Annotated in this window: 56 protein-coding genes; 31 read left to right on the forward strand and 25 right to left on the reverse strand. The window is 45.2% G+C overall.

Annotation, left to right across the window (positions count from 1 at the left end):
* Positions 1-724: 724 nt before the first annotated feature.
* The 4 genes from J2Y43_RS32865 to J2Y43_RS32880 all read right to left on the reverse strand — a co-directional run bounded on the left by J2Y43_RS32865 (position 725) and on the right by J2Y43_RS32880 (position 2986).
* On the reverse strand, positions 725-925 hold the full coding sequence (locus J2Y43_RS32865) for a hypothetical protein (protein ID WP_309993637.1): 201 nt from the start codon (positions 923-925) through the stop codon (positions 725-727).
* Between the two features lie 217 nt (positions 926-1142).
* Positions 1143-1370: a DUF2442 domain-containing protein gene (locus tag J2Y43_RS32870; RefSeq protein WP_309993633.1), complete on the reverse strand. Its 228-nt coding sequence runs from the start codon at positions 1368-1370 to the stop codon at positions 1143-1145.
* 27 nt (positions 1371-1397) lie between these two features.
* Positions 1398-1703: a hypothetical protein gene (locus tag J2Y43_RS32875; RefSeq protein WP_309993631.1), complete on the reverse strand. Its 306-nt coding sequence runs from the start codon at positions 1701-1703 to the stop codon at positions 1398-1400.
* Between the two features lie 389 nt (positions 1704-2092).
* Positions 2093-2986 (reverse strand): Rpn family recombination-promoting nuclease/putative transposase, encoded by an 894-nt coding sequence (locus J2Y43_RS32880; protein WP_309993629.1) that lies wholly within the window; start codon positions 2984-2986, stop codon positions 2093-2095.
* A gap of 1105 nt (positions 2987-4091) precedes the next feature.
* Between J2Y43_RS32880 and J2Y43_RS32885 the strand changes: the two genes are divergently transcribed.
* The 4 genes from J2Y43_RS32885 to J2Y43_RS32900 all read left to right on the forward strand — a co-directional run bounded on the left by J2Y43_RS32885 (position 4092) and on the right by J2Y43_RS32900 (position 7985).
* Positions 4092-4754: an AAA family ATPase gene (locus J2Y43_RS32885; protein ID WP_309993640.1), complete on the forward strand. Its 663-nt coding sequence runs from the start codon at positions 4092-4094 to the stop codon at positions 4752-4754.
* Complete coding sequence (locus J2Y43_RS32890; protein WP_291036867.1) at positions 4726-5007, forward strand: hypothetical protein; 282 nt, start codon at positions 4726-4728, stop codon at positions 5005-5007. The genes J2Y43_RS32885 and J2Y43_RS32890 overlap by 29 nt, the downstream gene beginning before the upstream one ends.
* Before the next feature lie 174 nt (positions 5008-5181).
* Positions 5182-6288 (forward strand): hypothetical protein, encoded by a 1107-nt coding sequence (locus tag J2Y43_RS32895; RefSeq protein ID WP_309993625.1) that lies wholly within the window; start codon positions 5182-5184, stop codon positions 6286-6288.
* Between the two features lie 752 nt (positions 6289-7040).
* Entirely contained in the window at positions 7041-7985 is a 945-nt protein-coding gene (locus tag J2Y43_RS32900) for a toprim domain-containing protein (protein ID WP_309993623.1), read from the forward strand.
* A gap of 367 nt (positions 7986-8352) precedes the next feature.
* Here J2Y43_RS32900 and J2Y43_RS32905 read toward each other — a convergent pair whose 3' ends face one another.
* The 4 genes from J2Y43_RS32905 to J2Y43_RS32920 all read right to left on the reverse strand — a co-directional run bounded on the left by J2Y43_RS32905 (position 8353) and on the right by J2Y43_RS32920 (position 10366).
* A complete protein-coding gene (locus tag J2Y43_RS32905) occupies positions 8353-8646 on the reverse strand; it encodes a hypothetical protein (RefSeq protein ID WP_309993620.1) in 294 nt (97 codons plus the stop codon).
* Between the two features lie 117 nt (positions 8647-8763).
* A complete protein-coding gene (locus J2Y43_RS32910; RefSeq protein ID WP_309993618.1) occupies positions 8764-9246 on the reverse strand; it encodes a hypothetical protein in 483 nt (160 codons plus the stop codon).
* Positions 9246-9953: a hypothetical protein gene (locus J2Y43_RS32915; protein WP_309993615.1), complete on the reverse strand. Its 708-nt coding sequence runs from the start codon at positions 9951-9953 to the stop codon at positions 9246-9248. Before J2Y43_RS32915 ends, J2Y43_RS32910 begins: the two co-directional genes overlap by 1 nt.
* Before the next feature lie 35 nt (positions 9954-9988).
* Positions 9989-10366, reverse strand: a complete 378-nt coding sequence (locus tag J2Y43_RS32920; protein ID WP_309993612.1) for a hypothetical protein — start codon at positions 10364-10366, stop codon at positions 9989-9991.
* A gap of 282 nt (positions 10367-10648) precedes the next feature.
* On the opposite strand from J2Y43_RS32920, the gene J2Y43_RS32925 reads away from it, so the two are divergent.
* The 13 genes from J2Y43_RS32925 to J2Y43_RS32980 all read left to right on the forward strand — a co-directional run bounded on the left by J2Y43_RS32925 (position 10649) and on the right by J2Y43_RS32980 (position 26088).
* On the forward strand, positions 10649-10987 hold the full coding sequence (locus tag J2Y43_RS32925; RefSeq protein WP_309993609.1) for a plasmid mobilization protein: 339 nt from the start codon (positions 10649-10651) through the stop codon (positions 10985-10987).
* Positions 10984-11796 carry a relaxase/mobilization nuclease domain-containing protein gene (locus J2Y43_RS32930; protein WP_309993606.1) on the forward strand — a complete coding sequence of 271 codons (813 nt, stop codon included), beginning with the start codon at positions 10984-10986 and terminating at the stop codon, positions 11794-11796. The genes J2Y43_RS32925 and J2Y43_RS32930 overlap by 4 nt, the downstream gene beginning before the upstream one ends.
* 270 nt (positions 11797-12066) lie before the next feature.
* Complete coding sequence (locus J2Y43_RS32935) at positions 12067-12267, forward strand: hypothetical protein (RefSeq protein WP_309993604.1); 201 nt, start codon at positions 12067-12069, stop codon at positions 12265-12267.
* Between the two features lie 113 nt (positions 12268-12380).
* Positions 12381-12863 (forward strand): hypothetical protein, encoded by a 483-nt coding sequence (locus tag J2Y43_RS32940; protein WP_309993601.1) that lies wholly within the window; start codon positions 12381-12383, stop codon positions 12861-12863.
* Between the two features lie 234 nt (positions 12864-13097).
* Positions 13098-13817 carry an outer membrane beta-barrel protein gene (locus tag J2Y43_RS32945; RefSeq protein ID WP_309993599.1) on the forward strand — a complete coding sequence of 240 codons (720 nt, stop codon included), beginning with the start codon at positions 13098-13100 and terminating at the stop codon, positions 13815-13817.
* 563 nt (positions 13818-14380) lie between these two features.
* Complete coding sequence (locus tag J2Y43_RS33700; protein ID WP_409014532.1) at positions 14381-14701, forward strand: DUF6660 family protein; 321 nt, start codon at positions 14381-14383, stop codon at positions 14699-14701.
* 86 nt (positions 14702-14787) lie between these two features.
* Entirely contained in the window at positions 14788-19179 is a 4392-nt protein-coding gene (locus tag J2Y43_RS32950) for a CusA/CzcA family heavy metal efflux RND transporter (protein WP_309993597.1), read from the forward strand.
* A gap of 38 nt (positions 19180-19217) precedes the next feature.
* Positions 19218-20420, forward strand: a complete 1203-nt coding sequence (locus J2Y43_RS32955) for an efflux RND transporter periplasmic adaptor subunit (protein WP_309993594.1) — start codon at positions 19218-19220, stop codon at positions 20418-20420.
* A gap of 3 nt (positions 20421-20423) precedes the next feature.
* Positions 20424-21044 carry a hypothetical protein gene (locus J2Y43_RS32960; protein WP_309993591.1) on the forward strand — a complete coding sequence of 207 codons (621 nt, stop codon included), beginning with the start codon at positions 20424-20426 and terminating at the stop codon, positions 21042-21044.
* A 13-nt stretch (positions 21045-21057) separates the two neighbouring features.
* A complete protein-coding gene (locus tag J2Y43_RS32965; protein WP_309993588.1) occupies positions 21058-23088 on the forward strand; it encodes a heavy metal translocating P-type ATPase in 2031 nt (676 codons plus the stop codon).
* 135 nt (positions 23089-23223) lie between these two features.
* Entirely contained in the window at positions 23224-24420 is a 1197-nt protein-coding gene (locus J2Y43_RS32970; RefSeq protein WP_309993585.1) for a di-heme oxidoredictase family protein, read from the forward strand.
* A gap of 1 nt (position 24421) precedes the next feature.
* Positions 24422-24865, forward strand: coding sequence for a Rieske (2Fe-2S) protein (locus J2Y43_RS32975; RefSeq protein ID WP_309993583.1), 444 nt, complete (start codon positions 24422-24424; stop codon positions 24863-24865).
* Positions 24862-26088: a hypothetical protein gene (locus J2Y43_RS32980; protein WP_309993580.1), complete on the forward strand. Its 1227-nt coding sequence runs from the start codon at positions 24862-24864 to the stop codon at positions 26086-26088. The genes J2Y43_RS32975 and J2Y43_RS32980 overlap by 4 nt, the downstream gene beginning before the upstream one ends.
* Before the next feature lie 74 nt (positions 26089-26162).
* Here the strand turns inward: J2Y43_RS32980 and J2Y43_RS32985 are convergent, their stop codons facing one another.
* The 16 genes from J2Y43_RS32985 to J2Y43_RS33060 form a co-directional block, all read right to left on the reverse strand.
* The gene (locus J2Y43_RS32985; RefSeq protein WP_309993576.1) at positions 26163-26507 is read right to left on the reverse strand and encodes a four-helix bundle copper-binding protein; all 345 of its coding nucleotides are present in this window, start codon (positions 26505-26507) and stop codon (positions 26163-26165) included.
* A gap of 22 nt (positions 26508-26529) precedes the next feature.
* A complete protein-coding gene (locus J2Y43_RS32990) occupies positions 26530-27153 on the reverse strand; it encodes a DUF305 domain-containing protein (protein WP_309993573.1) in 624 nt (207 codons plus the stop codon).
* A gap of 90 nt (positions 27154-27243) precedes the next feature.
* Complete coding sequence (locus tag J2Y43_RS32995) at positions 27244-27453, reverse strand: cation transporter (RefSeq protein ID WP_309993569.1); 210 nt, start codon at positions 27451-27453, stop codon at positions 27244-27246.
* 45 nt (positions 27454-27498) lie between these two features.
* Entirely contained in the window at positions 27499-29760 is a 2262-nt protein-coding gene (locus J2Y43_RS33000; RefSeq protein WP_309993567.1) for a heavy metal translocating P-type ATPase, read from the reverse strand.
* 325 nt (positions 29761-30085) lie between these two features.
* The gene (locus J2Y43_RS33005) at positions 30086-32152 is read right to left on the reverse strand and encodes a copper-translocating P-type ATPase (protein WP_309993564.1); all 2067 of its coding nucleotides are present in this window, start codon (positions 32150-32152) and stop codon (positions 30086-30088) included.
* Positions 32153-32303: 151 nt separating this feature from the next.
* Positions 32304-34766 (reverse strand): multicopper oxidase domain-containing protein, encoded by a 2463-nt coding sequence (locus tag J2Y43_RS33010; protein WP_309993560.1) that lies wholly within the window; start codon positions 34764-34766, stop codon positions 32304-32306.
* 68 nt (positions 34767-34834) lie between these two features.
* Entirely contained in the window at positions 34835-35398 is a 564-nt protein-coding gene (locus J2Y43_RS33015; protein ID WP_309993558.1) for a DUF3347 domain-containing protein, read from the reverse strand.
* Between the two features lie 28 nt (positions 35399-35426).
* On the reverse strand, positions 35427-36644 hold the full coding sequence (locus J2Y43_RS33020) for an efflux RND transporter periplasmic adaptor subunit (RefSeq protein ID WP_309993556.1): 1218 nt from the start codon (positions 36642-36644) through the stop codon (positions 35427-35429).
* Positions 36645-36647: 3 nt separating this feature from the next.
* Positions 36648-37970, reverse strand: a complete 1323-nt coding sequence (locus J2Y43_RS33025; protein ID WP_309993554.1) for an efflux RND transporter periplasmic adaptor subunit — start codon at positions 37968-37970, stop codon at positions 36648-36650.
* Positions 37948-39159, reverse strand: coding sequence for a TolC family protein (locus J2Y43_RS33030; protein ID WP_309993552.1), 1212 nt, complete (start codon positions 39157-39159; stop codon positions 37948-37950). Before J2Y43_RS33030 ends, J2Y43_RS33025 begins: the two co-directional genes overlap by 23 nt.
* A gap of 25 nt (positions 39160-39184) precedes the next feature.
* A complete protein-coding gene (locus tag J2Y43_RS33035) occupies positions 39185-41119 on the reverse strand; it encodes an efflux RND transporter permease subunit (protein ID WP_309993549.1) in 1935 nt (644 codons plus the stop codon).
* Positions 41116-42411 (reverse strand): efflux RND transporter permease subunit, encoded by a 1296-nt coding sequence (locus J2Y43_RS33040; RefSeq protein WP_309993548.1) that lies wholly within the window; start codon positions 42409-42411, stop codon positions 41116-41118. The genes J2Y43_RS33035 and J2Y43_RS33040 overlap by 4 nt, the downstream gene beginning before the upstream one ends.
* A gap of 41 nt (positions 42412-42452) precedes the next feature.
* Complete coding sequence (locus tag J2Y43_RS33045) at positions 42453-43118, reverse strand: DUF2231 domain-containing protein (RefSeq protein ID WP_309993545.1); 666 nt, start codon at positions 43116-43118, stop codon at positions 42453-42455.
* 32 nt (positions 43119-43150) lie between these two features.
* Positions 43151-43699 carry a 5-fold beta-flower protein gene (locus J2Y43_RS33050; RefSeq protein WP_309993542.1) on the reverse strand — a complete coding sequence of 183 codons (549 nt, stop codon included), beginning with the start codon at positions 43697-43699 and terminating at the stop codon, positions 43151-43153.
* A gap of 36 nt (positions 43700-43735) precedes the next feature.
* Complete coding sequence (locus J2Y43_RS33055) at positions 43736-44803, reverse strand: YncE family protein (protein ID WP_309993539.1); 1068 nt, start codon at positions 44801-44803, stop codon at positions 43736-43738.
* 108 nt (positions 44804-44911) lie between these two features.
* On the reverse strand, positions 44912-45313 hold the full coding sequence (locus J2Y43_RS33060; RefSeq protein ID WP_309993536.1) for an HYC_CC_PP family protein: 402 nt from the start codon (positions 45311-45313) through the stop codon (positions 44912-44914).
* A 151-nt stretch (positions 45314-45464) separates the two neighbouring features.
* On the opposite strand from J2Y43_RS33060, the gene J2Y43_RS33065 reads away from it, so the two are divergent.
* From J2Y43_RS33065 to J2Y43_RS33090, 6 genes are all read left to right on the forward strand, one after another.
* Complete coding sequence (locus tag J2Y43_RS33065) at positions 45465-46523, forward strand: exo-alpha-sialidase (protein ID WP_309993534.1); 1059 nt, start codon at positions 45465-45467, stop codon at positions 46521-46523.
* Positions 46524-46634: 111 nt separating this feature from the next.
* Entirely contained in the window at positions 46635-46979 is a 345-nt protein-coding gene (locus tag J2Y43_RS33070) for a DUF6799 domain-containing protein (protein WP_309993531.1), read from the forward strand.
* Positions 46980-47346: 367 nt separating this feature from the next.
* Entirely contained in the window at positions 47347-47739 is a 393-nt protein-coding gene (locus J2Y43_RS33075; protein WP_309993529.1) for a metalloregulator ArsR/SmtB family transcription factor, read from the forward strand.
* A 10-nt stretch (positions 47740-47749) separates the two neighbouring features.
* Positions 47750-48340, forward strand: a complete 591-nt coding sequence (gene merTP, locus J2Y43_RS33080) for a mercuric transport protein MerTP (RefSeq protein ID WP_309993526.1) — start codon at positions 47750-47752, stop codon at positions 48338-48340.
* Positions 48341-48342: 2 nt separating this feature from the next.
* A complete protein-coding gene (locus J2Y43_RS33085; protein WP_309993523.1) occupies positions 48343-48552 on the forward strand; it encodes a GDCCVxC domain-containing (seleno)protein in 210 nt (69 codons plus the stop codon).
* A gap of 11 nt (positions 48553-48563) precedes the next feature.
* Entirely contained in the window at positions 48564-48851 is a 288-nt protein-coding gene (locus J2Y43_RS33090) for a hypothetical protein (RefSeq protein WP_309993520.1), read from the forward strand.
* 585 nt (positions 48852-49436) lie between these two features.
* Here J2Y43_RS33090 and J2Y43_RS33095 read toward each other — a convergent pair.
* Positions 49437-50138, reverse strand: a complete 702-nt coding sequence (locus J2Y43_RS33095) for a protein-tyrosine-phosphatase (RefSeq protein WP_309993518.1) — start codon at positions 50136-50138, stop codon at positions 49437-49439.
* Positions 50139-50246: 108 nt separating this feature from the next.
* Between J2Y43_RS33095 and J2Y43_RS33100 the strand changes: the two genes are divergently transcribed.
* From J2Y43_RS33100 to J2Y43_RS33135, 8 genes are read left to right on the forward strand one after another with little or no spacing between them, the layout of a single operon-like run.
* Complete coding sequence (locus J2Y43_RS33100; RefSeq protein WP_309993516.1) at positions 50247-50579, forward strand: metalloregulator ArsR/SmtB family transcription factor; 333 nt, start codon at positions 50247-50249, stop codon at positions 50577-50579.
* A 55-nt stretch (positions 50580-50634) separates the two neighbouring features.
* On the forward strand, positions 50635-51192 hold the full coding sequence (locus J2Y43_RS33105; protein WP_309993513.1) for a DUF6428 family protein: 558 nt from the start codon (positions 50635-50637) through the stop codon (positions 51190-51192).
* A 15-nt stretch (positions 51193-51207) separates the two neighbouring features.
* Entirely contained in the window at positions 51208-51657 is a 450-nt protein-coding gene (gene arsN2, locus J2Y43_RS33110) for an arsenic resistance N-acetyltransferase ArsN2 (RefSeq protein WP_309993510.1), read from the forward strand.
* The gene (arsB, locus tag J2Y43_RS33115) at positions 51654-52691 is read left to right on the forward strand and encodes an ACR3 family arsenite efflux transporter (RefSeq protein WP_309993508.1); all 1038 of its coding nucleotides are present in this window, start codon (positions 51654-51656) and stop codon (positions 52689-52691) included. The genes arsN2 and arsB overlap by 4 nt, the downstream gene beginning before the upstream one ends.
* Before the next feature lie 11 nt (positions 52692-52702).
* Positions 52703-53479, forward strand: coding sequence for a metallophosphoesterase family protein (locus J2Y43_RS33120; protein WP_309993505.1), 777 nt, complete (start codon positions 52703-52705; stop codon positions 53477-53479).
* On the forward strand, positions 53476-54225 hold the full coding sequence (locus J2Y43_RS33125; RefSeq protein ID WP_309993502.1) for a metallophosphoesterase family protein: 750 nt from the start codon (positions 53476-53478) through the stop codon (positions 54223-54225). The genes J2Y43_RS33120 and J2Y43_RS33125 overlap by 4 nt, the downstream gene beginning before the upstream one ends.
* An 11-nt stretch (positions 54226-54236) precedes the next feature.
* Positions 54237-54566, forward strand: a complete 330-nt coding sequence (locus J2Y43_RS33130) for a hypothetical protein (RefSeq protein WP_309993499.1) — start codon at positions 54237-54239, stop codon at positions 54564-54566.
* 17 nt (positions 54567-54583) lie between these two features.
* Positions 54584-55717: an MFS transporter gene (locus tag J2Y43_RS33135; RefSeq protein ID WP_309993496.1), complete on the forward strand. Its 1134-nt coding sequence runs from the start codon at positions 54584-54586 to the stop codon at positions 55715-55717.
* The last annotated feature ends 141 nt before the right edge of the window (positions 55718-55858 follow it).

Below are 55858 nucleotides of genomic sequence, written 5' to 3' on the forward strand. Positions count from 1 at the left end.
GGTAAAATTGTCAGCCCATCAGAATCTCTCAGATCAGAACCTAAATTAGAGGGGTCAGTATGCCCGGTACGGGGTCAGCTTCAACGGAATATCCACCTTACCTACATTTGGTGAAGTGTTGTTTGTCAGAGCCGCTATTCTCCAAAGTAAGTATGCTGTCCGAAAGTGCAGCAATTTGATAACGGATATCGGGAATTGTTATGAATCCGTACGATATTCCAACATATCGCGCATAGAAGGTTTTGCCTGTCACCCTATACTCCCACGGCTGTCCTTCAGCTGACCGACAAGTACCTGAAGAGCCGGATGCTATATAAAGGTTGTTTGGGTCGAATGTCCATCGAATTTGGGACGCGCCTGGTGACGATCGTAGTTTCCATGTCCCAATCAATTTATTTGTATCAAATGAAACTTCCGATTTATTACAGCAACAAACGAGCACCATCAAAAGAAAATAGAGTAAAGCCTTCATCTTATATAAGAATTTAAAGATGGAGATGCAATTTTTGAGCTGAAGGTTGGATTCAGATGAAAATAGAACTTATGACTTCAATCTCACGAAACCCTCCTTTCCCGAGACAGATTTAGAAAATCCGCACAAAGACATCCCATAGAGACTAGACGTGGCTTAGAAACAAATTTTCATTTGGATCAAAGCATTATATGCCGTGACTCAGGTGGGAATTGCTATGTAATAATGGCCGGAAACGGCTAACGATTTTTGTTAGCGTATATCGGCATCGCTGATCTGGCGACGAACCTCGGCTACATATTTTACAGTAACTTCTATGGCGGAAGCTATTTGATCGTCATTAAGTATTGATTGCTTGATCAGGTTACGCACCATGGTTTCCGTTTTTTGCAGCTTAGCCTCTTCAATGCCCTGTCTGCGGCCTTTCTCAATAAAAACATCTAACGTGTTCATAACTGTTATTCTAATTTGTGCGGGTTGCGTTGTTATTAGCCCTGCAATCTACTTTTTGCTCCTTCAAAAAGTGAAAGAACCGTTTTGTATGCCAACGGGCCCTTCCATTGTATAGCAGAATGGGCGTTGTGTTACATTGGGGATAGGCGATGTTATAATAACCCACCACGGTTGAACTTACAGCCAGCCTACCCAAATACCTTCTCGCCGTATCACTTCAGAGCTTCGAGTAAGTGTAAAAGCCTTCAAAACTCAAATCTTCATCCAGATCCGGCCAATGAATGCCGAAGGGGGAAAGCTCAAATTTCTGACGCTCTGCCAAAGAAGCATTAAAGAGTTTAGGGAACCATTTTAGCGGCTGACTTCGCTCTTCTCCGGATCTCGTTTGGATAAAAATGTTCTCATCCTGAAACCAAACAGATTTAACGCTAATTTCCCTATCCATGCTCGTTCAATGTCAATCTGATTATCCTTATCTACGCATATTCTTGCTTTGGGCCACCAGGTACGAAACCAATACGACCATGTTGGCCGGAATATAGCAAGCTACAATCACCATGATCGTTTGATCTGGTAAATTTTCAACAGCATATCCGAAAGCTACGAAGCACATTCCTACCAGGCTTAAATAACTCCCACCAAGTTTGGCCGCTTTCTCTTTGTCAATGATTTCACCGCCTTTAGGAACATTGCTAAACCAACCGACTAGTCCGAAACGCCAGATAGCTATACCCAGCAAAATCACCAAAATACCTACCGATGCCAATACCCAGTTCATACCCGTTAATTAAACGACCAACAAATAAACAAACCCCGATCCAGATAAATCCGATCCCTAGACGAAAGCGGCCTCTCTGGGTCCCTGCCAATACCGGATGGAAAAATATAGTGCAGCTTCGACGGCAAAAGCTAGCACTCCAGATAGTACAAGGTATCGGGATGGTACTCTTTCGACCTTTTTATAGTGACATAAACTTTGCGGGATATAGAGTAGCACTGTTGATGGGTGAGGAAAGGGTTATTCAAGATAACATTGACAGGTTTGTTCATGCGGGATTACTCGAAGAGTTCCTTCGCAACTACGGCCATGGTAATGATAACTAGTATAAGCTTCTATGTTTTCGGAAACATTTACGTCGTGCAGCCGTGTATTAGAACCGAGAATACCTATGCTTCCGTGCCTTGACGGCGAATATCGGCTACGTACTTAACTGTAACCTCCAATGCAGAAGCTATCTGCTCGTCGGTTAGCAAAGATTGCTTGATGAGATTTCGTACAGCGTTTTCGGTCTTTTGCTTCCGACCTTTCTCAACAAAAACATCTAAGGTACTCATAACTGTTGCTCTAATTTGAGTTGGTAGCGATGTGGTCAGTTCAATGATTTGCTGCTCGCTTAGTTCACTGTTCACGAATGTATAAACAATCAGGCTGGTTTGCAAGTTCTTATCGATTTCACCGGCCAGCTTTAGTATTGTAGGAATTACGTCGGTAAGGCTGTCTTTCAGCACACTATGTTTCATTGCGAGCAATGATGCGGCCAGAAACTTGTTGTGTAGCTCCTGAATTTGCTCGTCGGGGATCGCGCCAAGATTATTAAACACGTAGTGGTAATCTGGCACAAACCGCGAGAATTCTGGTTCCAGTCCGTCAAAGAGCGACGAAAGCGTTTTGTATTCCCACTGGGCTTTTCCGTGATAGAGAAGTATCGGAATAATTAGTGATGGCTTCTCACGGTCCGCAATCTGCTTTAATAGGCCGGAGAAAATGTAGCTGCCGATCTGGATAGGCGTGTATTTGTCCACGTAGCTTTTGTGCTCGATCAAAAGAGAAATTTTAATCTCCCCTACCCCACCGGCTCGTTTGCATGCATAGACGATATCCGAGATCGACTTTTGTAGCTCCTTCGATACATACGTATCGGGGAGCTGCCGCAGGGTGGAGAAATCTAGCTTTTCGAGGACATTTGGCGGTAGACAAGCATGGAAGTAATCCAGCGCAATTTGCCGGTTACCCATAATTGTTCGAAGAAATGTATCGTGTTTGGAAGGATGCTCAGCCATATGGCAAAGATATACATTTTGCGATGTGGCTGATTTTCTCATGCATATCATGCTGTCGGGTATTGGCACATAATCTATTCACGCCGTTTTCGTATTGGTGGTCTGGAGGTGTTGGAGCCATTTTTACATACTTTCGCGTACAGTGGCAATACGGTAGTTGCAGGGTATGATGATTCACCTCACTCCTGCCCTGCTATTACTAAATTCATCTGCCGATACGCTATTGATCGGCATTCATCATTAAATGTAAGCAAAACCATATAACTAAGAAGTTAGTAGTTGATATATCAAGTTGTTTTGGATGTAATTCAGTGGTGTCGGCAATTTTTATAATCCATGACGTATCTAGGGATAGACTCAAATAGCATTTCTCATTAATATACAAGACAGCACGGTTGGTGAAAGAAATTTTCCTTATTACCGTAATACATTGAAGTTGAGTCATTAGGATAAGGGTTGCACCTCTTTTTGGTGTAAAAAACAGTACTTATTTTAGTGCTAAAAAAAGTGTTTAAAATGGTGTTTTATGTTATACTTTAAATGGTGTTGTTATTAGTGCTAATTATCCACTAGGTATGGAGATGACTTGTTTCGAATCAAATGTATTTCTGACAGATCGTTGCCGCCGTCGGAGCCTTTTTCGGCATTTTGAAGCAGTGCCTTAATGAGTGCTTATTTCAGTGTTTAAATAAGTGCTATAAAATTAGCTGAGTTACATGCTGAAAACGGTGTTGAAAATGATGTCACATATAGTGCTAAATATAGTGCTTAAATTAGTACTTACTTTGCGCTCAGAACGTGGCGTCGCATGCTGCACTTTTCGTTTGATAATTCGCTCATTATCCTGGGCTCAGATAGCTTATCGAGTTTGAATTACTATGAAAAGAAGGATTGATCAGGGAAATCGAAATCTGGTAAACCCGACGTTTAAGAGCTTCGGGTGATGTATAGTTAGATTCTTTTGATCCGACAAGAATATTTTATAACTAATTAGTAAGCAGCTATTTATGAACTTAAATTAGTGCAAATTTTAGCACTAAAAATTGCATTTGTTTTTGTGTAAAAATATGCATTAATTGCAGCACAACATCTAACATTGAAATCTGTGGTTATATCTTTTAATTCAATCAAAGGTGGGGTAGGGAAGAGCACTCTTGCTACCACGATGGCCGGATGGCTGGCTTCACAGGGAAGGGACGTCCTTCTCGTCGACGGCGATGATCAAGAAACATCATCTGACTTCACGGCCTGGCGCGAGCAAACTCTCGGAAACACGGGCTATACATTAGTCAATATGACCGGTGCTAACCTTCGCAAGCAAGTGGAGGCCATGAAATCCAAATACGAGTTCATTATTATTGACACAGGCGGAAGGGATACTACAAGCCAGCGGGCCGCTCTTTCAGTTGCGGATGTATCCATGATCCCGTTCGTTCCTCGTAGCTTTGATCTCTGGACAATTACAAAGGTCGTTGAACTGATCGATGAAATTCAAAGTATTCGGGCTGAGCCATTAATCGCCTACACATTTTTGAGTCGGGCTGATATCAGAAGTGCGGACAATCGGGATGTCGCTGAAGCTCTCTCGCAAATCCCTCAACTTACGTATTTGCCCTATCCAATAAGTAATAGAAAGGCTATCAGTAATGCTGCCGGCCAAGGGTTAACTGCTTTTGAAGGAAGTAACTCAGATTTAAAAGCAATCAAGGAAATAGAGGACTTATTCAACTATGTATTAAATGTCAGCCACGCTACCACCACCGCGTAAGCCTAAAATTTCAGAAGCTGAAATTGACGCAGTTATAAATAAGGGAGGGAGAACAACGAAAGAAGCGACTGTTGTTGCTGACCTTGAAACCCCTAAACATATCAACATCCGGTTAACCGGCCAAATACTTAGCGAGATAGACCAGCGTAGATCGAAACGACCGCGTAAGCCGGGATCGCCAAAGCCAGGAATAAGTATACATGACTGGATCGTTGAAGCGGTACTTGAGAAGCTTGAAAAGGAAAAAAAGTAACGTTGTTTGGAGAAGTATCTTCCTCTAATAAACAGTGCTATTAAGAGTGCTTATTATAGTGCTAAAAATAGCACTATATGTTTTGCGTAAATTCATTTAAATGAGCTAGTTATGTATTATTCGGCATTTTTATCTCTGTAAGATAGAATATGTGTGAATTTAACCGGACAGCAGATGGTAAACGAGAATGAGGGTTCAAAAGGCGAGTTTTTTGTCAGTAGGATAGATAGGAGTGTTGCTGACAATCTGAATGATATTAGAACATCGTTCGGTGATGACGCGGGAGTCGTTAAAGACTTTATCGTGTTTGTTAGTAAAAACATGAAGCGAGATTTGTTCGGATATACAAAGTTCACACTTCAAGATTTCTGCAAAGAAACCGGCCGCAATCGCCAGGACCTTGCCAAGAGGCATCCATATTTTGTTAGTAATCCGAAAGCAGTAGTTCCCGAATATCACGGGCATCAGTTTGTTTCCGTTTTCGACTACTCACTCTTCCTGATGCTTCAGCGGAATATCATATTTGCGAAAACTTACACTGTCAATACTAAGGATGAGGTTATACAGCTCGAGAACTTTCCAATCTTAAAGGACATCAAGCTGAACATGGATCGTGCTTCCAATACCGTTAAAATTTACGAGATAAGAATCTCTGATCAATGGATGGATGGATTCATTAGTAGATACTATACGCTAGAAACAAATGGTTATCGGATGATTGGCAAGGGTAGAGGAGGGGATGGAAGAAAGAGTTTATACCTAATCTTACAACGTACACGACATCAATGCCTTTCACAAAATCAGACAATAGCCAGATTTTCTGTTGATTACCTAGCACATCTGGCTGAGGTTGATGTTGAGGAAAACAGATTTCGGAAACGGGCAGTTAAGAGAATGCTCGATCTGTTTTTGCAGAAAGATGCAATGCCTTTCAGTTATCGCTTTGTAAAAGCAGATCGAGCTAAAGTTAACCAGGAGGAATACTGGGTGGAAATAAATTTTGCTCCCAGTAGTCAAATACCCCCTGTGGCCGAGGATCACGGTGATCACGTATTTTACAATTCTTTGGTGAGGGACTTGAAGAAGAGGTTTAAGCTGATGTACTCTGATGTAGTTATTGAAGACGAAAAGGATCATTTTCAGCGCTGGCTTACCAATCACAAGGTGGACCTTGATGTAAAAGTTGATGTTTTGATAGCAGCATATAACAAGGCATATAGTGCGCAAATGACCAAGATACAGGCCAAGCAATACATAAGACAAGGAGGGTTGATTTCCTGACTTGGTGTCGAGTTTTGGCACATGGATTGAAGGCCTTTGAAACGGATTATAATGTTGGTGTCGAGTTTTGGCACAAATCGTGTTTAATGCATGTACGAGTATGTGCGCAGAAGTGACTGATTTTCAACAATATATTTACATATGAAATCCTAGCCCAGCAAAGAGTTATTGCTGTCAACTCATTTAACAGTGATAGCTGTCGAATATTGGCACATTTGCAACTAATCACTGGCGATAAAAACCTGGCTGTCGAGTTCTGGCACATCTCAGTACTTATTTGCAGCAAAAAGAGATCTCGATTGAAGAGCGGACAACCAGCTCGGCTAGCTAAATAATATAGCTGAATGTCGAGATTTGGCACGCTGCAGTCGAGTAGTGTCACGATCGCGTGGATAAATTGCAATTTGTTGTCGAATATCGGCACAAATCTTGTGGATAACGAGACAATAACTGTCGAGTATTGGCACAAACTGTCGAGTATTGGCACGTATCTGTCGAGTAGTTGTCCGGGTCGTGTGGAAAGGGTTGTCTACGTTGTCGAATATAAACACACTTGTCGAGTATTGGCACAATAAATATTGCCGCTGGACCCGTCCAGGCTACTTTGCTGTCGAGTATTGGCACTAATTATATAATAAAAATAAAAAATAATATATGGCAGATCTTACCTTTTCAACATTTACCCGTTCATTAAAAATTCACTGGTGAAAAGAAAATAATATTATAAATTAATCTATCGATTTAGTATTCTTATGGAACTTGCCGAAGCAAAACGGTTATCTCTTCCGGCCATTCTGGCAGTTTTGGGGCATCACCCACTAAAAACATTTAAGAATGGCCATGAGCTCTGGTACCTATCGCCATTTCGAGACGAAACAAGCGCGTCGTTTCATACAACGTACAGAGGGAACCTTGGAATATGGATATGGAATGATTTTGCGGAGGGGGGCGGGAATGTGATCGATTTTGCAATGCGTTATTTCGCTACTGACGTACGCGGAGCTATCGAACAATTATCTAGTCTGGCAATAAACTCAGATAAATCCGAAAATTCAGCATTCAACTCGCCAAAGAAGGGGTTAAATAAGGTCGTTGTTTCTGACAGACAACCAACGCTCGTTTTAACTCAAACTAAACGGCTTTCTATGGTGCTAGGGCAAACGACAGCCCTTTCAAATTACCTCACTGTTACTAGACGGCTGGATCCTCTGATTGCCAGCAATTACTTAGTCGAAGTTCATTTCATTAACAGCCAATCCGGCAAACAATATTTTGCTGCTGGCATGAAAAACGAGCATCAAGGTTATGAGATTCGCAATCCTTGGTTTAAAAGCACGGTAGGCCGAAAAGGGATCAGTGTCGTTAAGGGTAAATTTGGGAGAAACGTCGCCGTTTTTGAGGGTTTTATGGACTTTTTATCCGCGTTGACGTTTTATCAGAGAATTGATGTGCACAAATTTGAGCAACTCATTGACGACGATGTTATAATCATGAATTCACTTGCATTTCAGCAACGGACTAACGAAGTCCTTCTCAATTCCCATTATTCAAAAATTGAACTTTTTCTGGATAATGACTTGCCAGGCAAAAAAGCTACTTCTCAATTTTTAGCCGACTTCGGCGGGATTACAGAAGACTGTTCGCATGTCTATAATTCCGTCGTGGATTTCAATGAATTTCTTATTAATCGTTTGTGAATCAATACGGTAACGAATCATCCGAAGTAAAGATGAAAAGCACTGATGATAGTATCGTTTAAATGGATGTCACTCTGCTAAGAAAGACGCTTTCATCAACGATCTGTGATGTTGATTGTGATCGAACGTCTATCGAATGTTCCCAATCGAAGCGAATACCGATTTTCAGCCTATTGGACATCCTGTGTACAACAGCCAACGCGTTCCATTCACTTTCGGTCAACTCGCGGTTAAACAGGTCCACAATTTCGCCTGTTGTACCGATCTGATTATCTTCCTGGGAATCCGATTTTTTCATCTTGCTTTTTGTTTACGTTGGACGAATGGAGTTAGGAGCTACCAGAAGACTTGCCACGTGTAATATTGTTCAAAAATAGGTTGCACGAACTGTTTTTAACTCTTTTGCATAGTGCTCGGATGCTTCGTCTCGTTCGGCGATTTGATGTAGTTTGTAATTCCGCCTTAAAGCCCGAATCTGCCGACTCTTTTTCAGGCACTCAGCCGCGAAATCTGAATTTCTTAATGGTAGTGGTTTATTTTGCTCAGCGAACCACAGCTGAAAATACAGCCCGGCCAACGACTGGATAATCTCTTCATAAACTTCGACGCTCACAAACAGGTCAAACCCGAATGGGTCTTGTAACGAATTAAGTTGCTGCATTTGAATATTATGGTTTCTGCTTAAAGCGGTTCAGCTATAAACCAGCACTCTGCAAAGCTATCCAATCAATTTGCATGCGCTGAGGTACGTTTGCATTCCAGCGCATGCAAATTCACATTATTCTTCCTTGCCAATAAGCTTGATACCCTTTTTATCCGAGGTAATCACATAATTCTCTTTCGGAATGAAATAATTCCCCTTTTGATCAATGATAAAATATCTGTTAATGCGTTCCCAATGCTTTTCCGCCAGCTCGACCTTTTTTTGATCCACTATTGCGTCTCTGATAACGAATATTGCTACACAGCATACAAGGAACGATAAAACAACCAGCAGAACGGCTACAATATGCCGGGCAATGCCGGTTGAAATATTACCCCACAAGGCAGTCCAGGCGGACGCGTTACGGTCATAATGGTTATTATAAACTACCGGTTTAACGCTTTCATTAATTTTGCCAGCTGCTTGGTCTATCTTGTTGATAGATTGCTCAACAGTGAGCATGAGCGGGACGAGTTCCGGCTCGATATCAGATTCTGAAAGGCCGAAGCGGAGTGCCAGTCGGTGGCGCTCCTGACTCAATTTTTGCCGCGCTTCCATCAGCTGATAATGTCTTTGATTTCCTCCTGCTTCTTACGATACATGATCTTTGACATCAACCCCAAGCTGGCCGGGTCCGGCTGCGGCTGGGAGATCAAATCGATGATATCTTTTACTGCCCCTCCTGAGCCCAGGTCGCCAAATTGTTTTAGCTCTATACCCAGCTCCTTTAATTTGCCGACCGCTTTTTCAGCTGTTTCTATCCCGCCAAAGGTTCCCATATTGACCAGCATTGTGAGCGGGAACTGTCCGGCAAGCGCTGTCATCAATGCGTTGTAATAATTGACACAGGAAGCGAGTGCATCACGGCCGGCCACTATAACAAAAACGCGGAGCGTGATCCCGAGTGCAGCAAGCTCCTGCTGCAAGATATCTGCCGGCACATCGTGCTGTAAAAGATGCAGAAATTCGGCTGATTCAGGAGCGCCAAAATCGATATAATATTTATCGGATTTTCCGCCAGCTAGACCTTCAAAAAGCTCGACGATCTTTTCGCGTTCCAGCTTCTTGTACTCGTTGAGTATCTTAAAACTCCGGACGCGCTGATCACCTACGACGGTCCCAAGACGGGCAACCGAAGTCTGAGTAGACTCGTCCAGGTCGATAAAATTTGTTTTTTCTTCTTTCTGGTTCTGTGCAACAAACCAGATGAAAAGAGATTTTCCAACCCCTCCCTTTGACTGTAAAACCAGGTTAACCTGCTTCATGCTAATTGTTGATAGTTATTGATAAAATACAATTGTTAGAAATCAGTGAAATCAAGTCCTTTGTCATTTTCCCTTTTTGGTTGTTTAGTAGCATTTTCAACGATTGAACCCCAATCCTGTTCGGGTGGGGCAGAGGGATGACTTTGTTTAGGGAGGGGGGGGGGAGGCGCGCCTGCATCGTGAGATGTGGCAGGTAGCGGCGATGCCTGTAGTGTCACGAGCCTGTTTTTTCTTCTTCTATTAAGGTTATAGATCGCGTCTTCATTGATGTCGATGCCGAGCTCATCTTTGACCTGTTGTATGATGATCTTTGCGGGGATTTGAAAGAGGTAATCGCCATAGAACCTGGCTAGCAGATCGAAGCGGCCTTTGAGCTTCATTTCGAATGCCTGAATGACGTATTTTTTATTCATAGGACAACAAAACTACATCTGATAGACAACAAAAAAACAAAAATAGGACAGAAAAGTCAGAATTCATAAAAATCAAGATAAAAAAGTAAGAAATAGGTTACATACGAAGTATATTTGTTTAAGCGTTGTATTTGTGTGATAAAGCAAGCCATGTGTTTGTATATACAAATTCTTCTCTTCGCTCGAATCTGCACATACAAACACACCGGTCGTGCCTCCCTTGACTTGCCGGGGCGCTGCCCCAAACCCCCATGCCACGGGCATGTTTTTGAATTTTATGCTATGGAAGAACAAAAGAAGAACCCACATTATGAAGCCCGCAAGGCCGGAGCAGCCGGCCGAGAAAACAAAGGTAAAATGATTCCTGTCCGGGTAACCGAACAGGAGCATACGCAGATCAAGGCGAACGCGGTCCTGGCAGGCTTGAGCGTGTCGGAATACCTGCGTCGGCTAGGGGCTGGCCACCAGGTAAAGGCACGTTTCGAAAAGGAAGAAAAGCGGAACCTTCAAGGTATCGGTACTAATCTGAACCAATTGGCTGCGTATGCCAACAAAGGATTCTTCAATGAAAGGCCACTGCTTGATATATTGGAGCAACTTAAAAAAGTACTACAATCATGATCGCGAAAACATCGATAGGATCTGACTTTTCGGGGGCGATCCATTATGGTGCAGGGTACACCGTGGAAGGAAAGGAGGTCATGAACAAAGCCGATCTTTTGATCGCGCATAACGTGGTCTCCCGTGACCCGAAAGGTATTGCGGCCGAGATGCAGCAGGAGGCTTCATACAGCCGCTGCAAGACGCCGGTGTGGCATAGCTCGATCAGCTGGAAGCCAGAAGAGAAACCTACGCGTGAGCAAATGATCGAGACGGCGAACCGGTACTGCCAAAAGATGGGAGCTGACCCCAGAGACCACCAGGTGGTTGTATACGAGCACCACGACAAGCCGCACCAGCATATCCATGTCTATATCAACCGCGTGCCGACGGATGGTGGCAAGGCGCTTGAAACTTCGCACAATTACGCGCGCAATGTGCGGATCTGCAAAGAGATTACCGAGGAGTTGGGCTTTGCCAAACTGGAAAAACTAGAAGAGGGCAAATTGCGGCATGTGGCAGTTAACCAGCAGGACGCGCAGAAGATGATCAATCTGGCTATCAAGGCTGCATTAAAGGAGAAATCCGGCACTCCCGACGAAATAGAGCGGCGGTTAAAAGAAAAAGGGATCGAGTGCAAATACAAAGTAGAAGAGGGGAAACTAAAATATTCCAGTTACAGCTATCAGGGCGTTCCGATCAAAGGACAGGATGTTGGGTTCACCGCTAAGCAATTGCAGGCGAGACTGGAAAAGAACCAACAGCTTATCGAACAACAGTTGAAGCAACCACAACATGAGCAGAAGCGCAGACCTCGGTTGGGCCATTAATGTAAGCTGATTATTAGCCTATTTGTGTAGCCGGAGATAAGCTTTTATTTATTGACGAAAAGGGGCATCAAACGAATTTTAGAAAGACGAGGGACTTATCTTTTGGGTCGAAGGGAATATGAAAAGTACAAAACTTTTTTTCACCGGGAACTGATGAAAAATAGAACAAAACCGAGTAAATCAGGATTCGCATAATGAATTTTATGTTAAGACGAAAACAGGACGCAAGACAAGGGTCAAAATATTTATACAACTTAAAAAAGTACAAGGATGACAGGATTGAAATGGGCTGACTTGTTTTTTATCGCCGGTGGGGTAACTGGCCTGGTATTGATGCTGACCTTTTACCGGGTCTGGTCCAGCAGGCAGCCGTTCACCAAGACTAGGGTCACCCTGTTGAGCGTACTTTTTGGTTTTACCGCATTGTTTTTAGTAATGGCTGGTTATCTTCAAAGCACACATGGCCGGTAAAGGTTGGAACCAACTCGGAACTGTCCACACGGAACTTTTGGGCCTAGGATCTTTTGAAGGGGCAATGACTAATCAATTTTCGTATACAATTTTTTTCACATATCATATATTTGATGAAAACACCTCAGATCAAATTTTATTCTCCCGAGGATAATACGGAGCCGGTTTCAAAGGCGGCGGTGAAGACCAAGGCTAAGCCATCCGGTTATATTTCTGAAACAGGGACGCTTGTTTTCCCTAAAGCTACCCTTGAAGAAATCGGGGTTGAGCCAGATACTGCTCTTTTCAAAGTCGGCACAGCTGAAGGTAAACGAAAAATAAAGTCGTTGTACCTGATCCCGACCGACGATCAAGAGGGGGCATTTGCATTTTCAAAGGTAGGTCGCGGTTCAGGAATATCACTTGCCGTTATTTTAAAACGGGGTGGTATAGACTACCAAGCGGTAAAACACATTTTTACAGTTACCATATTCAACTATTCTGAAGGGGTAATTGGTTACGAGTTGGCGATAGGGGAGGAAGCTCCTAAAGAACCGTATACCGGCAAGCCGCGCGGTAGAAAACCAAAGGCAGCTGATGCAGCGTCAGCGGTTTAGCCAAGCACCAAAATGGAAGTGTGGAAAGGGGTTGGTACCAAATGTACTTGCCCCTTCTTCATTTTCATAGACTGATAAGATACTGTTCGCTTTTTCGAAATGTTCGATTTTGCGGTCGGTTTAAGGATTTGGAGTTCCTTAGCCATTTACAACGATTCATGAATATTGTTTGTCTTGGAATTAGGTGGTCCAACCGGGTTAACGCTTCAAAATGTCTTACGAAACAAACCAGCCATGAAACAACTGCTAATAGTGTTCGTGATCTTGATGGGGGTTGAGCATTGTTATGCGCAAAAATCTCAGTGGACCTTTGGTCAGAAAGCGGGCATTGGGTCAAGCGGTCGCAATAAGGTGTCTTATCCTGATTCAGAGGTCAACGATACTTACAAGACAGGAACTAGTTATGGTTTTGGTATTCGGGGAGGTTATTGTTTTCTGAAATACTTCACCGCTACCGTCGATGTAGAATGGCAGCAGGTCCGGGATGAGCGTGTTCGGACTGCAACATTTAATTCCCCTGGAACCGGGCAGGTCGTCAACACAGTACGGTTTGAAAATGTATTTCAGCGGGTGCAAGTACCGGTAGCAATACAGTTTTCCCCGTTTACAAAAACAATAAAGCCTTACGTTAAAGTCGGGATTATGCCCAATCGACTGCTTAATGGCTCGTTCGATAACGAATTTAGAAGTTCAGAATCTGCAACTGTTGATTTTGATAAAGCAGATGCTGATTTTGATATGGAACCCAATACAAGTCTGGATCGGCAGCTCAATTTCTTCGCTGGAATCGGCGTCGGAATCGGCAAGCATCTCTCCGTGGAGTGTGTGCATCATTTCGCTGGACGGTTGAAGTACGCGAGCGCGTATTCGTTGAATACTTTCGTTCTCTACCCTGATTATTACTCCTATGCGCTACGAGGAACGCAATTTTCACTCGTTTACCATATTTGGTAAAGTGTAATTTCGGATATTTTGGGCAGTTCGCTTTTACGGTGGTTTTAAAGTAATCATCTGTTTGGAAGAAAATAATCTCTAATTGCTTAAAGTACAACATTTTGTATAATGATCGTTTCAACAACAGGCACGTTAAACTGTACTTCGGTTTGCAGTGCTTGTGGGAGGTAAACCAAAGCCGCCCAAGTGCTTCATCTTTTTTATTATTAATACGAAAAGAGCCGATAGGCTCGAACTGCAGGCCATACGCTATCTCAATGGGCGATAAAATAGTGCCTTAGCTTCAAAATGATCGCAGCTACCATTAAAGATCCAATTATGCCATAAAGAATTATCATCAAAACTGACGGCCTTGGTTGTTTTGAAACCTTCATGAATGAGCGGTATGGAGACTTCGCCGGTTTGCTACGATTAGACGAATTTGGGATAACCTTTTTGCTTTTCATTTGGCACTGAAGTACGAATCCAATGGGTGGTCACAAGTAGACCTACAAAGATGGCTGAGATCTTATTTTGTTTTTGCCTACCTGTTGCACTTTTAATTGAGCTAATTTTGCAGTATTATGAGATTAGCTCTTTGCATATTAGCTTTTTACACGGTAGTACTTTCCTGCATTCCATGCCAGGACGAAGTATTGCGTGTCTCATATGAGCAAACTACCACTACCCTCAATACAAATTCCGATCATCAGGATCAGGGCATTGTTGACCTTTGCTCCCCATTTTGTATTTGTGCATGCTGTGCTGGCATAACGCTCCAAGACCCCGTTATGTCTTTGCCGGAAGTAGCATCTACCCCTTTTTTTAGTGACCCGGATTTTACCTACGCTGCTCGCAACGACGGCGGCGAGATGACATCTATCTGGCAACCTCCCAGGATTTAGTGTAACCCATTTATTTATGGTTTGCTTTATAGCTGTGGCTTCTAAGTCATGGTTATAGGCTCATTCTACACTAATTCTAAGTCCAGATGTTAGATAAGGTCATTCATTTTTCAATTCATAATAAGCTTGTTATCGGCATATTTACCCTGGCACTTGTCGCCTGGGGCATTTATTCGCTGACTCAGCTGCCCATTGATGCCGTGCCGGATATTACCAATAACCAGGTACAAATCATTACAAGCAGCCCTTCCCTGGCCGCGCAGGAAGTAGAACGTTTAGTTACGTTTCCTGTTGAGACGGCCATGGCCACCATCCCGAGCACGGAGGAAATCCGCTCAATTTCAAGGTTTGGACTGTCAGTCGTAACCATCGTTTTCAAAGATAATATTGATGTTTATTGGGCGCGGCAGCAGGTCTCAGAGCGCCTGCAAAGTGCTATGGAGCAGATACCGCCAGGCGCCGGATCGCCCGAGCTTGCGCCGGTAACAACCGGTCTTGGCGAAATATACCAGTATGTCCTGCACACCAAAAAAGGGTACGAGAAGAAGTACCCACCTATGGAGCTGCGGAGCATCCAGGACTGGATTGTCAGAAGGCAGCTTTTGGGCACCGAAGGGATTGCAGACGTAAGCAGCTTTGGCGGTTTTTTGAAGCAGTACGAGATAGCAATCGACCCTTTCAAATTAAGAAGTGCCCAGATCTCGATGGCTGAGATATTCTCGGCACTTGAACGCAACAATCAAAATACCGGCGGGGCTTACATTGACAAAAAGCCCAATGCCTATTTTATCAGAAGCGAGGGACTGATCACAAACCTGAAAGACATTGAAAGTATCCAGGTCAAAGAAACTTCAAACGGTCTTCCCATACTGATCCGCGATATCGCAACGGTGCAGTACGGCACCGCCGTGCGGTATGGCGCAATGACCCGCAACGATGAAGGCGAAGTGGTAGGCGGGCTGGTATTGATGCTTAAAGGAGCAAACGCTGCCAAGGTGATCGGCAATGTAAAGGAAAGGATAGAGCAGATCAGCAAATCGCTTCCGGAAGGCGTGGTCATCGAGCCTTTCCTGGACCGCACCAAACTGGTCAACAATGCCATTGGCACCGTTTCAAAAAACCTGATCGAAGGCGCTCTTATTGTCATTTTCGTGCTGATCCTGCTGCTAGGTAACCTTCGTGCCGGGCTTGTAGTTGCTTCGGTAATCCCGCTGGCAATGCTTTTTGCGGTAAGTATGATGAACCTTTTTGGTGTGTCAGGTAACCTGATGAGCCTGGGCGCAATTGATTTTGGCTTGATTGTCGATGGTGCCGTTATCATTGTTGAAGCTACCCTGCACCACATCATGGGAAAGAAATATACCCACCGGCTTTCCCAGCAGGAAATGGATAACGAGGTATATGAATCAGCCTCCAAGATCCGGAATTCAGCTGCATTTGGTGAAATCATTATCCTGATCGTTTACCTGCCGATCCTTGCCCTGGTAGGCATTGAAGGAAAGATGTTCCGCCCCATGGCGCAAACCGTCAGTTTTGCCATACTGGGCGCTTTCATCCTTTCGCTGACTTACGTGCCGATGGTGTCAGCTTTGTTTTTAAGCAAGCAAAATGAGCATAAACCCAATATTTCAGACCGCATTATTGCCTTTTTTCACCGGCTCTACCTGCCTGCATTAGCCTTTGCACTTCGTAGAAGGGTAATTGTGGTCGCGAGTGCTCTGGGACTTTTCGGAATCAGCCTTTGGATGTTTTTGAATATGGGTGGCGAGTTTATCCCGCAGCTCGACGAAGGTGATTTTGCTGTTGAAATGCGCGTGCTGACAGGTAGTTCGCTTTCCGAGTCTGTGGACGCCGTGCAGAAAGCGGCTGGTGTATTGCGAAAGAATTTTCCGGATGAAGTCGTGGAAGTGGTAGGCAAGATCGGTGCTTCCGAGATACCCACAGACCCTATGCCCGTAGAAGCCGCTGATGTAATGGTCATATTAAAAGAAAGATCCATGTGGACAAAAGCCAAAGGGCGGGAGGAGCTCGCAGAGAAAATGCAGGCCACCCTTACCCAGACCATCCCTGGTGTAACATTTGGCTTTCAACAGCCAATCCAGATGCGTTTCAATGAGCTGATCTCAGGGGTAAAGCAAGATGTTGCCATTAAGATTTTTGGCGAAGACCTGGATGTCCTGGCCCAGCAGGCAGCGAAGATAGGCAAACTGGTCGCCTCTGTTGAAGGGGCCGAAGATCTGTATGTGGAAGAAGTCAGCGGCCTGCCACAGATCGTCGTTAATTTCGACCGTGCCCGCATGTCGCAGTTTGGCATTAGCATTGAAGATGCGAACCGTACCATCAATACGGGCTTTGCAGGAAGCAGTGCAGGCCTGGTTTATGAAGGTGAAAAAAGATATGACCTGGTAGTCAGGCTAAAAAGCGAGAACCGGCAAGCCCTTGAAGATGTGCAGGGATTGTTTGTCACCACACCGCACGGGGAGCAAGTCCCGCTGAGCCAGATCGCTACCGTAGAGATGAAAACTGGTGCTAACCAGATCCAAAGGGAGGACGCCAAGCGGCGCATAACAGTAGCTTTCAATGTCCGTGGCAGGGATGTAGAAAGCATTGTCAAGGAGCTTCAAACTAAAATAGATAACCAGATAAAATTGCCTACGGGTTATTATACCACCTATGGAGGCCAGTTTCAAAACTTGCAGGAAGCCAACACCCGTTTGGGTGTTGCAGTGCCCATCGCGCTGCTGCTGATCTTTGTACTGCTTTATTTTACATTCAACTCGCTTCGTCAGAGCCTTTTGATCCTTTCAGCGATCCCGCTGTCAGCAATTGGTGGAATCATTGCCCTTTCACTTCGGGGAATGCCTTTCAGTATTTCAGCCGGCATCGGCTTTATCGCCCTTTTTGGCGTGGCCGTATTAAATGGCATTGTGCTGATTGCAGAGTTTAACTCACTGCGCAAGGAGGGGATGACCGATTTAAAGCAGGTCATTTTTCAAGGTACTGAAACCCGTTTGCGCCCGGTATTGATGACAGCACTTGTGGCATCACTTGGATTTTTACCGATGGCCTTGTCTAATAGCTCTGGCGCGGAAGTGCAGCGCCCACTGGCGACTGTGGTAATCGGGGGCCTTGTGTCGGCAACATTATTGACGCTGCTGGTACTGCCGGTGCTCTACCTGATTGTCGAGAAGCGTTTTGGCGGTGCTGCAATGAAACAGGCCGGGGCACTTGTGCTTGTTTTTGGTGCAATTACTTTTTCTGCCCCAGCTGTAAAGGCGCAGGACTCCACGCATGCAAGCCGGAAAATATCCCTGGAAACAGCCATCAGTGAAGCGACCGGCAAAAACCTGGAAGTAAAAGCAGGTATTTACCAAATCGATTACCAGCGTTCATTGATTGGTACTTCTGTGGAGATCGCAAAAACGGATCTTTCCTGGATGGGAGGGCAATACAACAGCAACCGGTTCGATAACCAGTTTAATATTTCCCAAAGTTTGCCCCACCCAAAGGTAGGCGCAAAAAGAAAAGCGCTGTTGTCTGCCCAGATTAACGGCGCGCAAGCCCGGCTTGAAGTGACCAAGGCAGAGCTCGTCCGGCAAATCAAAAGCAATTATTATCAGCAGGTACGCTTTAAGCAGCAGCAGCAGCTATTGATTGCCGAAGGGCTGCGGGCAGACCGTTTTGTCAAGGCCGCAGCGCTGCGCTTTAAGACTGGCGAAACAAGCCAGCTTGAATACTCGGTAGCCGAAAGTGAGCAGGGTGAAATCCAGGCACAGATCATTCAAAACCAGGGTAATTTGCTAGTCTTACAGCGGCAGCTGCAGACATTGATCAATGGCGCCGGACCGGTGGAAGCCCAGACCGATACACTGGAAAGACGTGATCTTGGTCAGCTCCTGACAGATACATCGGGCATTGGTTTAAACCCCTATTTGCAGTACCTGAGCCAGCAGGTTGCCATCGAAAAACAGTCTACAGCTCTTGCACGCACCAGCCTGCTACCTGATTTCAGCATAGGATACTTCAACCAATCTTTAATCGGTGGACAGAATATCAATGGTACCGAAGTTTTTTATGGGGCCGGAAAGCGTTTCCAGGGGGTTCAGCTGGGCGTGTCGATCCCGGTTTTTAGTGGTGCTTCCAAGGCACGCATAAAAGCCTCGGAGCTCAATGAAAAGGTGGCCCAGAACCAGGTGGAGCTTGCCCGTGTGCAGCTAATAGGCAGTTTTCAGCAGGCCATGCATACCTACCAGAGTGCGAGCCAGAGCCTGGCTTTATATGAACAAAAAACTTTGGTTTTGGCCGGTGTCATTGCAGGCAATGCCACAAAGGCTTATGAAGCAGGCGAGATTGGTTATGTCGAGTTTTCCCAGGCACTTACCAGGGCTTTAAACATCCGGTCTACTTACCTGGACTTACTGGACAGTTACAACCAATCGGTCATTGAAATTGAATTTCTGTTAGCCAAACAGCAATGACCCACTTTAAATTATCAATCATACTAATGATCCATACGATGAAAAATATATTAATTGTCTTGTTTCTGCTTACAGGGATTTGGTCCTGTGGTAAAAAACAGGAGGAAAGCCAGCAGCCAGCCCATCAGGATGAAGAGCACCATGAGGGGGAAGAAGGTAATGTAGTTGAGCTCACAAAAGCGCAGTACGAAACGGCAGCTATTCAGCTGGGCGCGGCCAGTACCCGCAATTTGAGTGATGTTGTCACGGCTAATGGTGTGATCGATATCCCGCCACAAAACTTGGTAAGCATATCAGCACCACTGGGCGGGTTTGTCAGAAAAACCGAGCTCTTGCAGGGGATGCGCGTCAAGAAAGGCCAACTGCTGGCCACAATCGAAAACCCTGACTTTATCCAGATCCAGCAAGACTTCCTGGAAACGGAAAGTAAGCTCGAATACGCGCAGCAAGAGTACAGCCGTCAGCTGGAATTGAGCAAGGAAAATATCAATGCCCAAAAAGTATTGCAGCAAGCAACATCGGAAGTAAAGACCCAGAAAGCACGGCTGGCGGGGTTAAGAGAAAGGCTTGTTACGGCGGGCATCAACCTGACTACCTTACAGAAAGGAACTATTGTCAATAGCGCCACGATACATTCCCCTATCAGCGGATCGGTGACGACGGTGAATGTGAACCTGGGTAAATATGTCAACCCGACCGATGTCATGTTTGAAATCGTTGACACCGACCACTTGCATGTGGAGCTTTCCATTTTTGAGCAGGATATCCCTAAAATCAAGCTAGGACAGCTGGTGCGCTTTACGGTCAGCAACAACGCAGGCAAAGAATACCTGGCAAAAGTTTACCTGATCAACCAGAAGATCAATGAAGACCGGACCGTGCGTGTGCATTGCCACCTCGAAAAAGACGAAGCCGGCCTGTTGCCACAGAACTTTGTGAAGGCAGTCATCGAGATCGGAGCAAATCCTGTGCTTGCGCTCCCTGATCAGGCCATTGTTGATTTTGAAGGTGCATCCTATGTTTTTATACAGCGCCCGGAAGCTGCTGGCAGTGATAGTAGTTCCGAGCAATCTGAGGGAATGGCTTTTGAGATGGTCCAGGTGACCAAGGGCGTATCAGAAAACGGGTATACCCAGATCAAATCCCCACAGGGATTTGAGGACCAAAAGATTGTGCTTAAAGGTGCCTATGCGCTGCTATCAACACTTAAAAATTCTGAGGAAGAAGAAGGAGGCCACTAACCTATGAACCAGATCATCCTTGGCAGTATTGCACTTAGCCTAATCCATGCGCTGATCCCCAGCCATTGGCTCCCATTTGTGACCATTGGCAGGTCAATGGGGTGGAGCAGGCGGCAGGTTTTAAATACAACCTTTTTGGCCGGGGCGGCGCATACATTAAGTACGACCATCTTTGGTTTGATGGTCAGCTTTGCAGGCTTTCAGCTTTCAGAGAACCAAAGCGTCATCGCAAGCAAGATTGTACCCTTGTTTTTACTGCTTCTGGGGACCTGGTTTATCATGCAGCATTACCGCCATCAGGCACATAGCCATATCGACGAAAAGTTATTGAAATATGGCAGTCATCGCAGAATACTGTTGTCACTGATGCTGATGATGTTTCTCTCACCCTGCTTTGAGATCAATGCCTATTTCTTAAACGCGGGGGCCATTGGATGGTATGCGGTTTTGACAATTGTATTGATTTACAATGTGTTGACCTTGTCAGGTATGATGTTGATGGTAAGCCTGGGAAGTAAAGGCGTTAAAAGCATCAATATCCATTGGCTGGAACATTATGAGCAGCTCATCACCGGGCTAACGCTTATTAGCCTAGCCATATTAAACTTTATTGTAGAAATCTAAAAGGGACTATATCATGGAAAAAAGCCAAAACAACGAGCCTGAAAAGCAGGAGCCAATTGATACAGAATTAGCAAAAAAGCAGCAACACGAAGGCCATGATCATGCAGAAGGGGAAGATCATGATCAGGAAGATGATGATGACCACGACCATAGCGAAGGCGATGGGCACGATCATAGCGGTCAAGGGGGTAGCCAGAGCCTGATCAAAAGCCGGTGGGCATTATGGCTGAGCCTTGTAATCCTGCTTAGTTTTTTGCTGGTAAGCAAAGTGCTCGAAATCCCGGTAACAAAGCCCGTCGAGATAGGGTTAATGGTGGCTGCCTATGTGCTGGCAGGCTACAAAACAATTCAAATTGCGTTCAGAAGGGTTAAGCGCGCAGATTTTTTCAACGAGTTTACCTTAATGACAACTGCCACGCTTGGGGCGTTCTATATTGGTGAGTTTGCCGAAGGTGTTGCGGTGATGATCTTTTACGAGCTGGGCGAGCTCTTCCAAGACCTGGCTGTTAACCGCTCGAAACGCTCCATTAAAGCGCTACTGGACGTTCGTCCCGATAAGGTAACAGTCAAGAGAAGCGAGGGTAACAAGGTTATTAACCCCTCTGATGCTGTAATTGGCGATATCATCATGGTCAAGCCAGGTGAGAAAGTCGCCCTGGACAGCGAATTGCTGACAGAATCGGCCAGTTTCAATACGGCTGCGTTAACAGGCGAGTCTAAACCCGATACAAAAGAAAAAGGCAGCCCGGTCCTTGCCGGAATGATCAACCTGGACAGGCCAATCGAGCTCAAAGTGACGACCGCTTTTAAAGATTCGAAGCTTTCCAGGATCTTGGAAATGGTGCAGGATGCTACGGCCAGAAAAGCACCGACGCAGCTTTTTATCAGCAAGTTTGCCAAAATTTATACGCCTATCGTTTTCTTTTTGGCCTTGGCTATTACGGTGCTGCCGTACTTCTTTGTAGATGACTATGTGTTCAACCAATGGCTTTACCGCGGGATGGTTTTCCTGGTTATTTCCTGTCCATGCGCGCTGACAATCTCTATTCCCCTAGGCTACTTTGGTGGTATTGGCCTGGCTTCCCGTAACGGGATTTTGTTTAAAGGGTCTAACTTTCTGGATGTGATGACCAAGGTGGATACCATTGTCATGGACAAGACCGGCACGCTTACCAAAGGGGTATTCAAAGTACAGCAGGTTGTTAGTGATATGGACAAGGAAGAATTCCTGAGATTGACCGCATCCTTGGAGAATGTATCCACGCACCCGGTAGCAAGGGCAGTCATTGACTACCAGCAAGGTAAAAAATTAGAAGATCCTACTGATGTCGAAGAGATAGCAGGGCATGGCTTAAAGGGCAAGGTTGCAGGTAAAGAGCTGCTAGCCGGTAACCTGAAATTGCTGGATAAATTTTCCATTACCTACCCCCAGGAAATCAAGCAAATCCAAGAGACAATCGTTGTTGTAGCTGTTGACGGCAAATATTCTGGCTACATTACCATTGCCGATGAAATCAAGGAAGATGCGGCCCAGGCCATCAAGGATATGCATGCCCTGGGCATTAAGACGGTAATGCTCTCTGGCGACAAGAATGCTGTTGCCCAAAAAGTTGCCAAAGAACTGGGCATCGATGAAGCATATGGGGATTTGTTGCCGGAAGGCAAGGTTGAGAAAGTACAGGCCTTCAAGGATGCCGGTAAACGTTTGGCCTTTGTCGGGGACGGAGTCAATGATGCCCCCGTTGTGGCCCTTGCCGATGCAGGCATTGCCATGGGCGGGCTGGGATCTGATGCGACTATTGAAACAGCGGATGTAGTAATCCAGAATGACCAGCCATCCAGGATTGTTTCCGCCATCCGGGCTGGTAAGATCACACGTTCCATTGTTTGGCAAAACATTATCCTTGCCATGTCTGTGAAGGCAATCGTGTTGCTTTTGGGTGCAGGCGGGATCGCCACTTTGTGGGAAGCTGTTTTTGCGGATGTTGGCGTGGCGCTACTGGCGATCTTAAATGCCTTCCGAATTCAGAGAAAGGAGATCTAACTTACTGTAATGCAACTAGAAAACCTCCGAGCGACATCCGGAGGTTTTTTTATGCCCATTATTTGCTTTTTAAAAATTTAAACTACCTTTATAAAAAGTTTAGGCTTATCTAAAACTTTGTTAAGAATAATCTAAATGAATCAACGGTTACTTATTTTTGCGATCATTCTCGAAGCCATTTTAATCGTATCCTGTGAGCGGATTACACCAAAGCTGCCAGCTGACGACCAGATCCTGGACGGTCCGATTGATGGGCTTTCATCTGCGGAAAAGACCCGCTTTTTAGCAGGTGATGTGGCTTTCAATGATGAGATATTTACCAGGGAAACCGGTTTAGGTTCTGTTTTTGTAGCTACGAGCTGCGGAAGCTGCCACGCCGGTGACGGCAAAGGGACATTGTTTACGACGCTGACCCGGTTTGGCCAAACTGACCAGACCGGCAATAAATTCCTGCACTTGGGTGGGCCACAGCTACAAAATAGGGCGATCCCTGGCTATACACCTGAGTCGATACCGGCTGGGGCTACTTTTTCCAGGTTCACGCCCCCTTCCAATACAGGACTTGGGTTTATTGAGCTGGTTTCCGATGAAGATATTTTGGCAATGGCCGATCCCTCTGACATGGATAAAGACGGGATAACGGGAGAGCCCAGTTATGGTAACCTACCTTCATTTATCAATGCCTTGCCCAATGCAATCCCTAAGAATGGCAAATACATCCATCGTTTCGGTAAAAAAGCAGCTACTTATAACCTGCTTCACCAGACTGTAAATGCATACAGCCAGGATATAGGTATCAGCTCGGCTTTTGCACCCAAGGATGTCTACTCAGGCCTTGAAATTGACCCAGAGATTTCAAACCTGACGATTAACAATGTGGTCTTTTATTTACAAACCTTAAAAGCGCCAATCCAAAGGGACCAAAGCGACGCACAGGTACAGCAAGGAAAGCAGACGTTTATAGACCTGGGTTGCCAGGGATGCCACCGGCAAACCCTGAAAACAGGGCTTTCCCCAATAGCAGCCCTTTCCAATAAAACTTTTAATCCCTATACTGATCTGCTGCTGCATGACATGGGCAGCGGGCTTGACGATGGTTACACCGAAGGAAGCGCGAAAACATCCGAATGGAGGACGCCGCCCCTGTGGGGGCTTGGTCTGTCGCCCAACTCCCAGGGCGGCCAGTACTTTTTGATGCACGATGGCCGGGCAAGGAGTATCGAGCAGGCCATTGACATGCATGGTGGGGAAGCGGAAGGGAGCAAGAACCGTTTTAAAAAACTGGCTCAGGGTGAGCAGGCAGATCTTATCAAATTTTTAAAATCTCTGTAAAATGGACAGAAAGCAATTTATTAAAGCGTGTGGTATTTCATGCCTTGGATTATCAACGGCGACTTTTTCCCTGACAGGGTGCGCCAGCGTCTATTCGGTACAAGGCACTGTAGCAGGCAAAACCATTTCATTTCCGAAGGATTCGTTTTTTCAAACCAAAAAGTCAGGAGAGAAGATAGCCCGCCAGGTCGTGGTCGTCAACGTAGAAAACCTGAAATTTCCTGTGGCCGTATATGATGATGGTAACGATAAATACACAGCAGTTTGGCTCAAATGCAGCCATCAAGGCAATGAAGTCAGTGTGCACGGTGACTCGCTTTCATGCTCTGCACATGGAAGTGAATACGACCGCAGCGGAAAAGTGACCAAAGGTCCTGCAAAAGAGGACTTGCGCAAATTCAGTGTCCGCAGTGATGAAACATCGGTATATATCCTACTGGCATGAAGAAACTTCTATTCTCCTTTTATCTGGTCTTTTTTTGCCAGCTTCTTTACGGCCAGACTGATACCAGCTTTTTCTTTACCCGCGTCAAGCAGGATTCCAGTAAGTTGAAGCTGAATATGGATGCGGTTTACAACCGCCCGTTCTTGCAGATGGGAAAGTTGCCGGTTTCAATAGGCGGGTACCTGGAAGCCAATAGCAGCTATTTCAGCACAAATGGGGTAAGTGAAGGCCTCTCTTTTCAATTGCCACGGCTCACCATGTTTATGTCTGCCAGCATGCGGCAGCGCATCAAGTTTATGACTGAAATAGAATTTGAGGAAGGTGGGCGGGAAATCAATATCGAATTTGCCGCACTGGACCTGGAATTCAATCCGCTATTTAACCTGCGCGGCGGGGTGATCATGAACCCGATCGGTTCGTTCAACCAAAACCATGATGGGCCCAAATGGGAATTCGTAAGCCGGCCGGTTTCATCGACGACCATCATACCCAGCACGTGGAGCAATGTAGGCTTTGGGGTTTTCGGTAAGTATTCCCGAAAGAACTGGGTTTGGGCATATGAGGCCTATCTTTCCAACGGCTTCGATGATAAAATCATCAACAACAACCAGAACCGTACGTGGTTCCCGGCCAGCAAAGCAAACGCGGAACGCTTCGAGGAAAGCTTTAATGGTGTCCCTTTGAAAACCATTAAAATGGCCATTAAACACAGGAATATCGCAGAGATTGGCCTGTCCTGGATGGGGGGTGTCTATAACAAATTCAAAGATGATGGTATTGTCCTTGATAAGAAAAGGCACCTTAATTTTATTGCAGTTGACGTTAATTCGACCATTTTGAAAGACACATACCTGAACGGGGAATGGGTTTGGGCTTATGTGGATGTGCCGGATACTTACATACAGCAATTTGGCAACCGCCAGCAAGGTGGGTTTTTGGATATTGTCCAGCCAATAAAAAAAGGCAAAATGCTCGGCTGGTCCGAAAGCGTGATCAATATTGCCCTGCGCCTGGAATATGCAGATTACAATGTTGGCAACTTTCAGGAGCTAGGTTTAAGGATCGCCGATCATGTGTACGCGCTGGTTCCGGCCATCAGCTTCCGGCCATCTGCGCAAACCGTCATCAGGGCCAATTACCGTTATGAACGGCACACTGATTTATTAAGGAACCCGGCCTCGCAAACTGCCGGGTTCCAGTTTGGCTTTTCAACCTATTTTTAATCGATGGTAAGTCCCTAACAATTTAGATAGTTCATACCTAAATATTGTAGTAGCCTGCAAGTCATTGCTGTCCTTTATACCGGAGTAGCCATTTCTTCACAAGCCTTAGCACAGTTACGACAAGCTTCTGCACATTCACGGCAATGATCCATGCCCATTTCTGCATGTTTTTCGCATTCTTCTGCACAAGCATTGCAGGCATCTGCACAAACACGGCATAGGTGCGCACTAAAACTGCTGCCAAGGCTCATTACTTCGGCCGCACTACGGCAGATAGCGGCGCACTCTAAATCAAGCTGGATGCACTTTGCCATATGTCCTACGTGCTCTTCTTTCAAACATTCAGTTGCACAGTGGCTGCAAGCGATAGCGCATGCCACACAAGCTTCGATACATTCTTTAAATTGCTGATGTGCCATAAGAATTAAGGTTAATTGGTGGTTAATTATTTCTGTTAGCCAGCAGCCAAGTCTGGAAATCGGCTATTTCTTTGTTCTGCTCTTCAATGATCATAGAAGACATTTCTTTCAAGCCAGCATCTCTACCCATTAATAATTGCATCTGTGCCATTTCAGTAGCACTCTTGTGATGCTCGATCATTAAGGTGGCAAAGTCCTGGTCTATGTTCCCATTGATGATTTGAAGGTCCGATTGTTTACCCATACGGTCCATCCCCTCCATCATTTTCATATGGAAGTCCATGTTCATATTTGCAGGTGTAGCCTTGGTCAGGAAAGAATCCAGCTGAGCAATTTCTTTTTGTTGTGCATCGATTATTGCTTGGGCTTTGGCCTTCATTTCACTGTTGTTTCCAGATGCTAATTCCAGTTTGGCCATATCAATGGCACCCATGTGATGCATTTTCATCATGGTAGCAAAATCAATATCTGGGTCCTGTGTGGCTTTCATTGTTTGCATTTCATCCATCATATCGTGCATGATAGTCATCATTTGATTTTTGTCATGGGCCTGGACTTCAATTTTGTTGTCGTCGTCGTCGTCGGAACATGCAGTTGAAAAGGCCATCAGGGCTGCAAGCCCTAGCATTTTGTACGTTGGTTTCATGGGGTTGTCGTTTAATTTAAAGACTCAAATTAGCTGGTATTCAGTCCCATGATTTTAAAACAACTATGCCAGCGCGATGGCAACTGATAATTAGTCGATCTTCTCAATCGCAAAACCGGCATCCTTAACAGCTGCGACGATTTGATCTTCCTTACTGTCGCTAGTTACAGTAAGGATTTTTTCAGGGTTATTGATATCAACTTCCCACTGATCGATCCCGGCTGTTTCATTTAAACCAGGCGTAACCTTTGCCACACAGCCCCCACATTTGATATTTGTTTTGAATTTTAAAGTTTCCATTGGTTATTTATTTTAGATTATATAATCACTCTACTAATTCAGATACTACAGTTTTGCCGCTTTTAGCCTTAAACTATTGCTTACAACAGAAACTGAGCTGAGCGCCATTGCTGCTCCTGCAATCATTGGGTCAAGTAAAAAGCCATTAAACGGGTATAACAGCCCCGCAGCAACAGGTATACCTATCAGGTTGTATATAAAAGCCCAGAACAGGTTTTGTTTGATCGTTTTAACTGTTTTTGCTGAAAGTTTCAGCGCTTTAGGCACCATGTTCAAATCGGATGTAATCAATGTCATTTTTGCTACGTCCATGGCAATGTCCGAGCCTTTGCCCATGGCAATGCTGACATCGGCCTGCGCCAGGGCATGACTGTCGTTAATCCCGTCCCCGACCATAGCCACAATTTTTCCTTCTGCTTGCAGTTGTTTTACGAACTCTGCTTTTTCAGAGGGCATCACATCTGCTTTATAGTGATTCAAGCCTACCTGCTTTGCTACGGCAGCTGCCGTGTGTTTATTGTCACCGGTAAGCATGTAAACGTCGATCCCCCGGTTTTGTAGCGTTTCAATGGCCTGGCGGGAAGTAGGTTTGATTTTATCGGCAATGGCAATGATTGCAAGGACCTTCCGGGAGTCTGCAAAGAAAATTACTGTTTTGGCCTGCTGTTGCCATCCTTCTGCTTCATGGGAAAGCTTATTGCTTATGCTGATCGTGTTTAGCTCCATCAGTTTGCGGTTGCCAATGAAATATTGGCCTCCATCATAAAATGAGCTGACTCCCAAACCAGTTATACTTTCAAATTTTTCCAGACGCAGGGCCAGGAAACTTTCTTTTTGGAGATGAGCAACCACCGCTTCCGCTAATGGGTGCTCAGATTGGCCTTCCATTGCATGCAGGATTTGCTTGTATGACCTTTGATCTTCGTTATTTTCATTCCAGGAAATGTCTGTGACAACGGGTTTACCCTCCGTAATCGTACCTGTTTTATCAAGGATAACCGCGTTCACTTTATGGCCTAATTCAAGACTTTCGGCATCTTTAATCAGGATGTTATTTTCTGCACCTTTACCGATACCTACCATGATTGCGGTAGGCGTTGCGAGCCCAAGTGCGCAAGGGCACGCAATTACGAGCACCGTGACAGAGGTGAGTAGTGCATGTGTAAAAGCGTTTTCTGATCCAAACAGCATCCATGTCAGAAAAGTCAATACAGCAATACCGATCACGATTGGCACAAAAATACCAGCTATCTTATCTACAAGCTTCTGAACCGGCGCTTTACTACCCTGAGCCTCTTGAACCATTTTAATGATCTGGGCAAGGATCGTATCACCTCCTACCTTTTGGGCTTTGAACTGAAAGCTACCCTTCTGATTAATTGTCCCTGCAAAGACAGACTCTCCCTGAATTTTTTCAACTGGAACCGGCTCCCCACTGATCATGCTTTCATCCACAAATGATCTTCCATCTGTTACAATGCCATCAACCGGGATTTTTTCACCAGGTTTTACCAGTAAGATATCATCAGGCTTTACTGCCGCAATTGGTATTTCCTGCTCTACACCATTAATAATAGCCCTGACAGTTTTAGGCTGCAAGCCAATCAGTTTTTTTATCGCCGACGAAGTATTGGACTTTGCTTTTTCTTCTAACAGTTTTCCCAGGGAGATAAAAGCGATTACAACTGCTGCTGCCTCAAAATAGACGTGTGCATGCAAACCTTGATTGTGCCAGAATTCCGGGTAAATCGTATTAAAAGCACTAAACAAAAAAGCAATCCCGGTGCTTAGTGCCACAAGGGTATCCATATTAGCTTTCCTGTACCTAGCTTGTTTAAAGGCATTGGTAAAAAAGCTTCGTCCCAGATAAAATACAACCGGCGCTGACAGGGCCATCATGATCCAATTCCCGTAAGGCATTGTGTCCATGAAAAACATTCCGATAATTACAATTGGTACAGACAGCAGCGCTGCCCACAAAATGCGCTTTTTTAACTGCTGGTAATGTTTGAGCTGGGCCTGATGCTGCTCCTGTTGCGGATCCTGTGAATCGACAATCAGATCATAGCCCACAGAGCGGATTAGATTTTGTAAGTCAACAGCCTTAAGGGTCTGGTCATATTCAGCCCAGGCTGTTTGATTGGCATAATTAACGCCGGCATCGTGGACTCCCTTGGCGGATTTAAGCATGCTTTCCACACTTACCGCACAGGCAGCACAAGTCATGCCCAGGACCGGGAAAGTTTTCTTTATATATTTATCCGAAGCTTTTTTAATGCTTGCTTTATCTGAAATAAGTGCTTCCATTGTCTTGATTTATATATACAAAACTAAGCTGGAGCACACAAGATTTCCTTACACAATTAGGTATGATATATGCATAGTTTTGTGAAATCAACTTCATCAGAAACCGCTTCATGCAGCTAACATACAGAGAAATGCCACTGATCTTACCTTGACGGCTTTCCTTTAGTGCGTCCGGCTGTATAAGAAGGCCTTGGCATTTTATTTGCACGTCTTTCCAGCCGCTCATTTAATTCAAGCCAGTCCCTGCGCAGGTAAACAGGCCGGAAAGATTCCAGCCTGCTCTTAATAAGCTCATCAAATTGTTGATTTGTCATTGCCATAGCATTTAATTTACCCTAAGTAGCTTAGCATTAATGGCAACCACGATTGTGGATGCACTCATCAGGACTGCTCCCATCGCAGGGCTTAACATAAAACTGGGATATAGCACACCGGCTGCCAAGGGGATTGCTATGACGTTGTAACCGATTGCCCAAGCCAGGTTTTGGACCATTTTTCTATAAGTGGCCCTGCCGAAGGTGATCATTTGTACTACATCCATCGGGTCGCTGTTGACCAGGATAATATCGGCGGTTTCAGCTGCCACATCGGTGCCCGAACCAACGGCAATGCCTACATCCGCTTGTGCGAGTGCGGGCGCATCATTAACACCATCGCCAGTCATGGCAACAATCTCTCCTTTATCTTGAAATTCCTTGACCTTATCCTGCTTTTGATGGGGCAATACATTAGCCAGATACCCATCCATGTTCAGCTTTCTACTGACCGCTTCCGCAATTTTCTCATTATCACCGGTCAAAAGAAAGGTTTTGATATTCATTTTTTTCAGCTCGGCAACTGCCTGTGCTGCGCTCTCCCTGATAGTGTCCGCAAATGTAATTATGCCAACCGTTTTGCCGTCGATAAGAATAAAGTTTACAGTGTCAGTCGCCTGGTCTACCTGATCCGGAATAGCAGGTACAGGGTTGTTTTCCTGTATAAAATAATTGGGGCCAGCAGCCACTACCTTTTTATTGTTTACTGTACCTGTTACGCCAATTCCCTGCATGTAGTTGAAGTCGGCCGAAGCCCACAGCTCTAATCCTTTCTCTTTAAGCTTGCGCATGACCCCATGTGCAATATGGTGTTCGGAGTTTTGCTGAATTGCCGCCGCATATTGCAATATCTGATCAGATGAAAACTGATCTCCAATGGGTATGATCTGTTGAACCTCATGAGAGCCTTTCGTAAGCGTACCGGTTTTATCAAAAATGATGGTTGTCAATTTACGGGCATTCTCAAAGGCTGTACGGTTGCGGATCAAAAGACCGTGCGTTGCAGATAGTGTGGTTGAAATAGCGATCACCAGGGGAATGGCGACACCCAATGCATGCGGGCAGGATGTTACCATAACGGTAACCATCCTTTCCAGGGCAAATGCAAGATTCTGACCGCCAGTATACCAAACAATAAAAGTGACCACGCCAACAGTAATGGAAACCAGTGTTAACCATCCCGCCACCTTATCAGCTAAATTCTGTGTATTTGATTTAGCCCCTTGCGCAGTCTTGACCATGTCAATTACTTTTTGTAAGTAACTTTCATTGCCAGCACCTGTAACCTGGACTTTCAGAACACCATCTCCGTTGATTGCTCCGCCAATTACTTTATCGTCTTTCTGCTTTTGGACGGGCACGCTTTCCCCGGTGAGCATGCTTTCATTCACATAAGAATTACCTTCCAGGATCAATCCATCTGCCGGGACCTTTTCACCGGGTTTGACAAGCAATATGTCATCACGGCGAAGGTCTTTTAATGGGATGTCAGTTACCTGATGATCTTTTTCAACATGGACCATTGAAGGAAGCAGAGCAACCAGCGATTCCAAGGCCTGCGAAGCCGCCATTTGCGATTTCATTTCGAGCCAATGCCCGATCAGCATGATGTCAATCAGAGTAGCAAGCTCCCAAAAGAAATCCATCCCTTCCAGCCCAAAAACGACAGCTACGCTATACACATAGGCGGTAGTAATAGCAACTGCTACCAGGGTCATCATCCCTAATTTCTTGCTTTTCAGCTCCCTGATAAGGCCTGTCAGAAAAGGCCAGCCTCCATAAAAGTAAATGATCGTACTTAGTGCCAAAAGCACATATTGATCACCTGCAAACGTCCAGTTAAATCCGGCCCATTGCTGGATCATATGCGATAGCAAAAGGATCGGGACAGTGATGACCAGACAAATCCAAAAGCGCTTTAAAAAATCTTCGGTGTGATGCCCTGCATGTTTATCATGGTCGCTATGCTCATCAGCCTGCGCAGTGGGTCCGTGGTGCCCATGAGAAGATCCAGTCATTGACGGCATGCTTTCTGCTGGCTTTTTGGGATGATGCTCGTGGTGGTGGTGATTTTCCATTGATTTGATTTTGTCTAAAAACTGGAACTTTAAACGCACTTAGAGGCAATAACCGCAGCAACATCTTTGGTCGGCCCGTAAAACTTGGTATACTGCCAGGATTTCAACCTAATGGGAAAAATCCTGGCACATGGTAACGAAATCGCCCTTATTAGAACCTTACTAACAAGCCCCCACCCAGTTTGTACCTGGAATCATAGCCACCCGATAGGGAAATGTATTTTCCGAGCATATATTCCAGGTCCAGATGGTACTCTTTATCGGTGTTGATACGCCAGTTGAAAAACAATTTAGGCAGCAGCCATTCTTCTCCTTCCAGGGCGAAACGAACCCGGCCATTGGAATTTACACGCAGATCAGCATCGATGAAAAAAGGGAGTGTATACCGAACTCCAATTACCGGCAAGTCAAAATCCTGCTCAAAGGTTTGCTCCCCGTTGAATATATTGTAGTACCGCTGTTTTACAGCACCAAAGCCAATATAGGGGCGCAGCCAGTCTCCAATGTACCTTTCATAACTGATATTGGCCTCATATTGAGAACCATAGTTATAATTTCCTTCGAACCTGATGGCGCTGCTTCTATTAATAAAATTGGCCTTCGCTTCTGCCATATGCGATTTAGCTGCAATGCTTCCGTAAAAAAACCACATCTTATCCTCCTTCAACAAATTTTTGAGGGGATATCTGGCCAGAGAAGTATCACGGCTACTTCCCTGATATTCGACGATGCGGGCCATCCCGCTCATCATATGGTACAGTATATGGCAATGAAAAAACCAGTCCTTTTCCTCCGTTGCGTCGAACTCGATTGTAATGCTTGTCATTGGAGGCACATCCAAGGTGTGCTTTAAAGGAGAGAAATCCTCGTTTTTATTGAGTACCCTAAAATAATGGCCATGTAAATGCATAGGGTGGTTCATCATCGTAGTGTTTTCGAGCTCAAACCTGACGATTTCCCCTTTTTTAATACTGATTTTATCCGCTTGGGAGAGCACTCTGTTATTTATAGACCACACGTAACGGAACATACTACCAGTCAACTTTAAATGGACAGTTCTTACAGGTTTTGAGCTGTCAAAGGTTGATTTCTGGGTTGCACTTAATAAATCATAATTGAAGATGGTCAGTGAGTCGGTCTTACCCATCTGCATCCCATCCATGTTCATTTTGCTATGGTCCATTTTGTCCATGTCCATACCCTGGTGCCCTTTCTCAGTTTTGCTGGCAGGCTGCTTGTTTTGGGAGGGTTCCATGTTCATTTTGCTATGGTCCATTTTGTCCATGTCCATACCCTGGTGCCCTTTCTCAGTTTTGCTGGCAGGCTGCTTGTTTTGGGAAGGTTCCATGTTCATTTTGCTATGGTCCATTTTGTCCATGTCCATACCTTCATGCCCTTTTTCAGTTTTGCTGGCAGGCTGCTTGTTTTGGGAGGGTTCCATGTTCATTTTGCTATGATCCATTTTACCCATGCCCATTGCTGAATGGTTCATTCTATCCGGGAAATTAACAGCCATGCTCATCATCATCTCATCCATATTCCAAACATTTGGCCTGGGAATGGGTGCGGCAGATAACGTATCCCCTTTCCCAAGAAATAAAGAAGCAAATCCAGACACGTCCTGGGCCGTTGCCCTGAATTCCATGGTTTTATCTTTTGGTACAGTCAACAGAAAATCATAAGTTTCAGCGATGCCCATCAGCAACCGATCTATTTTGATTGGCTTTACGTCGATGCCATCAGATGAAATCAATTCCAGCTTCCCCGCCCCTCCGTGCAGATAAAAATAGGTTGAAGCCGAGCCGTTAATGACACGTAACCGGACTTTATCGCCCGGCTTTAAATCCGGAATACTTTCTTTGCGTTTTCCATTTGCTAGAAATGCGGCATAGTAAACATCTGACAGGTCCATGGGCGGCATACGTTTCCAGCCGTTTTTTAGCCTGTTGCCCAGTCCTTTATGCTGTATTAACTTATCAAGGCTTTGGGCATACCCTTTTTTAATTGAATACCACTCACTAGCCGGGTCATTCCTTTTTAACGCATTCAGCACACGCCGGGGGTTCTCATCGGTCCAGTCCGACAACAAAAGAACAAACTCCCTGTCTACTTCATAATTTTTCTTTCTAGGTTGGATCACGATTGAACCATACAATCCGCTTTGCTCCTGGAGCATGGTATGGGAATGGTACCAAAACGTTCCGCTTTGAATAAGGGGAAAGGTAAATGTGTACTGCCCGCCCGGCTCGACCGGGGCTGTTGTCAGATAAGGAACGCCATCCTCTTTATTGGGCAAAAGAAGGCCATGCCAGTGGATTGAAGTTTCATGGTGCATAAGATTATGCACATGGATCACGGCAGTGTCACCCTCTGTAAAATGTAAGGTCGGTGCCGGGATCTGACCATTCATGGCGAGCGCTGAGACCTTTTTTTTGCCACTGATGTTAGCCAATGTGTCATTCACATACAGGTGGTATTCGACCCTTCCACCTTTTGAATTTGCGGAAAGCGGTTTTTTAGCAGGTGTCGGTACGGTTGATTTGGTACCATGTTGGTGCTGTGCGAAAACTTCCCCAAGGGGCAGCAATAGTAGTAGTATAGTGATTAGTTTCATCAGAAGTGTTTTTAAATGTTGTTGAGAATTGGATCAGGGATAATGTCCTGATCCAATACATACCACTGTTAATTTATTGTCTCCTTTACCTCTCCGCAGGAAATCATCTTATCGCCCATGTATGGATTTTTAATTTCTTTTTGGGCAGACAGCCAATAGCCGCCTTTGTCTTTGTTTGCCATTGGACAAAAATCAACATACAGTTCGCCGCTGTTCAACCCGGCTTTTTTAACCAGGGGTATAAACTCATCACTTAGTGCAGAATATAAAGTCCTTTGGGATTCAATGCCTTTGGCCTCTGTAATTTGAGAAGCTGTTTTAGCGGCCTGGGATCCTTGCGGAATCTGGCCTAAACCTGCTTCTATGGCACTGGCGGCTATTTTTGCTTCTGCTTCATCGGAATTAATTAAAGCCGTGGTCAAATGAATATAGTGCTGGTAAACTGCATCAAGCTTATCATCTTTCAATACGACTTTACTTGTTTCTTTGCCACCCATATCCATGCCTTCATGGTGCTCATGGGCTGTTGAATCCTGATGGGAACCGGTGTTACCTTCTTCATTTTTGCTGCCGCAGGCCGAAAGAAATACTATCATTGCCACCGGCAGGGCCCATTTGGTTGCTTTTTTCATCTTACTAAAATTTATGGTTAAAAATTGGTTATTCATGTTGATGCAGCGCCATGGGATCCGACCCCTTTTTTAATATGTATTCACTATATAAAAGATAAGCACCTGTAACAACCACTTTTTCGTCTTTGGAAATGCCTTCCTTTATTTCAACCAGGTCAGCATTCTGGATTCCGGTAGAGACCATTCGTGCCAAAAAAGTACCAGGCTTCGTTTCAATCCATACATGTGCCCCTTTTGCATCATGGATCACTGCATCGACAGGTAAAGTCATGGCAGTCCCGCCCTGGGCAACGGGTAAAATTAGATTAGCTTGTAGTCCTGGCTGCCACCGGCTGCCTGGGTTTGGAACAGTTCCCCGGACCTGCATCAACTGGCTGCCACTCTGAATTGCCGGAACAACGAAGTCAATGCGCATGGGCTGGGGTTTATCTTCCCAGCCTGTAACCTGTACCTGCACCTTTTGCCCCGTTCGGATGCTTGCCGCTTCTGCTGGATAGATATCAGCTTCGACCCATAAAGAAGAGTAGTCTTCAAGGCGCAGTATCGCGCTCCCCTCACTTACATACTGGCCCTCCGTTACTGACAGCTCAGATACTGTGCCGCTGATCGGTGCCCGGTATGTAATGTATGGTTCCAGGTCCTGGTTTGCCGTTAAGCCTTGTATATCTTCTTCACTTTGATCATATAAACGCAGTTTTTGACGGGCGGCCTTTTCAATGGCTCCAAACCGCGCGTCGGAAGGGAACTGCTTTATTTGGGCATATGCCAACAAATATTCCTGCTGCAATGCCAAAAGCTGTTCAGAGTATATTTTGTAAAGGGCTTGTCCTTTCCTTACTGGTACACCGGTTTCTTTGATATATAGCACTTGGATACGCCCTGCCACGCGGCTGGACACAACAGCAGTTTGGTCAGGGTTTACAGCAAGACGGCCATTGAGCCTTTTGGAATTTGACAAAAGGCCACTGCCCATTGTCATAGTCGTTATGTTGGCCAGCGCGATTTGACTTTCGCCTAGCGTGATAGAGGCATCCTTATTACTTTTATCGAAGATAACCAGGTCCATCCCACATATCGGGCAGCTACCTGGTTTGTCCTGGACTATTTGTGGATGCATAGGACAGGTATAAGTCTTCTGGCCGGCTTCTGCCGCTTGCTTTTTTTGATCATCTTTACAAGCAATCAAAAGCATCCCAGGAGCAAAAGATGCAAAAGTGGCTAGCTTTAAAAATGCGATTCTTTTCATATTTTAATTTTCAACTATGCTGTTTTCTTTAATGAAGCTTTCACTGTCTATCAAATAAGAGGCATTGGATGCTACCTTCCAATCCTTGATATCCGATAGTATTTGCACCATCCCATCAACAACTGCCCCGGCTTTAATTTGCATAGGTACCAGTACTTTACCTTGTTGCTTAAATACAATAGACTTGTTGCCGCTCTGCCAAACCGCTTTTTTATCCAGCCATAACCCTTTTTGAAAAACAATGGGAATACTCGCTGTCAGCAGTTGCCCGGGCGTTAGCTTTTTTCCTGGAGTATAAACCCTGGCCAAGGTGAAATTCTCGCCACTTCGAAGGACGGGTTGGATCAACCCAATCTGGCCACTGGCCATCGTTTCCTTGTCATTACCCGCATAAAAAAGCAACTTTTGCCCTGTTTTGATGTGGGAAGATATAGCTGGCGATATGGCGAATTCAGCAATCAAGCCCTGGGACGTATAAATAGTAAACAGGGTTTGTCCGGCCGTAACATATTGCCCGGCCCGCAAAAGGACGGGTGAAACCGCCGCCGATGGCCTGGCAGGGGCTGGTGATGCGGCTGAGCTGCCAGCCATCTCATCCATTGCCGCGCCATCACCGCCGGAAGGCGCTGTCATAGCCGGGCCCGCCTGCGTCAAGCTAGCTGATTGTTCCAGGATGTATCCATTGGCAGGACTATATACCGGTACCTTATAGAGGATATTTCCTGACTTGAGAATGTCCTCGATCTGCCCCGGTGCCATTCCCAGCAGCAGCAGGCGCTGTTTTGCTTTTAGTAATAAGTCCCGGCTGCCTTCATCGTTACCAAGCATCAAAAGTTCCCTTTGAGCTGATGCCAGATCTGGTGAATAAACCTCCATCACCAATTGTCCTTTCCTGACAGGCTGGTAGTTGTATTTGATCAGCTGTTTTTCGATACGGCCACCCACTCTGGATGAAAGTGAGACCTGGCTCCGGCTATCATAAGTTACAACGCCTTGTGCCTGGGCTGAAAAAATTCGCATCCCGCTTTCGGCATTGATCAGTGGAATGTCGGCAATCACCTGGGCATTCACCGGCTTTAACAGTGCATTGAAACTAGTATCAACAATCAGCTCATTATTAGCCTCTTTTGCTACCAGGTCCATGCCACAGACCGGGCACTTGCCTGGTTTGCTGCTAATTACCTGCGGATGCATCGGACAGGTATACTGCTCTGATTTCCCATAAGCCGTATCCCCATCTTTTTGGGTTTTACTCTCACAGGCGCTTAAAAATACGGTAGCCAGTAACAGCACGATTAGCTGGCTAACGATATAGTTCTTTTTCATAATCCACAATCATTTCATAGAATTTCAATTTCTCGTCCAGCACATTCATTTGCATCATCGTCAAAGCTTCCCAGGCATCTATTACAACAGGTAGCTGGGCTTTATTCTCCTGATAATTGGCAAAATAGGCGTCCATTGCTTTTTGAAGGGCCGGGATTATTTTTTCCTGCATGGTGCTGACCCTGGTTTGCATGGACTCGATCTCTGACTGCATACCATAAAGCATGCCCTGAGTTTCCACCAGCATGGCAGAACGCTCCTTCTGCATCCCTTGGATATTGAGCTGCATTGCTTTGATATCGGACTTGTACATCTTAGATGACCAGGGAGCTATCGGGATACTAAGCATGCCCATCACGCTGTAAGCATTGGGCATCATTGCGTCCAATGGGTACATGTGGTCAAAGCGGATTTTAAAATCCGGTTTTTTTTGCTGTTTCATGCTTTCGATATTAAGCTGCATGGACCGGATACTTTCATTCATTTTAAAAACATCCATTCGTGCGTCAGCCAGCGTAGCGGTATCGTAGTACATGGCGGGCTGGAAGGAAGGTTTATAGGTCGTGTCAATTTCAAAATCTTGATTACCCACTACATTCATCAGGCTATTAAGCCATCCTTTTGCCTTTCCAATAGCGCCTTCCTGCATACGGATCATATTCTGGTTTTCCAGGATTTTCGATTCAGCCCGGAAAACCCCTCCAAGTTGTGACTGGTTATAAGGGTAGCGGACTTCCTCGATTTTTTTCATCATGACCATAATTTTCTCATTCTCTTCAAGCACGCTTACACGCTGGCGTGCTATGAGCCAATTGAAATACAGCCGTTTTGCTTGTGCCTTATAGGTATTAAGGGTAATATCACGGTTGGCCCTTTCCACATTGCCCTGAGAAGCGATGTACCTTTTTTTCGCACTGAGCTTTGCCAGATTAGGTATATCCTGCTCGATCTGCAGCATCAGGTTACCTTTGTCGCGGGACTCCATGATCATTTGATTGGGATAAGGGGTCATGAAAGTCCCCAGACCTACCATAGGCGGCATCCATGCTGTGGCTGCATCACCACTATGTTTGTAACTGTCCGCTTTGAGCCCGTAGGACTGCAGCATCAGGTTGTTGTTATCAATTCGATGTAAAATAGTATCCAGTGTAAACACCGGCTTCTGTGCCCAACTTGTGAGCGGCAGCAAAAACAGGACCAGCCATTTCACATATTTAATGCTGTGTATCATGGATTTGTAGTTTTCCGTATTTACGTAGCTCATACTCCTTTGTCATTAAAAAAATCAGTGGTGTTACCAGCAGGATGTGCGTAGATGATGTAAGCACGCCTCCGATCATCGGCAGGACAATAGGCTGCATCACATCTGTTCCTACCCCGTTGGCCCAAAGTACCGGCACGAGCCCAAACAGCGAAACGCACACGGTCATTAGCTTGGGCCGCAGCCGTTTTACCGCCCCATGGATTACGTACTCGCGCAGGTCATCTTTGGTAATTGATTCAGCAGAATTACCCTTTTTAGTGACCAGCTGCTGCATGGCATCATTCAGATAGATAACCATTACGATACCGGTTTCTACGGCAATACCAAATAAGGCAATGAAACCCACAGCCACTGCAACCGAGAGGTTAACACCCCAGAAATAGATCATATATGCGCCACCGATTAAAGCAAAGGGTACGGTGATCAAGCTCAAAAACGCTTCGCGCAGGGAATGAAAAGCGAAATACAGTGAAAAGAAAATAATCAGCAGCACGACCGGAGCAATCCATAGAAGCGTCTGCTTACCGCGTATCAGGTTTTCATACTGTCCGCTCCATTCCAGATAATAACCCGGTGGAAGCATGCCATTAGATTTACTGATCTTTTCTATGGCTTCCTGGACAGTTCCGCCCAGATCACGGCCACGGACATTGAACAATACTGCGCCACGCAGCATGGCATTCTCGGAGGCTATCATCGGGGGGCCGTTTTCGAATACTACGTCAGCCACCGATGATAGGGGTACTTCCCCCATAGTGGCAGACATTAGTGGTAACCTCTTGATGGTTTCTATGCTGTTCCGGTAATTCTGGGCAAGCCTGACGCTGATTGAAAACCGCTTTCTTCCCTCAATGGTGTTTCCTACCGGCGCACCTCCCAATGCAAATTCTACAGCCTGGTTTACATCATCGATATTGAGCCCATAACGGCTTAAATCTTCTCTTCTTGGGTTGATAGACAAATACTTTCCCCCTGTCACGGGTTCTACATAAAGATCACTTATACCTGCCGTGCCTTCGAGCGCTGCTTTAACCCTTTCAGACACATTGGCGATGGTATCCAAATTCTGCCCATACACTTTAACGCCTACGTCAGTGCGGATCCCGGTCGAAAGCATGTTGATCCGGTTGACGATCGGCTGGGTCCAACCGTTGATCACGCCCGGTATCTGAAGTTTAGCGTCAAGCTCAGTAATGATATCTTTCTTTGTAATCCCGGCCCGCCACTCGGACTTTGGTTTCAGTTTGATGATCGTCTCAATCATGCTGATGGGGGAGTTGTCGGTAGCAGTACTTGCCCTTCCAGCTTTTCCCAATACCTTATCAACCTCAGGAACGGATTTAATGATCTTGTCCTGTACCTGCAAGATCCGTTTCGCTTCTGAATTCGATATGTCCGGCAGCGTTACAGGCATGAAAAGGATGCTCTGCTCATCGAGTGGTGGCATGAACTCTGAGCCAAGACTGGCCAGCAACGGTATCGTGACCAAAAGCGCAATGATGTTGATAGCCAGTGTAGTCTTGCGCCATTTTAAAACGCCCCTGATCACCGGCTCATAAACTCGTTCGAGCACTCTGTTAACTGGATTGGCGTGATCGGGCCGGAACTTACCTTTCATGATAAAGGATATCAGCACCGGCGCCAGCGTAATAACAAGCAAGGCATCCACGATCAAAATGAATGTTTTCGTGTAAGCCAAAGGGTGAAACAGCTTACCCTCCTGTCCCGTCAGCATGAATACGGGAAGGAAAGATGTAATAATAATAACTGTCGCAAAGAATACTCCCCGGGATACCTGTTTGCTTGATTTTTCAATAATGGCCAGGCGTTCGGATTCTGTAATCCAGTCGGGCTGTTTATCTTTTCTTTTCTTAAACCAATTCATAATGATGTCGTTTTCTGCTGATCCTGCCACTCTTCATACCGCTGGGAAAGATGCTTATAGGCATTCTCACTCATAATAATGCCGTTATCAACGATTACGCCGATAGCAAGGGCAATACCGGTTAAGGACATGATGTTAGATGAGATCCCAAAGGCATTCAATAAAATGAAGCTGGCGGCCAGGGTAATAGGAATCTGGATGATAATACTTAGTGCACTGCGCCAATGAAAAAGAAAGATGATCACTACCAGTGAGACTACGATCATTTCTTCGATTAATGTGTGCTTGATAGAATCTACTGACTCCTGGATCAGCTCGCCCCGGTCGTAGACTATATCGAATTTGACTCCCTTGGGAAAACCTTTGGCAGCTTCGCTCATTTTTGCCTTTACTTTTTCAATGACATCAGCCGCATTCTCTCCATATCGCATGACCACGATGCCCCCAACCCGCTCTCCTTCCCCGTCCTGATCAAAAATGCCAAGCCGGGTTTCGCCTGTCATCTGCACGGAAGCTATATCTGAAACCCTGATGGGGACACTGGCTTGGTTTTTGACAGGTATATTTTCAATTTCCTCAATGGATTGAAGATAGCCCGACGTCTTGATAATGTAGCCAATATCACTTAATTCGAATTTTCTTCCACCTGACTCATTATTATTGGCGCGGACTGCATTCATTACCTCCGGGACAGATAAACGGTAATAAAGCAGCTTATTAGGGTCTAGGGTAATTTGATACTGTTTTTGAAAACCACCAAAAGAAGCGATTTCACTGACCCCGTCCACGTTCTGCAAAGCGAACTTGATATACCAGTCCTGTAAAGCCCTTTGTTCCCCCAGATCCATTTCAGGTGCGTCGAGTGTATACCAGAGTATATGTCCGACCCCTGTCCCGTCAGGGCCGAGTTGTGGGCTGACGCCGGTGGGCAATGACCGGGATACTGTATTTAATCTCTCCAGAACCCTCTCACGGGCCCAGTATACGTCTACGTCATCATTGAAAATAACGTAAATGAAACTCATCCCAAACATGGAGCTGCCCCGTACATATTTGATTTTGGGAAGCCCCTGAAGATTGGTAACCAATGGGTAGGTAATCTGGTCTTCAATTAACTGGGGACCCCGGCCCATCCACTCGGTAAAAACAATCACCTGGTTTTCGGATAAATCCGGAATGGCATCAATAGGGTTCTTCTTAATGGCAAACGCGCCCCATACGAGCAGTCCTGCCGATAGGACCAGTACAATGAACCGGTTCTGTAATGACCATTCTATAATACGATGTACCATACTTAATTCTGTAAGCTACCCTTAGCAGGTCCTAATATTTGTTAGTGATGATGTTGTTCGAGTAAATAACCTTTTGCCCCAACGCCATGCTTATGGACCAGTTCCGCTCCATGATGCCCCGTATAGGCAACAAAGAATGCGGCTGCACTCATGAGGATAGCCATGGAAGCGGTAATCCAGACATTTCTTTTCAGGAAAAACAAATTAACAGACTGTACCAGTAGTGCGATCCCTGACAGCCATTGTGTATAAGACGCATACTTTTCATGCTCTTCCAGAAGAGCTTGAATCGCCGGCGCCAACTGGGCTGTGTGGGCATGGAACCATGTCGATGATGCGTAAGCACCGATAAAGCCCAATAGTAAGAGAGCCCAGGCAACGATGGTTATTTCTTTTTTGTATACTAACAATCCAACCCATTGAAGAAGGGCTGCAATGATCAATAGGACAATTGGGAAGTGTACGACCAGGGGGTGTAGTGTCGGAAACTCACTAAGGCCATGCTGATGATCACCATCCGGGCTCATAGCCACTTGCATGGCTGTACTATCATGCCCTCCATGTTGGTGCGCGCTGGCAGGCGCAACCGCCTGGGCCGAGTCTATCTTCGCTTTACCGTGCTTTTTCCCATTGTGGGCAAATAGTAATGAAGCTGTCAGCACCAACATGCATGTCAGTAAAAAGGATACTCTGCTCATTAATTTCATTGGGATAATCTGTTAAAGTGAATGTATTTGACCTATTTTTTGACCAGCTTCATATGACACTTTGAGCAGCTATCCCCTTCTTTTCCGGTGATCTCTGGGTGCATTGGACAGGCGTATACAGCAGAAGCAACCGCTGGTTTTTTATGACTGGCATCCAACCCATTTTCAAAGCAATGTAAAACACAGGCCATTCCTTTATAACTGGAATGGACATTTCCGATTTTATTGCCGGATGCATCAAGAATATCACAGGTTTCCCCTTTGTCCTTTACCGTTAAATAGATTTCGCCATTCGCATCGTAATAGGTCTTTCCGTCTTTACCAACCCGCCCCATTTTTTTGTTGGTTTTGGCATCGACCAGGTTTCCTTCCCCATCCACAAAGGCAATTTTATGGCCGTCATGATCCTGGACAATTTTGTCCTTTGTAACCAATCCGATGGTTGTTCCGCCTGCATCAGTAATCTTCCCATCTTTTGCAATGCTCATAGGTTGTTTATAGTTGGCCTGGGCAAAAAGGATGACCGGGAAGGCAAAGATTGCTGCAAAGAGCAGAGCGGATATCTTGTTAAATGGTTTCATTGTTCTGTTTATTTTTCTGTTAAAAATCACTTGTAATTATTGTTTCAGTACGATTCCATTCGGTTTTTTGCCGACCGGAATATCTTTGATTTTGGTATGGGTGGAAACATTGATAAGCGAGACACTTTGCGCCATTTGATTGGTGACATAAGCCGTATTGCCATCCGTTGTAAAGCCAACGGCATGTGCACCGGCACCAGCATCAAAGACCCCGCCATGCATCCAGTCTTTCATAGTACTGTCCCATTTCCAGTAGTGCACTTTGGCGTTATCCGGGTTGGTGACCCATAATTCTTCTTTTTTAGCAAGATGTGCAGCACTGCCCGGCATAAAACCAAGTTCGATGGTCTGAACAACCTTGTCTGTCGCTACATCGATCACACTGATGCTTTGGCCGTCTTCGTTGTCCACATACATTTTGCCATCGTAACCGATCCATGCGGCAACTGGATTATCGCCCACAGGAATGGTGGTTATTACTGCTTTGCTGGAAGGATTGATGACCGAGATGTTATCATCTGCGCCGTTAGCGACGTAAACCTTGGAGCCATCTGCTGAAAATGTTACTTCTGCTGGCTCCATGCCCACAGCGATTGTGTTTTTCAAGGTGTAGCTGGCAGCATCATAGACAAGTACTTTGCCTTCCGTATCCATTTGAGATGTCCAGATTTCTTTGCCATCAGGAGAATATACTGCGTTGTGATTCATGAGGGGTACTTCCAGATCTTTTAAAACAGTACCCTTTACCGCATCCAAAACAAGCACCCTTCCTGTCATGCCTTCCATGCCTCCTGCATGGCCAGCGCTCAAATCCATTCCAGGAACTGCAACAGTCAGCCTATGCTCACCTAAACTTTGCAGGTGATAGATGTGATGTGGCCACATTACCATTCCCATAGAACCAGTCATCAGATCCAGGGTTTCGGAAACTTTTTGATCCGATAACCGGATCACAGAAACCGTGGCATCTTCTCCATTGACCACATAAGCAGCTGGATAATCGATATTTTTTTCCATGGGCATATCATCCATAACATGTTTACGACAGGCAGAAAACGAAGTAATAGCAAGCAGCAGAATTGCGCCATAGGTAATGCGTAGCATAGATTTTGTGTGTTAATAAATTGAAAGAAAGATTGATCAGTGCTGACAGGAGTGCAACACAAAGAGCCCGGCAAATACATTTGCCTGGCACAGAAAGGACACGAAATTTTAAATCAGATAACTGCAGTGCAGAATGTAAACCGGGACTGGTTTACTTCGGGGAGGAGCATTACTTTGATTGCCAGCCCCTAAAACATTTGGGTAAGATGCTGCCAGAAAATCATATGTTACCCTTTCATTTAACACCGCCACAGAAAGCAATGGATTACTGAGGGTATTTTCTGTCAGTTTTTGGGAATCGTCGGTCTTTACTTTTTTAAATTCGTCTTTGCAGCACCCGTTTTTTGTGGACTTGTTTTTATCCATCCCACAATTTTCACAGTGCCCCTGATCTGCTTTTGTAACCTCCAAATTGACCACTTCCCCCATGCAGTAATGCAGGTGTAAGGTAACACCGGTTGCAGTACCCAGGTATAGAAAGGTCAAGAAAAGTACAGTAAGCTTTTTCATGATGGACTCAAAATACAAAGCTTGTAATATATATCTTATCTTGATTATACAATTTTGGCCCAGACTTACATAATTTTTGGATTGACGGGTTATTGAGCATTATCACCTGTAAATTCTTTCTAGATTAGTAAAATTAAGCAAAATGTCAACCATGAACATATTTTTAGCGAAGCTTGGACTTTTGATTGCTCTTCCCGTCTTTTTGATTTTTCAAACAGACCTGCCCGGGCCTGGCCCAGCGGATGCTGAACATAATTTAGGTATGGGTAGTCAGCCCGAAATTGCTATTGATCAAAATGGGACAGTCCGGATTGTATATGGAGTGAAAAATGGCGATCAGAGGGACCTTTATTTTGTGTCTTCAAATGATGGGGGCAAATCCTTTTCCAAACCTAACCGGTTAGGCAACTTTTCGAAAATGGGCCTTGGGATGGGCAGGGGCCCGCAGATCACAACAACAAAGGACTATACAGTTGTTACGGTTGGCGACCATCATGGTGATTTATTTGCAATGCGACTTTCCAATTCAGATAATCAATGGTCTGCCCCGGTGAAAATCAATGATGCAGATACAACAGCCAAAGAAGCTCTTTCTGGGCTAAGTGCCAGTAAGGGCAACGATGTATACACAGTTTGGCTGGATACGCGGCTGGGAAACAATAATCTATATGGGGCACTTTCTAAAGATGGCGGATTAACCTGGGAGAAAAATCAATTGATCTATCAGGGAGAGCAAAAAGGCATTTGTGACTGCTGTAAGCCCTCCGTTTCTTTTGATCAAAACGGCAAGATGCATGTTATGTTCCGTAATAAGCTTGATGGAGCACGGAACATGTACTTGATCAGCTCCAAGGACAATGGCAAGCAGTTTGGCAAAGCCCAAAAACTTGGAACAGGTGATTTTATGATTGATGGCTGCCCTATGGATGGCGGCGACTTGGCAGCTGATGAGAATGGGAGAGTTACCACGGTCTGGAGGCGCCAACTGGATGTCTATGTAGCCGAGCCCGAAAAGCCGGAAATAAAACTGGGAGTTGGCCGTACCCCTGTAATTTTGCAAACTGGCAAAGGAGCTGCAATTGCCTGGCAACAGGATGGGGCTATTCAATTTCGCAGTGCTAACGGGCAGAATACCGTTTCGATAGGTAAGGGTCAATATCCCAAGCTTGCCCTGATAGCTGATAAAAAAACCTCACTTTGTGTTTTTTAACGCGATGGGCAGATTTTGGTGAAATCCATTTTATTGTAAATTTTGATAGTAGAGAATACTTAGGCATACTTATTGAGCAGTATTCCATTATAATTTTAACCACCGAGAACAATGAAAAAATTACTTGCCTTAATGGTAGCAATTCTTTTTTCCGTTACTGTATATGCACAGGATAAAGAAAAGAAAATGGATAAAATGCATCATGCATCTATGAAAGATTGTGTTATGATGCACGATGGGAAGATGATGGTCATGAAAGGCGGTGAGATGACTACGATGACCGAAGATATGACGTTGAAAAACGGAACAATGATTATGAAAGATGGCACCGTAATGATGAAGGATGGTACCAATAAGCCGCTTAAAGAAGGAGAAATGGTCGATATGGATGGGAAAATGGGTAAGATGGACATGGACATGAAAAAACATAAACCTAAAAAATCGGGTACTAACTAAAAATCTGTTCCGCATAGGTCCCTTATATACTTATCAACAGTATGTAAGGGTTTTTTTTGCAATTTTGCCCATATCCCGCGGCTTTTGCTAATAAGCTTGCTGCCAATCGTATAACCTAATAATTAATAAACACACGTTTGGAAAAACCGTTCGATCTTTCCCCGGCCTTGAGATCTTCCTATTTGTTTCTGAAATATATAGGTCTTCAATAAATTTACTGTCTCATTAAGAATTTGAAATATTTACTATTTGTGGGAGAAGTATGTAACCTCACGTTCAAGTCACAAGAGAGGTAAAAGAGTCTTGTATTTAACAATTTGCTTAAATACTTAAATATGCCTATATTTACACATTAAATTATATGTATATGGGCGATCAACAAGGCTGTATTCGGGTTTACGAGGATCAGGACAAAATCCAGCAATACGTAGAAACCATAAATGAATTTCAGCCATTCTTTGGGCGGTTAGCCCAGGTGATGGACTTGGCGGGAAATGAGAACCGTTTGAAAATCATCTATCTGCTGCGAGAAGAAAACAATCTATGCGTCTGCGATTTATCTGACATTTTAGCCATGAGTATTCCAGCCGTTTCCCAGCACTTACGTAAGCTTAAAGATGCACAACTGATCCAAGCCAGAAAGGTTGGACAGACCGTGTTTTATTCGCTCCGGGAAGAATCCTCAGATATTTTGCATTTGATTTTAGCACATCTCACCACTTTACAAAAGTCGTCAGAGCTAGCGGTTAGCCTGGGTTAAAAATTGAACTATGAAAACGACAGGATTGATCGGACTTTTCACTGCATTTGCTTCTTCGCTCTGCTGCACAATTCCGCTGTTAGCTGTAATTCTAGGCACTTCTGGCTCAGCGAGTGGATTAGTGTGGCTTGAATCCGTTCGCCCATATAGCATTGCACTAACCATTGGCGCATTAGGCTGGGCTTGGTATGAACAATTTAAATCCAATAAAATGAAAGACTGCGCTTGCGATACAAACAAAAGCTTCTTTTGGCAAACCAGGGGGTTCTTAGCCATAGTAACAGGAATAGCGTTACTATTGTTAACCTTCCCATCTTATTCAAAACTGCTATACCAAGAGAACGGCCAGCAAGTTTTACAACCTGCACAACAGGGGACGCAAAAGGTTGCCTATGTAACAATCAAAGGGATGACTTGCGAAAGCTGTGAACATCATGTTAAAAAGGAGGTTGCTAAATTGAAAGGCGTTTCACAGGTTGATGTCTCGTACTCTAAAGGGGCGGCCACCGTCAAATTTGATAGTAAGAAAACCTCAATTGCTGATATTAAAAAAGCGGTCGATGCGACTGGGTACAAAGTAACAGCCACAAAAACACTTTAAAAATGGTCGCAACACTTGAATCTGTTATTACATGCCCGAATTGTGGGCATCAGCAAACAGAAATTATGCCGACAGACGCATGCATGTATTTTTATGAGTGCAGCTCTTGTAAGCTCCTGTTGAAGCCTTTGACCGGCGATTGCTGTGTTTTCTGTTCATTTGGATCTGAGAAATGCCCGCCTATCCAAGAGCAAAGAAGCTGTTGCCATTAAGCCTATAATCAATGAACTATATTGATACAGATGATCCTCTTGCGGTTGCAGTTGCTAAGGCTATTCAAACAGAGGATATCTTGGCCCTTTCCCGATTACTGGCCGATAATCCTGGGTTGTCAAAAGTCAGGCTTGGTGATAATGACCCTTGTGGCATGTCCCGTACATTGCTACACGTTGCCACAGACTGGCCTGGTCACTTCCCTAATATCGCACAAACCATCAAAACGCTTGTTGATGCCGGAGCCGATGTGAATGCACAATTCACCGGTCCACATATTGAAACGCCCCTGCATTAGGCGGCTAGTAGTGATGACATCGAAGCGCTTGATACTTTAATTGATGCCGGCGCAAATATAGAAGCCGAAGGCGCGGTCATTGCCGGGGGAACCCCGCTTACTGATGCAAGAGCTTTTGGACAATGGAAAGCCGCACACCGGCTTGTTGAGCTCGGCGCACGAACTAATTTAACGGATGCTGCTACGCTTGGCCTGATGGATAGATTAGAGGGTTATTTCACTGAGAATTCAGGACCCGAAATGGGAGAGATTGACCGCGCTTTTTGGAGCTGTTGTCATGGTGGACAGAAAACAGCAGCTGCTTTCTTACTTGAACAGGGAGCCAATGTAAACTGGATACCCGACTGGGAAAATCTATCACCCCTGGATGCTGCACAGCGGGAAGGAGCAGACGAGCTGGTTGAGTGGTTACGTAGGCAGGGCGCAAAATCAGCGAGCGAGTTAGCATAGATTCCTGCCAGTCTTTCACAGATGACGCATGCAATTCTCGGCGAGCGGAGCAACATTCTTCAGTCCCTGTTCCAGGAAATTTATTAAATCGTAGTCTTGCGGCATCCCGTCCTATTTAGGGTAATGAAATACTTATCACCTTTTCACTTTTGAAAAGACATACAGTGTTTCAGTTGCGATCTGTTTGCAACGCTCGTCGTATTTGGCTGTCTCCTGCGCGCTGCCATCAAAGGCTTTGGGGTCATCATAAGGGACAGCAACCCTGGCAGCTGCTCCTTTTACCACAGGGCACGCTTTATCAGCCTGCGAGCAGGTCATGATAGCGCAGAAATTACTTTGCGGGTTGTTGGCATCATCATATTTTTTTGAAAATGCCTTCATAGGTTCAGTTCCGGCCCCGTAGCTGACATGATAAACCGGGTTTTTGCCCTCTGATGTTTTCGTTACATCAAAACCGGCCCGCTTGCAAGCAGCAACCGCCCGCTCATTGAACGCGCTGGCCTCAGTACCACCAGAATATGTTTTCACATTAGGGATACCGTAATATGCAGCAGCAGTTGCGCCCCAAATTTGGCCGAAATGACTGCGGCGCGAATTGTGGGTACAGATGTAGGTGAGCTGCACAGGCTGCGCGGCTTTAACCTGCTTTTGGATAAATGCGGCTATTTTGTCAAGCTCTTGTGTTCGTTCGTCCGGAATTTTTGAGAAGTCGTCTTTGATAGTTTCGATGTAGGAAGAGAGCTTTGGGTTTAGTGCTTTTTTGTTGTCAGAGTTGATAGATGGCATGATTGCGGCAGTGGTAAAAACAGTTATAAGTAACAGATTGATTAGGTGCATATTTATCAGGTAAGTTGTAGTTGATCGTAAAGATACGATAGAAATTAGAAGACAAAAAAATATTAATCGTAATATTGCAATTGGCTAAATGGTATCTATATTTGCAGCATGGGAGTAACTAAAACCGAAATATTCACCGAGCAGCAGAACCGTATCGCGGATCTGGCCAAGGCGTTTTCGCATCCAGCCAGGGTTGCGATCCTGCAACTGCTGATTTCCAGAAAAGCATGTGTCTGTGGTGATTTAGTAGATGAGCTCGAACTTGCCCAGGCAACTGTTTCCCAGCATTTGAAGGAGCTTAAAAGGATTGGGATCATCCATGGCGAAATCAATCCACCAAGGGTATGCTATTGCATTAACCCGGTCGTGTGGTCAGAAGCGCAGAAAACATTTGGCTTGCTGCTTGATACATTTGCCCTAAGTGAATCTTGCTGCAATTAGCAGGGCATTTTTTTGAAAATATCAATCGTAATAATACATTTAACCAATAGAAACCATGAGCCAATCAAATCCGTTAACCTGGGGTGAATTTAAAAATGCCCTTAAACAAAATCCAGATCTACACCTGCAATTCCAATATGAGGAAGGCAAGTTTGTAGACAGCTCTTACCACATTACCGAGATCAAACAAGCACCGATTGTTTCAGTTGATTGCGGTGGGGTAATGAACAGCTGGACAGAAGTGATCGTGCAGCTATGGGAACCCTCAGAGAAAGAAGTTGACCGTTCAATGAAAATTGACAAAGCGCTAAAAATTGTTGATCTGGTTGAAAAATCCCTTCCCCTGAACCCAAACGCAACAATTAAAATTGAGTTTGGTAATTCCAAGTTTGATACACGCCAGATGTACCCCGGAGAGTTTGCTTCCGATGGTGAAACATTCACTGTTAACCTGGTCCCGGACTTCACCCAATGCAAAGCACTTACCCGTAACCAAAGCTGCGGCACGTCGCCCGCCGAAGCATCGTGCTGCGCACCTTCGCCTGTTAAACAGGAACTTGAATTGGTTACCTCTGATGGAGACAGCTGCAAGCCTGGCTCTGGGTGCTGCTAATCAAAACAACCAGCTATGAAACTACAAATTGATAAAGCAGGGCCAGCAGACAGAGAACTAGTAACCAGCCTGCTGAAAGAAGCAGACCTTCTTACTGATGACTTGCCTACTGGTTTAGAACATTTCATTTTAGCCAGAAACGAAGGAGCACTTGTTGGTGTCGCCGGAATGGAGCTGTTTGAACAAGTCGGACTGTTACGCTCAATTGCAGTTAGCCCCGATCATCAGGGTAAGGGCATTGCCCGGAAATTGGTCGAGCAGCTTCTGGCAAATGCTGACAAGCAAGAAATTGAAGCGGTCTACTTGATCACAACCACAGCTGACCATTATTTTGACCGCTATGGCTTTGTGGTCGTAAACCGTGAGCAAGTGCCGGAAGCCATTCAGCAAACCAGGCAGTTTAGCGGTCTTTGCCCAACATCTGCTGTCGTTATGAAAAGAGATTTAACGCATACAACCGCATGAATAACCCACGTCTTTCTTTTTTAGACCGCTACCTGACTTTGTGGATCTTTTTGGCCATGCTGATCGGTGTGTCAATTGGCTATTTCTTACCCGGCACACCGGATTTTATCAACCAGTTTAATTCGGGGTCAGGCGTGAACGTTCCACTGGCCATTGGCCTTGTGCTGATGATGTACCCGCCACTGGCCAAGGTGCGTTATGCAGAGCTGCCAAAGGTGTTTAACAATACCAAGATCCTGGGGCTTTCGCTGCTTCAAAACTGGATCATTGGCCCGCTGCTGATGTTTGGCCTAGCCGTCATCTTCCTTCCTGATAAGCCAGAATACATGACTGGCTTGATCATGATCGGCATTGCCCGCTGCATTGCCATGGTGATTGTCTGGAATGAACTTGCTAATGGTGACCGCCTGTATGCGGCAGGGCTGGTTGCTTTCAACAGCATTTTTCAGGTCTTGTTTTACTCTGTCTATGCCTACGTTTTTGTAACGGTATTGCCACCACTTTTCGGACTGAAAGGATTTGAGGTAAACATTACGATTGGCCAGGTTGCCCAAAGCGTCTTTATCTATCTGGGCATCCCGTTCTTGGCAGGTATTATTTCCCGGATCGTATTAACAAAGCTATTTAGTAAGCAGTGGTATGAGACAAAATTCCTTCCAGCCATCAGCCCAATCACATTAATTGCCTTGCTCTTTACGATTGTGGTCATGTTTAGTTTGAAGGGCCAGCTGATTGTCAGTATCCCCTTTGATGTGCTGCGCATTGCGCTGCCACTGACGATCTATTTTGCAATCATGTTTTTCTCCGCTTTTTACTTGTCCAAACGTGCAGGCGCGGATTATGCCAAATCAACATCGCTGGCCTTCACAGCCGCAGGTAACAACTTCGAGCTTGGGATCGCGGTCGCTATCGCTGTATTCGGGATTGATTCGGGGGCTGCATTCGCTGCTGTAATCGGCCCACTAATCGAAGTGCCGGTATTGATCCTGATGGTCAATTTTGCACTCAAACAACAGCACAAGTTTTCCAATTAACTACATATTAAATGAGAATTGCCCTTTTTTCTGACATTCACGCCAACCTTCCGGCTTTGGATGCGTTTTTCAAAGATGTTGAAACCAGAGATACTGATGCTATTTATTGCCTGGGTGATTTGGTTGGTTATAACATATGGCCTAATGGAGTTATTGACGAAATCAGAAAGCGTGGTATTCCTACTATTGCCGGTAATTACGATTTTGGCATCGGAAGGAGCAGCGATGATTGCGGCTGTGCATATAAGACAGACGATGAAAAAGAAAACGGCAAAGTGTCGATCGCTTACACAAACGAAATTGTCAAAGACGAGCAGCGGGCTTATTTAAGAACCTTGCCGGCACACATCCGTCTGGAATTTCAACTTAATGAGAAACCGTTATCAGTTCTTCTGGTGCATGGCAGCCCGCGACGGATCAATGAATACTTGTTTGAGGACCGCGATGAAAAAAGCATGTTGCGGATTATGGAGCAGGCCGGTGCAGATGTCATGCTTTTCGGGCATACCCATAAACCCTATCATAGGATCCTGGGCTCAGTTCAGTCAAACGGCACAGACCATTTCCGCCATGCGATCAATATTGGTTCTGTCGGTAAGCCAAAAGATGGTGACCCAAGGGGCGGCTATGTGATCCTCCATATTAATGCAGATGCACTGGCATCAAGCAAGGAAAGCATTACGGTAGAGTTTATACGCTTTGAATATGATATTGAAAAGGCAGCCAAGGCCGTAGAAGGCAGCATCCTTCCCAATGCCTATGCAGAATCATTACGTCTGGGGAAATGAAAATAGCACTACTATCTGATATCCATGCCAACCTTCCCGCTTTTGAGGCGGTGCTAGCGGATCTGGAAATCAAGAAGCCAGACGCTGTTTACTGCCTTGGCGATCTTGTGGGCTATAATGTATGGCCTAACCAAGTAATTGGTTTGGTGCGCAAACACGGCATTGCAGCCATTGCAGGAAACCACGACCTGAAAGTTGCAAAAATACTGCCTTCCCAAGGCGATTGCAGCAAAGAAGAAAACAGCGAATATGCTTATAAACTGGTTGGAAACAAGGAAAGGGATTACCTGTTAACACTCCCCAGGCATTTGCGAATAGAGTTTCAGCTTAATGATCAGCAGCTGCACATGCTGCTTGTACATGGTAGCCCGCGCAGCATTAACGAGTATTTATTGAAGGAGCTACCTGAGCAGTACATGCTGGGGCTAGTCAAGGAATTTGAAGCGGACATCCTTTGCTTCGGACATTCGCACAAACCATATCACCGCGTCATCAATTCCGGTGAGAACGGCAGTGAGCATTTTCATCACCTGATTAACACTGGTTCTGTCGGTAAACCCAAGGACGGTGATGCGCGCGCTTGTTATGTATTAATTACCATTGATCACACAGCCAGTATAGCAGATCAAGATGCTGTTCAGGTTGAATTTGTAAGGGTTAAATACGATGTAGAAAAGGCAGCGCAGGCCGTAGAGCTGAGCCTACTTCCTAATGCTTTTGCAGATAATTTAAGAAAAGCATATTAACCTTTATCCAGATGAAAGGTTTGATGGTTTTGTTCCTTCTCTTTTTTACCACAGTGGCAACTTGCTATTCTTTAACAAGATGGGAAAAGCCATATGAAATAGGCAATCAATTATCCTGCCTTCTTGACTATCCTGCTGTTCTTGGTGAAAATGGCGGTATAGTTGTAATACAGTTTTCTGTTGGCGAAGATAGCGCTATAGGGAAAGTGAAAGTATTTACCCGCGATGATAAGCTTAATTACGATCTGATCCGGCAGCTGACTGGAAAGAGGATATTTTTGCCTGATCATCATCCAGCCGCAAGCTACATAGTCAGATTAAGGTTTGTAAGAGCTAAATAAACCGAATTAAGGGAGGGATGAGAAAGAATATTGCCGAAATGAAATTGCCCATGTATGCGTCTTTCAGCTTGAGCTTCGCTTTGATGGGTGATGCATTTCTATATTCTTTTCTGCCAATAAATGCTTCCAGTATCCACGTTCCAATCATTTGGATTGGCACCATCCTGTCAATTAACCGCTTCACACGAATCTTGCTTAACCCGCTTATTTTGCATGTTTTCAGTCTTAGAGGTTTTCGTATACCTGTTGTTGTTGCGGCGATTGTATCCGTATTAGCCACAGCTGGCTATGGTGCAGGTTTTGGCATTGCAACTTTGCTGCTTCTTAGGATCTTGTGGGGCATATCCTATTCTGTCCTTCGCGTTGGGGCAATTACTTATGCCATGGATTATCCTAAGAAAGGCTTGGCATTGGGGGTTAGCCAAAGTATAATTGAGTCAGGGCCGCTGCTGGCGTTATTGATCGGCCCGATGCTTTTTGAAGTAATGAATCCTAGCTGGATCTTTTTGGTGATTGCACTGCTTTCGATTCCAGGAATATACTTTGCCTTAAAGCTGAAAGAAAGAGACCGGTCGCTAGCTCGCCCATTTAACTTCAAAATATCATTTCCAACAGTCTTTAACCGGCTAGCGTTTTTAGGTGCTTTTGCAGTGGAAGGAATGCTCGTGGTTTTGATTGGGACCCTGTTGATGAGCGCGCAGCCTGATTGGTCACCGGTTGAAATCACCGCCGCAGCTGCCGGGTTTCTTTTCTTCCGGAGGATATGTTCCCTTTTAATTTCGCCTTTTGCGGGTTGGTCCGCTGACCGGTATGGGCTTGCGGATATTTACTCAGCTTCTATTTTGCTAATTTGCCTGGGTTTGCTGCTGGCAACAAGTGGCTGGGTAATGCCTGGATTGATCCTTGTATTTACCTTTTATAATGTTAATGCATCACTAGCAGCTGGAGCGGCATCCGCTGGGAAAGACGATGTGACACACGCAGTATCAATTAATGCCACTTTCCGGGATGCGGGGTCGGCATTTGGCGCATTAGCGGGCGGCTTTTTATTGACCAATAATCATTTGAGCCTGATCTTCACGGCTCTCACTTTGGTTCTAATATTTCTTACCTGGGTATACTACCGAAAGGCAACGGCACTCCGTGTTTAACGCAACGTTATAGATATTGTCGATACCGAATACCTGCCAAATTAATCGGTCGTGGCTGTTGCACAACTATGTGGATGTCACATAAGCGACTGACAGTTAATGGCTTTCACCATATAGCGAGGCGGCACCTTCTTCTTTTAG

Origin of the sequence: Dyadobacter sp. BE31 (assembly GCF_031457695.1) — a bacterium.
Classification (GTDB): Bacteria; Bacteroidota; Bacteroidia; order Cytophagales; family Spirosomataceae; genus Dyadobacter.

What these genes read in the sequence shown, in the direction of transcription:
- J2Y43_RS32865 (WP_309993637.1), bottom strand. Translation starts at nt 925, where the DNA reads ATGAACACGTTAGATGTTTTTATTGAGAAAGGCCGCAGACAGGGCATT.
- J2Y43_RS32870 (WP_309993633.1), bottom strand. Translation starts at nt 1,370, where the DNA reads ATGGATAGGGAAATTAGCGTTAAATCTGTTTGGTTTCAGGATGAGAAC.
- J2Y43_RS32875 (WP_309993631.1), bottom strand. Translation starts at nt 1,703, where the DNA reads ATGAACTGGGTATTGGCATCGGTAGGTATTTTGGTGATTTTGCTGGGT.
- J2Y43_RS32880 (WP_309993629.1), bottom strand. Translation starts at nt 2,986, where the DNA reads ATGGCTGAGCATCCTTCCAAACACGATACATTTCTTCGAACAATTATG.
- J2Y43_RS32890 (WP_291036867.1), top strand. Translation starts at nt 4,726, where the DNA reads ATGTCAGCCACGCTACCACCACCGCGTAAGCCTAAAATTTCAGAAGCT.
- J2Y43_RS32895 (WP_309993625.1), top strand. Translation starts at nt 5,182, where the DNA reads ATGGTAAACGAGAATGAGGGTTCAAAAGGCGAGTTTTTTGTCAGTAGG.
- J2Y43_RS32900 (WP_309993623.1), top strand. Translation starts at nt 7,041, where the DNA reads ATGGAACTTGCCGAAGCAAAACGGTTATCTCTTCCGGCCATTCTGGCA.
- J2Y43_RS32905 (WP_309993620.1), bottom strand. Translation starts at nt 8,646, where the DNA reads ATGCAGCAACTTAATTCGTTACAAGACCCATTCGGGTTTGACCTGTTT.
- J2Y43_RS32910 (WP_309993618.1), bottom strand. Translation starts at nt 9,246, where the DNA reads ATGGAAGCGCGGCAAAAATTGAGTCAGGAGCGCCACCGACTGGCACTC.
- J2Y43_RS32915 (WP_309993615.1), bottom strand. Translation starts at nt 9,953, where the DNA reads ATGAAGCAGGTTAACCTGGTTTTACAGTCAAAGGGAGGGGTTGGAAAA.
- J2Y43_RS32920 (WP_309993612.1), bottom strand. Translation starts at nt 10,366, where the DNA reads ATGAATAAAAAATACGTCATTCAGGCATTCGAAATGAAGCTCAAAGGC.
- J2Y43_RS32925 (WP_309993609.1), top strand. Translation starts at nt 10,649, where the DNA reads ATGGAAGAACAAAAGAAGAACCCACATTATGAAGCCCGCAAGGCCGGA.
- J2Y43_RS32930 (WP_309993606.1), top strand. Translation starts at nt 10,984, where the DNA reads ATGATCGCGAAAACATCGATAGGATCTGACTTTTCGGGGGCGATCCAT.
- J2Y43_RS32935 (WP_309993604.1), top strand. Translation starts at nt 12,067, where the DNA reads ATGACAGGATTGAAATGGGCTGACTTGTTTTTTATCGCCGGTGGGGTA.
- J2Y43_RS32940 (WP_309993601.1), top strand. Translation starts at nt 12,381, where the DNA reads ATGAAAACACCTCAGATCAAATTTTATTCTCCCGAGGATAATACGGAG.
- J2Y43_RS32945 (WP_309993599.1), top strand. Translation starts at nt 13,098, where the DNA reads ATGAAACAACTGCTAATAGTGTTCGTGATCTTGATGGGGGTTGAGCAT.
- J2Y43_RS33700 (WP_409014532.1), top strand. Translation starts at nt 14,381, where the DNA reads ATGAGATTAGCTCTTTGCATATTAGCTTTTTACACGGTAGTACTTTCC.
- J2Y43_RS32950 (WP_309993597.1), top strand. Translation starts at nt 14,788, where the DNA reads ATGTTAGATAAGGTCATTCATTTTTCAATTCATAATAAGCTTGTTATC.
- J2Y43_RS32955 (WP_309993594.1), top strand. Translation starts at nt 19,218, where the DNA reads ATGAAAAATATATTAATTGTCTTGTTTCTGCTTACAGGGATTTGGTCC.
- J2Y43_RS32960 (WP_309993591.1), top strand. Translation starts at nt 20,424, where the DNA reads ATGAACCAGATCATCCTTGGCAGTATTGCACTTAGCCTAATCCATGCG.
- J2Y43_RS32965 (WP_309993588.1), top strand. Translation starts at nt 21,058, where the DNA reads ATGGAAAAAAGCCAAAACAACGAGCCTGAAAAGCAGGAGCCAATTGAT.
- J2Y43_RS32970 (WP_309993585.1), top strand. Translation starts at nt 23,224, where the DNA reads ATGAATCAACGGTTACTTATTTTTGCGATCATTCTCGAAGCCATTTTA.
- J2Y43_RS32975 (WP_309993583.1), top strand. Translation starts at nt 24,422, where the DNA reads ATGGACAGAAAGCAATTTATTAAAGCGTGTGGTATTTCATGCCTTGGA.
- J2Y43_RS32980 (WP_309993580.1), top strand. Translation starts at nt 24,862, where the DNA reads ATGAAGAAACTTCTATTCTCCTTTTATCTGGTCTTTTTTTGCCAGCTT.
- J2Y43_RS32985 (WP_309993576.1), bottom strand. Translation starts at nt 26,507, where the DNA reads ATGGCACATCAGCAATTTAAAGAATGTATCGAAGCTTGTGTGGCATGC.
- J2Y43_RS32990 (WP_309993573.1), bottom strand. Translation starts at nt 27,153, where the DNA reads ATGAAACCAACGTACAAAATGCTAGGGCTTGCAGCCCTGATGGCCTTT.
- J2Y43_RS32995 (WP_309993569.1), bottom strand. Translation starts at nt 27,453, where the DNA reads ATGGAAACTTTAAAATTCAAAACAAATATCAAATGTGGGGGCTGTGTG.
- J2Y43_RS33000 (WP_309993567.1), bottom strand. Translation starts at nt 29,760, where the DNA reads ATGGAAGCACTTATTTCAGATAAAGCAAGCATTAAAAAAGCTTCGGAT.
- J2Y43_RS33005 (WP_309993564.1), bottom strand. Translation starts at nt 32,152, where the DNA reads ATGGAAAATCACCACCACCACGAGCATCATCCCAAAAAGCCAGCAGAA.
- J2Y43_RS33010 (WP_309993560.1), bottom strand. Translation starts at nt 34,766, where the DNA reads ATGAAACTAATCACTATACTACTACTATTGCTGCCCCTTGGGGAAGTT.
- J2Y43_RS33015 (WP_309993558.1), bottom strand. Translation starts at nt 35,398, where the DNA reads ATGAAAAAAGCAACCAAATGGGCCCTGCCGGTGGCAATGATAGTATTT.
- J2Y43_RS33020 (WP_309993556.1), bottom strand. Translation starts at nt 36,644, where the DNA reads ATGAAAAGAATCGCATTTTTAAAGCTAGCCACTTTTGCATCTTTTGCT.
- J2Y43_RS33025 (WP_309993554.1), bottom strand. Translation starts at nt 37,970, where the DNA reads ATGAAAAAGAACTATATCGTTAGCCAGCTAATCGTGCTGTTACTGGCT.
- J2Y43_RS33035 (WP_309993549.1), bottom strand. Translation starts at nt 41,119, where the DNA reads ATGAATTGGTTTAAGAAAAGAAAAGATAAACAGCCCGACTGGATTACA.
- J2Y43_RS33040 (WP_309993548.1), bottom strand. Translation starts at nt 42,411, where the DNA reads ATGGTACATCGTATTATAGAATGGTCATTACAGAACCGGTTCATTGTA.
- J2Y43_RS33045 (WP_309993545.1), bottom strand. Translation starts at nt 43,118, where the DNA reads ATGAAATTAATGAGCAGAGTATCCTTTTTACTGACATGCATGTTGGTG.
- J2Y43_RS33050 (WP_309993542.1), bottom strand. Translation starts at nt 43,699, where the DNA reads ATGAAACCATTTAACAAGATATCCGCTCTGCTCTTTGCAGCAATCTTT.
- J2Y43_RS33055 (WP_309993539.1), bottom strand. Translation starts at nt 44,803, where the DNA reads ATGCTACGCATTACCTATGGCGCAATTCTGCTGCTTGCTATTACTTCG.
- J2Y43_RS33060 (WP_309993536.1), bottom strand. Translation starts at nt 45,313, where the DNA reads ATGAAAAAGCTTACTGTACTTTTCTTGACCTTTCTATACCTGGGTACT.
- J2Y43_RS33065 (WP_309993534.1), top strand. Translation starts at nt 45,465, where the DNA reads ATGAACATATTTTTAGCGAAGCTTGGACTTTTGATTGCTCTTCCCGTC.
- J2Y43_RS33070 (WP_309993531.1), top strand. Translation starts at nt 46,635, where the DNA reads ATGAAAAAATTACTTGCCTTAATGGTAGCAATTCTTTTTTCCGTTACT.
- J2Y43_RS33075 (WP_309993529.1), top strand. Translation starts at nt 47,347, where the DNA reads ATGGGCGATCAACAAGGCTGTATTCGGGTTTACGAGGATCAGGACAAA.
- merTP (WP_309993526.1), top strand. Translation starts at nt 47,750, where the DNA reads ATGAAAACGACAGGATTGATCGGACTTTTCACTGCATTTGCTTCTTCG.
- J2Y43_RS33085 (WP_309993523.1), top strand. Translation starts at nt 48,343, where the DNA reads ATGGTCGCAACACTTGAATCTGTTATTACATGCCCGAATTGTGGGCAT.
- J2Y43_RS33090 (WP_309993520.1), top strand. Translation starts at nt 48,564, where the DNA reads ATGAACTATATTGATACAGATGATCCTCTTGCGGTTGCAGTTGCTAAG.
- J2Y43_RS33095 (WP_309993518.1), bottom strand. Translation starts at nt 50,138, where the DNA reads ATGCACCTAATCAATCTGTTACTTATAACTGTTTTTACCACTGCCGCA.
- J2Y43_RS33100 (WP_309993516.1), top strand. Translation starts at nt 50,247, where the DNA reads ATGGGAGTAACTAAAACCGAAATATTCACCGAGCAGCAGAACCGTATC.
- J2Y43_RS33105 (WP_309993513.1), top strand. Translation starts at nt 50,635, where the DNA reads ATGAGCCAATCAAATCCGTTAACCTGGGGTGAATTTAAAAATGCCCTT.
- arsN2 (WP_309993510.1), top strand. Translation starts at nt 51,208, where the DNA reads ATGAAACTACAAATTGATAAAGCAGGGCCAGCAGACAGAGAACTAGTA.
- arsB (WP_309993508.1), top strand. Translation starts at nt 51,654, where the DNA reads ATGAATAACCCACGTCTTTCTTTTTTAGACCGCTACCTGACTTTGTGG.
- J2Y43_RS33120 (WP_309993505.1), top strand. Translation starts at nt 52,703, where the DNA reads ATGAGAATTGCCCTTTTTTCTGACATTCACGCCAACCTTCCGGCTTTG.
- J2Y43_RS33125 (WP_309993502.1), top strand. Translation starts at nt 53,476, where the DNA reads ATGAAAATAGCACTACTATCTGATATCCATGCCAACCTTCCCGCTTTT.
- J2Y43_RS33130 (WP_309993499.1), top strand. Translation starts at nt 54,237, where the DNA reads ATGAAAGGTTTGATGGTTTTGTTCCTTCTCTTTTTTACCACAGTGGCA.
- J2Y43_RS33135 (WP_309993496.1), top strand. Translation starts at nt 54,584, where the DNA reads ATGAGAAAGAATATTGCCGAAATGAAATTGCCCATGTATGCGTCTTTC.